We start from the raw sequence: 55,345 nt of genomic DNA on the forward strand, positions 1-55,345 counted from the left end.
CCAGGTCCTGGAAGATCGGTACGAATTGCGGCACCACATAGGCCAGCAGCAGCGCCAGCGAGCCGACCACACCGATCACCAGGAAAGCCGGGTAGATCAGCGCGTTGATCACTTCGCCACGCAGTTTGTGGCTTTGTTCCAGGTAGCCGGCAAGCTGGGCCAGGGTCACTTCGAGTACACCGCCGGCCTCGCCGGCCCGCACCAGGCTGGTGTAGAACGGTGAGAAACTGCCGGGGTGTTCTTCAAGCGCCTGGGACAGCGGCAAGCCGGCTTTGACCTGCTCGCGCACCCGCTCCAGCACAGCCTTGGCGGCGGGCCTGCGCACGTTCTTCAGCACGGTGCCCAGCGCCCGGTCCAGCGGTTGCCCGGCGCTGAGCAGGGTAGTGAGCTGCTGGGTGATGGTGATCAGTTCCACCGGCTGGAACACGCTGCGCGCCTTGCCCGAACGCAGCAGGCGGCTGCCCTGCCTGAGCTGCAGGATGAGCAGGCCGCGCCGTTGCAACTGGCGAGCGGCGTGGTCACGGTCACTGGCGTCCAGTTCGCCTTGCTGCTTGCGGCCTTCGCTGTCGAGCGCGGTATAGGAAAAGGTCGGCACCTCAATCACCACCCGTGACGCGCAGCACTTCTTCAAGCGAGGTGACGCCGGCCAGGGCCTGGCGCAGGCCGTCATCATAGAGGGTCACCAGCCCGTTGCGACGGGCGTGGGCCTCCAGTGTGGCGGCATCGGTCTGGCGCATGAGCATGCCGCGCAGGTCTTCGTCCATGACCAGCAGTTCGGTGATCGCGCTGCGCCCATGGTAACCGCCGCCCGGCGCCTGCTCGTCTGGGCGGTACAGCATGATCGGACGCTGTTGCGTATAGCGGGCCAGTTGGTGGCGTTCGACCAGTTCGGCCGGTGCCTGGAAGGCGATACGGGTGGCCGGGTCGAGGCGGCGCACCAGGCGCTGGGCAAGGATGCCCTGCAGGGTGGAGGCGAGCAGGTAACCTTCGACGCCCATGTCCAGCAGGCGGGTGATGCTGGCGGCGGCGCTGTTGGTGTGCAGGGTCGACAGTACCAGGTGCCCGGTCAGCGATGACTGGATGGCGATGCGGCAGGTTTCCAGGTCGCGCATTTCACCGATCATGATCACGTCCGGGTCCTGACGCACGATCGAGCGCAATGCCGTGGCAAACCCCAGGCCGATGGCAGGCTTGACCTGGATCTGGTTGATGCCGGTGAGCTGGTATTCGACCGGGTCTTCCACGGTGATGATCTTGCGTTCGGCGGTGTTCAGGCCCGACAACGCGGTGTAAAGGGTGGTGGTCTTGCCCGAGCCGGTGGGCCCTGTGACCAGGAAGATGCCATGGGGGCGCGCCAGCAGATGCTCGATGCTGTGCAGGGTGGGGCCACGGATGCCCAGGCTGGCGAAGTCGAAACTCACGGTTTGCCGGTCCAGCAGGCGCATCACCACCGACTCGCCAAAACTGGTCGGCACGGTCGAGACCCGCAAGTCCAGCTCGCGGCCCTGAATGCGCAGCATGATCCGCCCATCCTGCGGCAGGCGGCGCTCGGCGATATCCAGCCGGGCCATGATCTTCAGCCGCGAGATGACCGCCGCGGCGTAGCCGGCCGGTGGTGCTTCGCCTTCGACCAGCACGCCGTCGACCCGGTAGCGCACTTTCAGCTGGGTTTCGAAAGGTTCTACGTGGATATCCGAAGCGCGACGGTCGACGGCGTGTTGCAGCATCAGGTTGACCAGGCGGATCACTGGCGCCTCGGAAGCCATGTCCTTGAGCTGTTCGATGTCGCCTTCGTCGATGCTGTCGTCGTCCAGGGTCTGGATCAGCGCGCCCATGGCCGAGCGGCCTTCACCGTAGGCCTGTTCGATCAGGGCGGTGATCTCGTCGCTGGTCCCTACCACCAGCTCTACCTGTTTTGCCGCCTGGTAACCGAGTGCGTTCAGCGCGTAGGCCGAAAGCGGCACGGCGGCGGCGACCTGCAAGTGGCTGCTGCTTTCGCTGAGGGTGACCACGCCGTAGTGGCGGGCAAAGCGTTCAGTGGCCACAGGCGGTGAGTCGACACGCTGCCTGTCCAGCCTGGGCACGCCCAGCAACTCGGCGTAGGCCGCGGCCATTTGCTGCTCTCTTACAGCGCCCAGGCGCAGCAAAGTGCGCAGTTTTTCATGTTCGCCCATTGCCTGCGCCACGCCCAGGCGTGCAGCACGATTCATATCAGCCGGTTGCAATGCGCCAGCATTGAGCAGCCACTCACATATATCGTCAGCAGAAGGAATAGTTGATTTCATCATGATGGCTTAGTGCAAGTACTGGCTATATAGCGGCACTTTACTACTTGTCAGGCCTGAGGTGGCCCGGAGAATACTTTGGAATTTTAACCGTTGCAACAGCCTATATTTTTGGTTTGTTCAGTGTGAATTAGCTGGCTGTTTTCAACGATCTCGGAAGCATATCACCCCGCTAAACCTAATTGCAACTAGGTTTAGTAGAAGGTGAATGCTTGCCGTAAATGCTCAAAAAAAGCATGAAAAAACCACGATAACAATAAATATTGGAATCTACGAATACATTTATGCTCTTAGCATGTATTTAATGTAATTCTATTCTTTATATTTCGATGTTATTTGGCGTGGTTTTTTTGGTTTTTTGATGCGTTGCCCACTGTGCACTTCATGAGCCCTTGAACTTTTCAGTTAACTGCCCAGACTTACCCGCCGGGCGGGCCCTGTTTGCGGTCCGCTAATTCCTGCATTCTTTTTTCGAGAACTATTCGATGAATAGACTACTGCTGCCGTTCGCCTGTTCGGCACTGCTGGCCACTGTGCCAAATGCCTTCGCAGATACAAACGGCGCCACTTCTGGTACAGCGGCTTATGAAGCCCGTGAACAACTGGACAGCCAGCGCGAGCAACTGTCCGGTGTCAGCGATGTTGCAAAGGGCGCCACTGATGCCAATGCCTTTGTCGACGCGCCGGTAGACACCGCTGATGCGCCGGCGCTGGTCAGCCAGCCGTAAGGCCGCAGGTTTGCCTGCTCCCATTCTTTTCTTGAGGATTCAACCCGTGAAACAGTTCAAACAGGCCGTGAGCCTGATGGCGCTCGGCGTCATGCAGGCCTCGGGCGCTTTGGCGGCCGGGCCGGCCACCGGCAACGAGGTGGAGGCCCGGGTCAGCTCCATCCTGGACAACATGAACCAGGCCGAGAAGATCAACTTCACCCGGGTCAACGACGGCCACATGATCCCGTCGCTGCTCAAGTGGGGGATCCAGGGCACGGTGGCGTACGACTCGTCCATGGGCGTGCACGTGAATAACGCCACCTTTGGCGCACAGTACCCTTCGCAGTCGGCCCTGGCCGCCACCTGGAGCATCAACCGGGCCAAAGAGTTCGGCCTGGCCATTGCCTATGAAACGCGTATTTCCGGCGGCCAGCAGATGCTCTCGCCCGGGGTGAACCTGTACCGCACGCCCTACAACGGGCGTTCGGCCGAATACGTCAGTGGCGAGGATCCGTTCCTTGGCGCGGTGCTGGCGCCGGCCATCGTCAACGGCATCCAGGCCCAAGGGATCCAGGCCAGTGGCAAGCACTACCTGGCCAACGAGCAGGAGGCCAATCGCCAGGCGGTCAATGTCGTGGCCGATGAGCGCACGCTGCGTGAGCTGTACTTGCCCGGCTTCGAGTCGATGGTCAAGAACGCCAACGTGGCGTCGATCATGTGCGGGTTCAACAAGGTCAACGGCGACTACGCCTGCGAAAACCACCACCTGATCACCGAGGTGCTCAAAGGCGAGTGGGGTTATCAGGGCACCGTTATCAGTGACTTCAATGCCATTCACGACCCGTTCAAGGGCGCATGGGCCGGCACCGACCTGGACATGCCTTCGGGCCTGCAGTTCACCGAGGCCAACCTGCTGCCGTACCTGTGGAGCGGCCAGCTGACCCAGAACGTCATCGACGACAAGGTCAAGCGCAACCTGCGTGCGGTGGTCAGCTACGACTTCCAGGAAAACCTCAACACGGCAAAGACGCTGGAGCACACCGAGTACGGTCAGCGCGCCTCGCTGAACGCTGCACGTGAAGGCATCGTGCTGTTGCGCAACGCCGATACCGCTGCTGGCAAGCCGCTGCTGCCGCTGGCGCGCACCGCCAGAATCGCAGTGATCGGCGACTGGGCCAACCAGGCGCCTGCCTCGCCGTTCGGTACCGCCAACTCGCCACCCAACAGCTACGTGACCGAACTCAGCGGGCTGCAGCAACTGGCGTCGAACAGCGCCAATGTCACTTACCTGTCGGCGTTGAGCCTGAACCCCAAGGCGGCAGTCTGGTACCAGCCGACCTCGTCCGGCAGCGGCGTCAGCAATGCCGGGGTGAAGGCCGAGTATTTCAGCAACACCAGCCTCAGCGGCAACCCGGTACTGACCCGCATCGAGCCGGGCGTGAACCTCAACTGGACCACCAGCACCAACGAAACCAGCGCCGGCACCACTGCCGTGTCCGGCTTCAGCCCGACAGCCGGGGCGTTCTCCGCGCGCTTCAGTGCGACGATCAAGCCGACCGTCTCGGGTGCGCATGTGTTCAAGGTGCGCGCCGACGGCCCTTACAAGCTTTGGGTCGATGGCAAGCTGGTGGTGCAGAGCGACGGCGTGCCGTACTCCTCTGATGTGGTCAACGCGCTGACCACTTCGGGCAAGAGCGCTGCCCTGGTGGCGGGCAAGTCCTACAACGTCAAGCTTGAGTACCGCCGTGTGCAAGGCAACTTCACGCCGGCACTGGGCGGCCTGGCAGGCGTTCAGATGAGCTGGGCGTCCCTGCGACCGCCGAAGGACATCGCCAGCTACGATGCCGTGGTGATCGCCGCGGGCACCAACTACGAGAACGAGGGTGAAGGCTCCGACCACGGCTACGCGCTGCCGGACCAGCAGGCCGAGTTGATCAAATTCGTCACCAAGGCCAACCCGAACACCATCGTCGTCACCCATGGCGGCGGCGTGGCCGACATGCAGCCGTGGGCCAAGAAGGTTGGCGCAGCGTTGCATGCCTGGTTCCCGGGGCAACAGGGCGGCCAGGCACTGGCTGAAATCCTGTATGGCAAGGTGAACCCGTCGGGCAAGCTGCCGGTGACCATCGACAAGAAGATCGAAGACAACCCAAGTTACGCGTCCTACCCGGACCCGGCCGCCTACCGTGGCGACAACCCGCTGACCGAGATCGACTACAGCGAGGGGCTTTACATGGGGTACCGCGGCTATGACAAGAAGCACGCCAAACCGCTGTACCCGTTCGGCTTCGGCTTGTCGTACACCACGTTCGGCTATTCGGACTTGAAGCTCTCGACCAATGTGATGACCCCGGGCAACACCGTGAACGCCACGTTCACCCTGACCAACACGGGTGACAAGGCGGGCTTTGAGGTCGCGCAGCTGTACATTCAGCCGATCGCCCCGCAAGTCGACCGCCCGAAGAAGGAGCTCAAGGGCTTTACCAAGGTGTACCTGGAGCCGGGCCAGAGCAAGACCGTGAGCCTACCGATCGACTCGCGCTCGCTGGCGTACTTCGTGCAGAACACCGACAGTTGGGACGTCGATGCCGGCAAGTTCAAGGTGTGGGTCGGCCCGGACTCGGAAAACCTCACGCTGCAGCGCACGCTGGTCACGCTCATGCCGCAACACTTGACCACGCGTGACAGCAACCCACTACCGGCACCGCTGCAAGCGGCCGTGCAGGTCAGCGACAGCCAGGCTTACTGACCGTCGCACTAGGCCTTGATGCAAGAGGCAAGGCGTAGCAGGTAGGCGTCGAAGACCGCTTCGACGTCGACCTGGTCCGGGGCGCGCAGCCACTGGATCTGCAGGCCATCCATCACGGCGAAGATCTCGGTCGCCAACGCCTTCGCATCAATGTCCTTGCGCACCTCGCCATGCTCGACCAGCGCCGCCAGGTGCGCCTGGGCGTGGGCGTGGGTCAGCGCGAATTTCTCCTTGTACCAGGGCCAGGCCGGGTGCTGCTCGGACAGGCTTTCGACGCTGATCATCATCGAAGCTTGGCATTCAAGCAGGTTCTGCACGCTGAAATTCATACTCATGCGCACGAAGGCCAGGAAGTTCGCAAGCGTCGGCGCCATCTCCAGCTCGGCAAACTTCTCTGTCACTCGCCGATCGCGCCGATCGAGCAAGGCCTGCAGCAACGACACCTTGTTGGGGAAGTGATGCAACAGCCCGACCGTGGTGATGCCGGCGATTTCGGCCACATCGCGCATGGAGGCTGCCGCATAACCGTCTTTGGCGAACACGGCGGTGGCCGCATCCAGCAGGGCGGCGCGGCGCATCTCGCCCTTGGGGGCACGGCGGCGTTTGGTGACCGGTGCGCTGGACGCTTCGGTTTCGTGATCCTGACCTGACATAAACCAACTTCAAGCTGTAGTGGGTGGTGTGCCGGTTCCGCTGAAGCGGCGAGGGCGATTATGGCAAAAGTTCTAGGGTTCGTGCGCCCGGTATGCGCCTGGGCGGTTGATCAGGATGGCCGTTGCGACGCTGGCCAGTGCGACCAGGGCATTGCCGACCCACAGCCCGAGCATGATGCCGCTGGCACCCTGCAGCGCTGCGCCTGCGGTGACGAAGGGCAGGGTACCCAAGGTGGCACGAAGCCAGGCGTAGAAGGCCACCCACCCTGCCTGGCCACGGCAGATGAACAGCGAAATGGCGATGAAGTCCAGGCCCATGATGACCCACAGCCCCGGCCCGTACCGGCACAGGTCCTCGATCAGCGCCTGCCCCGGGCCTGACAGCGTGAAGGCAGGGCCAAGCCACGGCGCGGCGCTTGCCAGCACTGCCCAGGCGACCAGGCCGTACACCACCACCAGCCTGGCGGCGCTGTGCAAGGCTGCCTGTGAACGCGCATGGCGGTGCGCGCCCAGATTCTGTGCCAGGATCGGCACCAGCGCGCCCGGCAAGGCGAAGTACAGGCAGTAGGTAATCTGCAGCACCCTGTCCATCACCGCCATGCCGGCCATGACCGACACCCCGAACAGCGCCAGTTGCGCCATGGTGTAGGTCAGGGCAACGGGCATCGCCAGATTAGCGAGGGTATAGGGCAAGGCAATGCGCATGATGCGTGCGCCATACAGCCGCAGCAGGCGTAGGCGTATGCGCGTGGCAAGGCCTACATGGGCCCTGACCAGGTACAAACCCGTCAGGCTGCCTGCTGTGGCTGCCACCAGGCAGGACAGGCCGGCGCCCAACAGTTTCAGGTCCAGACCAATGATCAGTATCGGGTCGACGATGGCCAGGCAGGCGGCACTGGCCAGCACCACTGCCAGCGCGCGCCCGCTCAAACCTTGTGCCCGGAGCACCTGGGCCGTGGCTTGAGTGAGCGCCATCAGCACCGACGCCACCAGCGTCATGGCAATGAATTGCCGGGCAAGCGGTGAGGCGGGCGCATCGGCCCCCACCAGGCCGGCGAAGAAGTCCAGGTTGTACCACTGCAGTGCAGACACACTGGCCGAGACCAGCGCGGCGAGGATCAGCATGTGGCTGGTCAGCACAGGCACCGAGGCGCTCGAACCCTGGCCGACCCTGCGGGAGATCATGGTGCCTGCAGCGACGACAATGCCCGCCACCAGGCTTGAATTGAAAAAGGCCAGGGTCTTGGCGATGCCTACCGCAGCAATGAGTACTTCGTCATGCAGCAGGGCGACATACGTGAGCGTGAGAATGTCGGTCAGGAAAATCGCCAGCAGGCTCAGCGCACTGGTAAACGCCATTACCCGGACGTGGTGGGTCAATGAACCTTGGGTGAATGTGGCGGGGTGCTTCATCTTGGGGGGGACCGCTAGGGTGGGTGCAAACAGTGCGGTACCAAGACAACGTGGGCTGCGAAGAGTTTAATGGAAAAGCCGCGTGAGTGTTCTTCACCCGACACGCTGCAACTGCCAAGTGGTAGCTGGCCGGCTGGGCTCAATGCAGCCGTAGCAACCGGTCCAGTGACAGAGCGCCGGCACCCCGGGCTATCAGCAACAGCAGCAGGCCAGCCCACGACAGGTGGGTAGGCCAGGCGTCCGGGTAGACGAATATCTGGATGACCGCTGTCATGCCGAGCAGGGCAAGCGCTGAAAGCCGGGTGAACAGGCCCAGCACCAGTAGCAGTGGGAACAGGTGCTCGGCGTAGGTTGCCAGGTGGGCTGCGAGCCAGGGCGAAAGCAGCGGCAAGGCATACTCGCTCTGGAACAGCTCGTAGGTACTGGGCGTGATGCTCAGCAGACCCTCGACCTTGGTGCGGCCTGACAGGAAGAATATCGAGGCGATGCCCAGCCGCGCGACCAGGCACAACGCACTGTCGTTGAGCAGCCGTTGCAGGCAGTCGGCAAGGCCGTTCCAGCGTTGGCGCAGGCCAATGGGTGGAGCTGGGGGGCGCAGGGTGTCCATGGCCGTTCCTTCAATCGAATGAAAGCGGGAGAAAGACCCGGGCCTGCATCAGGCGACCGAGCAGGCTGGTGAAGTCGAGGCCAGGCTGGCGTTGCAGGGCAAGTTGCGAGGCGCTTTCCAGTGTGTGACCGGCTGCGCAGGCATCCAGGAACGTGCAGCCACCGGCCTCGAGTGGCTGATGGTTCACGCCGTCCTGGTCGGCGCTCAACAGTGCGCCTTCTGCCACCCAGGGTTGCGACTGTGGCCATGCCAGGCCTTCGCGGCTGCAGCGCCACAGGCTAAGTGCCGGGTGAGCGGTGAACCACTGCCAGCGCACGCTCTGGCGCGGCCGCAGGTGGCTGCGACCCAGGTCACTGGCCGTCATGCCTGCCAGGTCGGCCAAGGCCAGGCAAGGTTGCTCGTCGGCGGCGAACACTTCGCACCAATACCAGTCCAGGCGTGCGACATCGGCCAGGTAGGGCAGCCCGTGGCTGGCCTGGCTGTCTTGCAGAAACGCCGCGAACGTCGCACCGTAGCGGATCAGCCGTGCGTCGTCAGGTGGGGTGTGTTGTGCGTAGGCGGCAGCGGTTTGCTGCATCCAGCCGGCGCCGACCAGAGTTTCGACACTGGGGAAGTTGGCGCGCAGTGCGTCCACGCAGCCGGCCATCACGGTATTGCGGTAGACCGCGAACGCCGGCTGGCGTGTCAGGTTGTGCAGCAGCGGAGCAGGGCGCAGGTAGAGTGCATCGATGAAGGCGTCCTGGAACTGGCCAAGTGGCAGGTTCATGGCAAGGCTCCTGCGTGGTCGAGGGTCGACTGGGCAATCGCCCGTTCGGCAAGCAGTTCATCGAAGGCGGGGAGGTTGCCGTCGCGTTCGATCAGTGTCGGGCGCGCGCCGATGCGCGCGATCAGCCGGCGGTACAAGGCCCAGACCGGTTCGGCAATGGCTGCATCGTGTGAGTCGATGAGCAGTGTGCCTTGGTCGTCGTGGCTGTGGCCGGCCAGGTGCACTTCGCTGATGGCATGGGCCGGGAAGCGGTCGAGGTAGCCCTGGGCGTTGAAACCCAGGTTGTGGGCGCTGACATGAACATTGTTGATGTCCAGCAACAGCGTGCAGCCGGTGCGGCGCACCAGCTCGCCGAGGAACTCGATTTCGTCCAGGTCGTGCCCTTGCAGCTGCAGGTAGTGGCTGGGGTTTTCGATGGCGATGCAGCGCCCCAGGGCATCCTGGGTGCGCAGGATATTGTCACTGATGCGTGCCAAGGCTTCGTGGCTGCGGGGGAACGGCAGCAGGTCGGGGTGATACTGGTCACGCCAGGTGGACCAGGCCAGGTGCTCCGACACCAGCACCGGGTTTACCTGGTCGATCAGCACGCGCAACCGGCGCAGGTGGGTGATGTCCGGTTCGGCGTCTGCTGCCAGTGACAGCGCAACGCCGTGCAGCGACAGCGCATGGCGTTCGGCCATGCGCTGCAGCCACGCCAGGCGCGGCCCGCCGACCATGTAGTTCTCTGGATGCACCTCATACCACAGGCCGTCGGCGTTGCAGGCCAAGGCCTGGGCAAAGTGTTCAGCCTTGAGCCCGAGCCCGGCGCCCAGAGGGGCAGTTCGGTTCATGGTCGGCGGCCTCTGCTCAAGACTTGATCGGGGTCAGTGAACCCATGCCATTGGGCGTCTTGATCGAGGTGCAGGTGCCGGCCGGGACGTTTTTCCAGGCCATGCCGTCGTAGTCTTTTTTGGAGCTGCCTGCGCAACTGGTGCCGGCACCGGCTTTGCAGTCGTTCTTGCCGGCCATGGCGACGCCGTAGCATTTTTCCATGGCTGCACCGTTGCTGGTGGTATCGGCGGCGGTGGCGACGCTGGCCATGGAAGCAAGGGCCAGGGCGGCAGTGGTAAGGGCGAGGGTATTCATGGGGGTGTCTCCAGAGAATGGGGCCGTGGTGATGTACCGAAGGCTCATGGACTAGTTCGCGGTGGCCGCTGCTGCGGTTACAGGCCCGCGAAAATATTTTCAGGTTGCTGCATTTGCCCTGACCCATGCGCTGAAAAGCGCAGCAGCGGCTAAGGTTCGATAAAAGAAAAAACTACAGACGGTGTAACCTTGGCCCCCCATGCAACGAACTAACTCTCAGGACCACCTCGGCGCACGCGAGTCGCAGTTGCAGGGCTTGCTGCTGCGCGGGCTGGCGGGCGATGCACGGGCCTACCGCGAATTCCTTGCGGCGCTGGCGCTGCATGTGCGTGGGTTTCTGCGGCGGCGGCTGCAGCGGCGCCCGGCCGAAATCGAAGACTTGCTGCAGGAAGTGTTGCTGGCCGTGCATAACGCACGTCATACCTACCAGCCGCAACAGCCGTTGACGGCGTGGGTACAGGCGATTGCCCGTTACAAGCTGGCAGATTACCTGCGCCGCTATGCGCACCACGACGCGTTGCACGAGGTGCTGGAAGACGACAGTGACCTGTTCGCCACCAGTGATGAAGCGCCTGCCCAGGCCAGCCGCGATCTGGGCAAGCTGTTGGGGCGGTTGCCGGCGCGCCAGCGCTTGCCCATCGTCCACGTCAAGCTCGAAGGGCTGTCGGTGGAGGAGACTGCGCGTATCACCGGGCTTTCCTGTTCGGCGGTCAAGGTGGGCATACACCGGGGGCTCAAGGCGCTGGCCAAGCTGATTCGAGGCAGTGAAGAGCATGAAGACTGATGAACTGATTACCCTGCTGGCTGCTGGTGAAGCGCCGGTGGGCCGTCATGCGCTGGCACGGCGCCTGGCGCTGGCGTTGCTAGCAGGCACACTGGCTGCGGTGCTGATGACGGTGGCCGTCTACGGCGTGCGCAGCGACCTTGCCGAAGTGGCGCGTACGCCGCTGTTCTGGGCCAAGCTGGCCTTGCCCGCCAGCCTGGCGCTGCTCGGGCTGTGGTTGACGCAGCGCCTGGCCAGGCCCGGCGTGCGCGGCGGGATGGTGTGGCAACTGCTCGGGCTACCGTTGCTGCTGGTCTGGCTGGGAGCAGCGATCAGCCTGTTCGGGGCTCCGGTCGAAGCCCGTGCCGATTTGATCTTTGGGCGTACCTGGCGCACCTGTGCGTTGAACATCACGCTGCTGTGCGTGCCGGTGTTCATCACCCTGTTCTGGGCATTGCGTGGCCTGGCACCGACGCGGCTGCGCCAGGCTGGCGCAGCCGCGGGCCTGCTCGCCGGTGCGACCGCAACCTTGGTTTACTGCCTGCACTGCCCGGAAATGCAGGTGCCGTTCTGGGGGATCTGGTACGTGCTGGGAATGTCGGTGCCCACGTTGATGGGAGCAGTGCTTGGCCCGCGTTTGTTGAGGTGGTGAAGATGTAGAGCCTGGCTGATCGAGCGATACGGTGGGCTAGCGCAATGTTCGCTCAATTCCCCCAACCAGCAGGCTTTCCATCAACCCCAACCCTTGTTCCTCAGGCAAAGCCTTCAGCATCCCAGGCAACTGGTTGAGCAACGTCGCCACCACCTGCGCCGTCGCCGCCAATGCTGCGTCGGGCAGTTTCGCCTGTGGTGCGATCAACCGCAGCAACCCTGTCTCGTAACGTTTGCGCAACAACGCCAGGCGCGTTTGCTGCGCTTCGCTCAGGCAGCAGAAGTCCCGTGCGGCCAGGCGAAACTGCAGGGGCCGTTCGGCATGCAGTTGCCAGTGCGCTGCAATCAGGCAAGCCAACGCCGAACCGCCGCGCGCTGTAGCACGGCGGCCAAGCTCCAGCGTTGCCTGCAGCTCCTCGTACAACTCTTCGATCAGGTCGTACAGCAAGTCCTGCTTGCTCGGGAAGTGGTGATACAGCGAACCTGCGGTCACGCCCAGATGTGCCGCCAGTTCGCGCATGCTCACCTGGCCGAAGCCCTTCTCGGCGAACAGCGCCATGGCCCGGTCACGTCGCTCTTCAAAATTGGCACAGCGCATCGCGGCATTGACCGGGGGCATGCTGTTAGCTCCTCAGTAGGTGAAGAAGCCGCGGCCGCTCTTGCGCCCCAGCCAGCCGGCCGCGACCATTTCCCTTAGCAGTGGGGCAGGGCGGTACTTGCTGTCGTTGAAGCCCTCATGGAAGGCTTCCATGATCGCCAGCAAGGTGTCCAGGCCAATCAGGTCGGCCAGCGCCAGCGGGCCGATCGGCTGGTTGCAACCCAGGCGCATGCCGGTGTCGATGTCTTCGGCACTGGCCAGGCCCTCCTGGCGCACGAAGATCGCTTCGTTGATCATCGGCACCAGGATGCGGTTGACCACGAAGCCCGGGCGGTTACCGGCAGTGATCGGCGTCTTGCCGAGCTTCTCGGTAACCAGCAGGGCCTGGGCATAGGTGCTGTCACTGGTTTGCAGGCCACGGATGATCTCGACCAGGGCCATCATCGGCACAGGGTTGAAGAAGTGCACGCCGATGAACCGCTCAGGGTGCTCGATACTGGCCGCCAGCTGGGTCACCGACAGTGACGAGGTGTTGGTGGCAATCAGGCAATCGGGCGCCACGTTGGCAGCCACTTGCTGAAGGATGCGCTGCTTGAGCTGCAGGTTTTCGGTCGCCGCCTCGATCACCAGTTGCGCAGTGCTCAAGCGGGCATAATCGGTGCTGGTGCTGATGCGCGCTTTGGCTGCGCTGGCGCGCTCAGCATCGAGGGTACCCTTGTTGACCTGGCGCTCCAGGTTTTTGCTCAGGGTGGCGACGCCGCGCTCTAGTGCGGCCTCGGCGACATCCACCAGCAGCACCTGATAGCCGGCCACCGCGCAGACTTGCGCGATGCCGTTGCCCATGGTGCCGGCGCCGATCACGGCGATCTGTTCAATGCTCATGTTGCAAGTTCCCTCAGACGCGCTCGAAGACGACGGCGATGCCCTGGCCGCCGCCAATGCACATGGTGGCCAACGCGTAGCGGCCCTGAATGCGCTGCAGTTCATGGATGGCCTTGGTGGCAATGATCGCCCCGGTGGCACCCACCGGGTGGCCCAGGGAAATGCCGGACCCGTTCGGGTTGACCTTCTGCGGGTCGAAGTCCAGCGCGCGGGCCACGGCACAGGCTTGGGCGGCGAAGGCTTCATTGGACTCGATCACGTCCAGGTCGCTGATGTTCAGGCCGGCCTTTTCCAGCGCTTTGCGTGTTGCCGGGATCGGCCCCAGGCCCATCAGCTCGGGCTCGACGCCGGCATGGGCGTAGGCCACCAGGCGCGCCAGCGGCTTGAGGCCCAGGCGGCGTACGGCGTCACCGGTCGCCAGCACCAGGCCGGCAGCGCCGTCGTTGATGCCGCTGGCGTTGCCGGCGGTAACGGTGCCGTCTTTCTTGAAGACGGTCTTCATGCCGGCCAGCTGTTCGGCGGTCACATCGCCGCGTACGTGTTCGTCAACGGCGAACTCGACGGTGCCTTTGCGGGTTTTCAGTTCCAGCGGCACGATCTGGCTGGCGAAGCGGCCTTCAGCGATGGCACGGGCGGCGCGGCGCTGGCTGGTCAGGGCCAGTTCATCCTGCATCTGGCGGGTGATGCCGTGCTTGGCGGCGACATTTTCCGCCGTGATGCCCATGTGGAAGTGTTCGAACGGGTCCTGCAGAACGCCGACGGTGTAGTCGATGCCTTGCAGGTCGCCCATGCGCGCACCCCAGCGGGCCTGTGGCAGCAAGTAAGGGCCACGGCTCATGGACTCGGCACCGGCGGCCAGGGCCACATCGGCATCACCCAGCAGCAGGCACTGGGTAGCGGAAACGATGGCCTGAAGGCCCGAACCGCACAGGCGGTTGACGTTGAACGCCGGGGTTTCCTTGGGGATGCCAGCGTTCATCGCGGCGACCCGCGACAGGTAAGCATCGCGTGGCTCGGTGGGGATGACATTACCCATGACCACATGGCCGACCTGCTCAGGTGCTACGCCCGAGCGTTCGAGGGCGGCGCGGCTGATGGCAGTGGCGAGGTCTGCCAGCGGCAGGTCCTTGAGCGAGCCACCAAAACCACCGATGGCGGAACGGACGGCACTGACGACGTAGATTTCTGCGCTGCTCATAGAGGCTCCGATTGCGAAGGCATGGCGGAAGCGGGCCAGGCTCTGCGAGAATGGCCGGCGCTCCCTCGTTGAGTCCGAGTCTAGGCAAAGGCCCTGTTCCAGCCTATGCCGGATCTGTTCAGTCAACCTGGCACTTTTTGCCACTCAGCATAGACAGCGAATAACGCCATGCGCGATAGCGATTCGGTCGCCGTGTACTTTCTCAATGCCATGTTTCATGCCCTGCGCGACCAGCCCTTGGTGCGTGACGCCCATCTGCGTGCGGTGGGCATCGACCCGGCGCTGCTCGATCAGCCACAGGCCCGCGTACCGGCCAAGGCGTTCGCCCAACTATGGCTGACGCAGATCCAGCTGCTGGACGATGAGTTCTTTCGCCTCGACAGCCATGGCATGCCGCTGGGGAGCTTTGCCCTGATCTGCCGCGGCCTTATCCAGGAGCCGAACCTGGACAAGGCACTGCGCCAATGCTTGGGCAATTTCAGCCTGTTCCTGCATGACCTGCGCGGCAGCCTGACGGTGCGCGCCGGGCGGGCTGTGATCAGCGTGCACTCGGACATTGCCGACCCGTTGACCCGGGTTTATGCCGAGGAGACCTATCTGGTGCTGGTGGTTGGCCTGCTGTGCTGGCTGGCCGGGCGCCGTCTGGCCATCGACCGCACCGAGCTTGCAGTGGCGCGCCCGGCCCAGGACGACGACCTGCTGCTGTGGGGGCCGGACTTGCGTCTGGGCAGCGGGCGCACCGAGGTTGAGTTCGACAGCGCTTATCTGCGTCTGCCGGTGGTCCAGGACCTGGCCGGTCTGAAAACCTTCCTGCGTAGCGCGCCCCAGGGCCTGGTGATCCGCTTTCGCAACCAGAATGGGTTGGTGGCCCAGGTGTACCGGCATCTGCGTGCCCGGCGCTATGGGCAATGGCCGACGCTGGCGGCCCTGGCTGAGCATCAGGGGATCAGTGCCAGCACTTTCCGCCGCCAGTTGGAGCGCGAAGGGCGTTCGTATCAGCAGATCAAGGATGAGGTGCGTCGCGCCATGGCGTTCGAGCGTTTGCGTGAGGGGGTGATGAGCATTGCTGAAATCGCCGAGCAGGCGGGGTTTCAGGAGCCCAGTGCGTTTCATCGGGCGTTCAAGAAGTGGACGGGGCAAAGCCCGGGGAGATATCGGGCTAGGTTGGTTGGGCAGTAGCGTTGGCCCAGCCTGGCCGGCCTCAGCGCCTGCACGGCCCAGCCATGGGCCGAAGCGCTTGACGGGCATCCATGCCCGTCACCTCCCTGCGCAAGACCTGCGCTCGGCCTCCTGAAGTCGCAATCGGCGGTGCCTGGCATACCGCGCACTTAGAAGCAAAAGCAAAAGAAAAACAAAGCAAGGCAAACATGAATCAACGGCACCGCAGCAGCGTCCCAGTCGCCTGCTGGCTTCAGAATCGTGCGGTACTCACCGTGATATAGCCCTTGTCCAGCAGCGCAATGCGGATCACCGTCTCATCGGCTGGCGCCTTGCGCTTTTGCTTGATGCAAACGCCCTCGACACCAATGGCACGGATGCGGTGCGCGATGAGGCGGCCACATGCGTCGAAAAACAACTCGCTGGCCAGCAACTCGATGCGTTCGATCAGCCCCCGCGTGCGCTCGTCGGTGGCACAAAAGAACAGTACTCCCGACCAGTGCGGGTCGTCGTCAGGGTTGCTGACATCATGGGCCAGCAGCTCGCGCAGGGCGCTGCGCAACTCGGCAGTGGTGCGGGTGTGTGGATGCATGCGCAGCTTCCTCTGGGACACAAGTGCCGATCATGTTTCCCATGGTGGTGCGCGGCAAGTAGGACGCTTCCGAGAGGTTGGGTAGGAATTTTCTGAACGTGTAGAGAGGTGCTGGGTGGCTTGCAAGCGGTCGACCTGCAAAAGCCAACCGCGGCCCGGCTCTTCTGTTGGCGGTGAGCTGTCAAGGCGCGGATTACGTGATGGCCGCCGCTCCGGCCTTGGCCACTTGGGCATCCTGTTCAGGCTTGACCCCGGATACACCGATGGCGCCGACCACCTGGCCATCCACCCGCAATGGCACGCCGCCCTCCAGGCTGGTCAGCAGCGGCGCGGTGACGAACGCGGTGCGCCCGCCGTTGACCATCTGTTCGTAATCGCGCGTTTCCTTGCGGCCCAAGGCCGAGCTGCGAGCCTTTTCAACGGCGATGTAGGCGCTGGCTGCCGCGCAGCCGTCCATGCGCTCCAGGCCAAGCGGATGGCCGCCGTCGTCGACCACCGCGATGGTGACCTTCCACTGGTGCGCCAGGGCCTCCTGGCGGGCGGCTGCAAGCAGGCGGGCAACTTCGACCTGGCCGATCACGGACTTGCTATGCATGGCTGTTCTCCTGGTTCAGGGCTGCTTCGACGATTTCGATCCAGTGCCGTACCGGTGTGCGTCCGGCACCGTCGAGGTGGGTCTGGCAACCGATGTTGGCGGTGGCGATGAGTTGCGGCTTGCCGCTTTCCAGCGCGTTGAGTCGGTTGTCGCGCAGTTGCCGCGACAGTTCGGGCTGGGTCAGCGAGTAGGTCCCGGCAGAGCCGCAGCACAAATGGCCGTCGGGCACTGCGGTGAGGGTGAAGCCAAGCCGGGCCAGCAGGCTCTCCACCTGGCCGCCGAGCTTGAGGGCGTGCTGCAGGGTGCACGGGCAATGAAAGGCCAGGCGTTGTTCGGCGCACACGCCCAGTTGCTCGACCGGCTCGTTGCGCAGCACTTCCACCAGGTCGCGCGATAGCGCGCTGACCCGCGCAGCCTTGGCCGCGTAAAGCGGATCCTTCTCCAGCAGGTGGCCGTAGTCACGCACGAAGGCGCCGCAGCCGCTGGCGGTCTGCACGATGGCTTCGGCACCCGCTTCGATGGCGGGCCACCAGGCATCGATGTTGCGCCGGGCACGCTGCAGGCCTTGCTCCTGGGCACTGAGGTGGTAATCCACTGCGCCACAGCAGCCAGCTTGGCGTGCTGGCTCGACGCTGATGCCCAGGCGGTCCAGCAACCGCGCGGTGGCGGCGTTGGTGTTGGGTGACAGGGCCGGCTGTACGCAGCCTTCAAGCAGCAGCACGCGGCGCGCGTGGCGCACCGCCGGGCGCTTGCCAGGGGAGGCCACCTGGGCGGGCAACTTGCTCTTGAGTGCGCCCGGCATCACTGGGCGCAGAGTTTGGCCTGCGCGGGTCAGCGCCTTGAACAGCGCCGGGCGCGGCACCACTGCGCGCAAACCTTGGCGCAGCAGGCGCTGGCCGACCGGGCGGGGCACTTGCTGCTCGACCACGGCGCGGCCGATGTCCAGCAGGTCATGGTATTTGACCCCTGACGGGCAGGTGGTCTCACAGTTGCGGCAGGTCAGGCAGCGGTCCAGGTGCAGTTGGGTACTGGCGGTGACCGGCGCACCTTCGAGCACTTGCTTGATCAGGTAGATGCGCCCGCGCGGTCCGTCCAGTTCATCGCCGAGCAACTGGTAGGTGGGGCAGGTGGCCGTGCAGAAGCCACAGTGCACGCATGCGCGCAGGATGCTCTCGGCCTCTTCGGCGCGGGCCAGGCGCTTGGCGGTGTCGCTCAGGTTGGTTTGCATGGCGTGGCCTCACAGGTCCGGGTACAGGCGGCCAGGGTTGAACAAGCCCTGGGGGTCGAGTTGGCGCTTGAGGGCGTGGTGATAACGCATCAGCGCGGCCGGCAGTGGTGCACTGCTGTGCTCGCCTTGGGCATAGCCGGTGGCGTGGCCGCCGGCCTTGGTCACCTGCTCGCGGATCGCCGCTGCGGGGGCGTTGGACTTCAGCCAGCGCTGCGCGCCGCCCCAGTCGATCAGCTGGCGCCCCGGCAGGTCCAGTTCGGCGGTGGCAATGGGCACCGATAGGCGCCACAGCGGTTCGGGGCCCTCGAAGAAGGCCAGGCGCTGCTCGCGCAGGTCACTCCAGAACGGGCTGTCGAGCACGTCGCCGCCCAGGCGCTGGCGGGCCGATTGCACCGAGCCCTCACCGCCTTCCAGGCGCAGGTACAGTGCTTCACCGTCGTGGCAGGCTGCGCTGATCGGCAACGGCTGCTGACCCCATTCGGCCAGTTCGGCCAGGGCCTGATGGCGGTCCATCGGCAGGCGCAGGCTCAGGCATTGCCGGGGCCGTGGCAGCACCTTCAGCGACACTTCGGTCAGCAGGCCCAGGCAGCCGAAGCTGCCGGCCATCAGCCGCGAGACGTCGTAACCGGCGACGTTCTTCATCACCTCACCGCCAAAGCGCAGCAGCTTGCCGTGGCCGGTAATGACCCGCGTGCCGAGTACATAGTCGCGTACCGACCCGGCCCAGGGCCGACGGGGCCCGGACAGCCCCGCTGCTACCATGCCGCCCAGGGTCGCCCCGGCGCCGAGGTGGGGCGGTTCGCATGGCAGCATCTGCCCGGCCTCGAACAGCGCCGCCTCGATCTCTTGCAGTGGCGTACCGGCGCGAGCGGTGAGCACCAGCTCGGTCGGGTCGTAACTGACGATGCCGCGGTGGCCGCGGGTATCGACGAGCTCCCCGACCACCGGGCGCCCCAGCATGGCTTTGCTGTTGCTGCCCTGAATGCGCAGCGGGGTGTTCAGGTTCAAGGCCTGGTTGACCTGTTCGAGCAGGTCCTGGCTCATATCGCGGTCCAGGCTCATCAGAAGCGCTCCAGGTCAGGGAAGGGCAGTTGGCCGTGATGCACATGCATGGCACCGAACTCGGCGCAGCGGTGCAGGGTGGGGATGTTCTTGCCCGGGTTGAGCAGCCCTTTGGGATCGAACGCTGCCTTCACGGCATGGAACAGGGTGATTTCGTCGCTGTTGAACTGCGCGCACATCTGGTTGATTTTCTCGCGGCCCACGCCATGCTCGCCGGTGATGCTGCCGCCCACTGCCACGCACAGTTCAAGGATGCGCCCGCCGATGGCTTCGGCGCGTTCCAGTTCGCCGGGCAGGTTGGCATCGAACAGGATCAGTGGGTGCATGTTGCCGTCGCCGGCGTGGAACACGTTGGCAACGCGCAGGCCGTACTGCGCGGACAGTTCGCTGATGCCCTTGAGCACGCGCGGCAGTTCGCGGCGCGGGATGGTCCCGTCCATGCAGTAGTAGTCCGGCGAGATGCGCCCCACCGCAGGGAATGCGTTCTTGCGGCCTGCCCAGAAGCGCACGCGCTCGGCCTCGTCGCAGGCCAGGCGCACCTCGCGTGCGCCGGCCTGCTGCAGTACCGCTGCCACACGCTCGCAGTCGTCCTGCACGTCGGCCTCGACACCATCGAGTTCGCACAAAAGGATCGCCGCAGCCTCGACCGGGTAACCAGCGTGGATGAAGTCTTCGGCGGCGCGGATCGCCAGGTTGTCCATCATTTCCAGGCCACCGGGGATGATCCCGGCAGCAATGATTTCGGCCACGGCCCGGCCGGCGTCTTCCACGCTGTCGAAACTGGCCAGCAGGACCCGGGCGACCTGGGGCTTGGGCAGCAGTTTGACGGTCACTTCGGTGACGATCCCGAGCATGCCTTCGGAACCGGTGAACAGTGCCAGCAGGTCGAAGCCTGGGCTGTCGAGGGCATCGCTGCCCAAGGTCAGGCGTTCGCCTTCGACGGTGAGGATCTCCACCTTGAGCAGGTTGTGTACGGTCAAACCGTACTTCAGGCAGTGCACGCCTCCGGCGTTTTCAGCGACATTGCCGCCGATGGAGCAGGCGATTTGCGAAGAGGGGTCTGGCGCGTAGTAAAGGCCATAGGGCGCCGCTGCCTGGGAAATGGCCAGGTTGCGCACCCCCGGCTGAACCCGGGCGAAACGGCCTTGCGGGTTGACTTCAAGAATGCGGTTGAAGCGTGCCATGACCAGCAGGATGCCCTTGGCCAGTGGCAATGCGCCGCCTGACAAGCCCGTGCCGGCACCACGCGCCACGACGGGCACGCCGCGTAGGTGGCAGAGCCTGAGCAGCGTCTGCACCTGCTCCAGACGCTCGGGCAGCACCACCATCAGGGGCACGGTGCGGTAAGCAGAGAGGCCGTCGCATTCGTAAGGTGTGAGGTCTTCGCCCCGATGCAGGATCTCAAGGTCGGGCAGCGCTTCACGCAAGGCCTGCAGCAGGGCCGGCTGGTCCACGGCAGGCAGCGCGCCATCGACCCGTTCGTCGTAGAGAATGTTCATCAGGCTCACTCAACGGCAGTTTTTGTTGTTGTGGGTAAACCGTTCACCCCCGCAGCCTGCGCGCCCCGTTGCCTCAGGTCGAGCCTGCAGCGCACTGGTCCTACCAGTTTTTCCGGCAGGTGCTGGTTATTTACCGGTTGGGATGCGTAGATTGGCGCAAGCTATGGAAGTGGTCCTACCAGTTGAGGGGGTGCACATGGTTGCTGAAGGCAAGGCCAAGGTCGCCGACCAGGTTGCCGAGCGGGTCGAACGGTTGATCGTCGAGGGTGTGCTCAAGGTGGGGCAGGCCTTGCCTTCGGAGCGACGCCTGGTGGAAAAGCTCGGCTGTTCGCGCTCGGCACTGCGTGAAGGCCTGCGCATCCTGCGCGGGCGCGGCATCATCGACACCGAGCAGGGGCGCGGTTCGTTCGTCGCCGACCTGACCGGGCAGCAGGTGGGCGTCACCCCGCTGATGCACCTGTTCAGCTCGCAACCGCGCACCTTGTTCGACCTGTTGGAAGTGCGCGCGCTGCTCGAGGCCGAGTCCGCACGCCTGGCAGCGTTGCGTGCCACCGATGTTGATCGCCTGCTGATCCGCCGTCGCTACGAAGACATGCTCGCCGCCCACGCAGCGCCCGAAGGGCTGGATGCGCGTGAGCACGCCCACCGCGACCATGCATTCCACCGGGCAATCAGCGAGGCCTCGCACAACCCGGTGCTGGTGCACACCCTGCAGTCGCTCAGCGACCTGACCTTGAGCACGGTGTTCGCATCGGTCAACAACCTGTATTGCCGCCCCGCGCAGAAGCGCCAGATCGACCGCCAGCACGCGCGGTTGTATCACGCAGTGATGGAGCAATTGCCGGAGCAGGCGCAGCGGGCGGCGCGAGAGCACATCAACGGGATTCGCGACAGTTTGCGCGAGATCGAGCAGGAGGAGCAGCGGCTGGTGCGGGCGACCATGCGCATGGACGGGTGGGGGTGAAGTGACCCTGAGGGCGCCGGTTTGCCGGCGCCCTCAGGGTCGTGACAGAAATACCTTTATTGCGCCAGATGCCGGATCATCGCGACCGTCAAGTACAAGCGCGGCGCCACACTGTTCAGCTCGATGTACTCATCGTCCCCATGCAGCCCCGCGCCGACCACGCCCAGGGTTTCCAGCACCGCAGGCTTGTCGCTGCCCGGTACGTAGGCATAGCCGGCATCGGTGCCGAAGCGCATGGCAATCGGCTCAATCTTGTGGCCGACTTTGGCGTACAGCTGCTGGGCAGTCTGGGCCAGCTTCGCCGATGCGTCATTGCGTGCCAGGGGTGGGCGGCCTTTTTCGACGGTGACGGTCGCTTGGGTATCGGCGACCAGCAGTTTTTTCACGATGCGCTGAGCGTCGCTCTGCACCCGGTCGGTCTCGCTCAGGTCCGAGTAGCGCATGTCCGCTTCGGCAGTGGCCAATGCCGGGATGATGTTGGCCTTTTCGCCGGATTTGGCCAGGGTCCAGTTCACCGTGGTGCCTTTGCTGGCATCACCCAGGTCTTTGAGCTGGAGCAACTGGTGGGCCAGTTCGGTCAACGCGTTGCGCCCCTCTTCGGGGGCCGAGCCTGCGTGCGAGGCACGGCCCTTGACCTCGAGCCTGAGGCGGTTGATGCCATTGGTGGCGACCGTCACGGCGTCCTTGTCCGGTGGCTCGTAAGAGAAAACGTAGTCATGCTTGCGCGCCAGTTCGGCGATGATCTGCTTCGACCCGGCCGAACCCATTTCCTCATCCGGGTTGAACAGCACGGTGAGCGTGCGGTAACCCTTGAACTCTTGCTGTTGCAGCAGTTTGAGTGCATGCAGGATCATCGCCACGCCACCCTTGGCGTCGGCAACGCCCGGGCCGTAGGCGCGTGGGCCATCCACGCGGAACGGGCGCTTGGCCACGGTGCCAGGGACGAAGACGGTGTCGTAGTGGACCATGAGCAGGAAATCTTTGCTGCCGGTACCTTTGAAGGTGCCGACGATGTTGTCGCCTACTGACGGTTTGGCGGAGTGGGTTTGCACCTGGGCACCCAATGCCTCGAGGCGCTGGACCAGCGCGGCGCTGACTTGTTCAAGGCCGGGCTCGGTGCCGGTACCGGTGTCGACCGAAACCAGGCTCTTGAGGGTTTCAAGGTAGGCTGCCTGTTCGCCTTGGGCTTGCTTGAGCAGGTCCTGGGGAGAAGGTTGGGCAGCGGTTGCCTGGGTACAGGCGATCAAAAGCGCCAGGGCGATGGCGTGGGGAGGGCGGGGCAAAGGCATCGGTTCTTCCTTGTCGTGGTGGACCGTTGAGCCTAGCCCCTCAAGCGTGTACCTGCCCGGGCAAATGCAGCCTTTTCGCGGGCACGCCCCGGGGGGCGGCCCGCGAGAAAGTCATACAGGCCTCAGTGGTGAGCCATTGGGTCATCTTGGGACAATATGGCTCGAGCCAGCTCTTCATCGCTGGCCTGCAAGCCAGGATTGTCCTTGCGTGCCTGTTCCAGCGCCGATTCCACGTAGGCGCCTCGAATAGCACCACCGCTGGCGACGAATGCAGACAACTCGTCACGGGCGGGGATGATCCGTTTGTCATCCTTGAAAGTCGAATACAGCGAGGCGGATACACCGGCCGAGGTAGCGACGTCGCCCGCATCGACGCGGGCCATGGCAGCACCGGCAGGCAGCAGGAGCAGCAATGCAGGTGCGAGGAATAGGTGGCGCATAGCGTGTTCTCCAATAGCGTGAAGCCCAAGGGAAATACCACTCAGTGAGTAAGATGGCGCAACTGGGGTGGTAGTTCCCTTGGTGGAACATTACCGTCGAGCGCGGATTGACAAAGCTTCCAGCCCTTATGCTGGTGAGCGTCGATACAGCGGGCGTGGCATGCTCGGATCGAGTTCGGTGAGCCTGGAGCCGGCTATGACGAAACCGGCGCGCTCTGCCAGGCGCTGGCTGGCCTGGTTGTCGATATCGGTGGTCAGCCACACCGGCGTTGCGATGGCATCGAGCAGGCCGGTCAATGCTTCGCGCATCAGCCCCTTGCCACTGAACGCCTGGCTGGCCCAGTAACCTACCTCGTACTCAGCGTTGCCCGGGCGCAGGCCGATGCAGCCGATGACTGCGTCACTGTCCGCGTGCAGCACGAAGTACCGCTTTTCGGCTGCGGGGTCGAGAAATTCGCGGGCACTCAGTTGCAGGCTCTCGCACACTTCCTGCAGCGTCCAGTCAGGTTTGGCCCAGGCCAGGAAGGGTTGGTGCAGGGTGTAGCTTTCGAGCAGGGCCTGGCGCAGTTGCGCTGCAAGGGCCGGGTCGGGGCGCACCAGGCGGGTGCGCGGGGTGCTCAGGGAGCAAGGGAGTGTGGGGTAGGGCATACGGGCCATCCTGGCATGAGGGGGTATCACTCTACTTTGCGCGTATTGCATTGACCGTGTCGAGCGGGCGTGGTCTGCTCGGCTTGACGACCCATTTGCGATCCCCACCAACAGCGCCATCGACCCTGGGAAAATGAAGGACCACCATGCCCGACTACAAACTGCACTGCTTCGCCGAATCCGGTAATGCTTATAAAGCTGCCCTCATGCTCGAACTCACCGGCCAGGCCTGGCAGCCGGTGTTCGTCGATTTCTTCAACGGCCAGACTCGTGAGCAAAGCTGGCGTGATGAGGTCAACGAGCAGGGCGAGGTGCCGGTGCTGGAGCATGCGGGCCAGAAGATCACCCAGTCGGCGCTGATCCTTGAATACCTCGCCGAACGCACCGGCCAGTTCGGCCCGCGCGATGACAACGAAAAGCGCGAAATCTGGCGCTGGATGCTGTTCGACAACCACAAGTTCACTGCCTATTACGCGGCGCTGCGGTTCATTTTCTGCCTGAAGAACGCTGGCGAAACACCGGTAACCCAGTTTCTTCGCGAGCGCGCCACGGCTGCTTACCGGGTGGTCGATGCGCACCTGGCGAAAACGCCCTATATGGTCGATGGGCGCCTGACCATCGCCGACCTGTCGCTGGCGGGCTATGTGTTCATGCCGGAAGATACCGGCATCCCGTTGGCACAGTTCACCCATATTGAAGCGTGGAAAGCGCGTATCCAGGCGCTGCCGGGCTGGAAGCATCCCTATGAACTGATGCCACGCACAGCGCCGGTCTGATCGGCCGCGTCGTACTTGAGGGCGGCCGGGTGAAAACTACCCAGCCGCGTCCTGCTTTGGTGCGCGGCGGCCTCAAATTGAGTCAACAGGCACATAAAAAACCATCAAGAACGGACCATTCTGTGCAACCTGCACACTATTTGTCATGCCGTGCGCCTGCTATTTCGCCGTACATCGGCCAGCAAAAAGCGGCCCGTATATTGCTCTGGCTGCTCCAACCTAAACCCGGAGCACCTGACAATGAGTTCCCCCTCCGAATTCCCGCTTTGCGAGGCGCCGCAGCACGCCCGCAAGGGCCTTCTCCCAATCGCCATGGTCCTGTTCAGTTTCACCTTCTTCACCGGCACGATGTTCGCCGGGGGCAAGCTGGGCATGGCCTTCGGGTTCATCGACATGCTCTGGATCGCCACCCTCGGCAACACGCTGCTGGCCCTTTACGCCGCCGCGCTGGCGTTCATCGCTTCGCGCAGCGGGCTCAACACTGTACTGATGGGGCGCTTCTGCTTCGGCGAGGCGGGCAGCCGGCTGTCGGACTTCCTGCTCGGTTTCGCCGAACTGGGCTGGTATGCGTGGGGCACGGCCACTGTGGCGATCGTGCTGGTAAAGCTGCTTGGGCTGGCCGAGGGCTTCACCGTGCCGTTGATGGTGCTGTTCGGGTTGGGCTTCAGCATCACGGCATTGGTCGGTTTCAAGGGGCTGGACCTGTTGTCGCGGGTATCGGTACCGCTGATGTTCGCCCTGTTGATCGTCTCCATGGTAATCGCCACCCGCGACGTGGGTGGCCTGCAGCAACTGGCGGCGCTGGTGCCGCATGAGACCATGACCTTCTCGGCAGCGGTGACCATGGTCTTCGGCACCTTTGCCAGCGGCGCCACCCAAGCCACCAACTGGACGCGCCTGTCGCGCAGCGGGCGGGTGGCGGTGACGGCCAGTATGGTGGCATTTCTGCTCGGCAACGGGCTGATGGTCGTGGCCGGCGCCTGGTGCGCGATGGTCTACCAGCAGGCCGACATCGTCGAAGTGATGATGCTGCAAGGGCTGTCGTTCGCAGCGGTGGTCATGCTCTGCCTCAACCTGTGGACCATCCAGGGGCCGACCATCTACAACGTTGCCGCCGCAGCGTGTCACCTGGTGCGCAGCGAACGCCGGCGCACGGCAACACTGGTGGCGGCAGGAGTAGGCATCGTGTTGGCGATCGGTGGCATGTACGAGTTGCTGATTCCCTTCCTGGTATTGCTGGGTTCGATCATCCCGCCGGTGGGTGGGGTGATCATGGCCGACTTCTGGTACCGCCACCGTGGCAAGTATCCGGCCCTGGCTACGGTCAGCCTGCCGCGCTACAACCTGCTGGGGCTGTTCGCCTATGGGGTCGGTGCGCTGGCGGCCTATGCCTCGCCCTGGGTGGCGCCACTGGTGGGTATCGGCGCCTCGGCGCTGTGCTATATCGTGCTGCTTGAGCTCGGCGGCCGACGCCGGGCACTGGGCCAGGCGCGGGCCGAGCCGTGAGCCTGGCCCTGGAAGAGATCCTGCACCTGCCCGGCCTGCACGAGATGAGCGTGCGGGCTGGCGCACGCAACCTGCAGCGGCGGGTGCGCTGGCCCTACGTGGCGGAGAACGAGGGCATCGCCGAATGGGTGATGGGCGGTGAGCTGGTGTTCGTCACCGGCATCAACCACCCTCGTGGCGAGGGCAACCTGCTGAGCCTGGTCGAAGACGGCGATGCGGTGGGTATCGCCGGCATGGTGATCCTCACGGGCGGTACCTTCATCCAGTGTATTCCGGCCGCGGTAATCGCGCGCGCCGAGCAGTTGGGGTTGCCACTGATCGAGCAGCCCTATGCCCTGAAGATGGTGGTGGTCACCCACCTGATCGGTACCGCACTGGTACAGATGGCCCAGGTGCGCCGCTCGCGCAACGACATCCTCGGGCAACTGCTGACCGGTGACTATCCAAGCCTGGCCATCGCCCGCCAGCGGGCCGCGCACCTGCAGCTCGACCTGGACGGGCCGCGGCGTTTGGTGGCGTTGCGCTTGTCGGCGGTCGACGGGCTGTTCGAGCGGCATGGCCTGGCCAAAGGCGAACGCCTGTGGCAGGACACCCGCCAAACCCTGGAAGACCGGCTTGAAGCCTGGTGCCGGGCCCGGGCCGGCGCGGTCACCGCGCAACTGGCCGGTGACCTGTTCGTGTTGCTGCTGCCCGATACCCCGGACTTGCGTGCAGCCTTGGCCGGCCTGCACCGGCAGTTGGCCGCGCAGGCAGGTGAGATGGGGCTGTTCATGGGCCTGTCGAGCCTCGCCGAGGACTGTGGCCATTACCGCCAAGCCCTCAACCAGGCGCGTCAGGCCCTGGAGGTGGCGCAAAACCTGCGCCCGGCCACCGGCTTGTGCGACTTCAGCGAGCTCGGTGTATTGCGCCTGCTGCAGGGCATCGTCGACCGTTCGCTGATCGATGACTTCGTCGCCCAGACCCTCGGCCCGCTGCGCGCCCCCGGGCGTAAACAGCCCAACGCACTGCTGCACACCCTCGACGCGCTGCTCAAGGAAAACGGCAACGGTCTCAAGGCCGGGCAGCGCCTGGGTTTGCACCGCAACACCATCAACCAACGGATGCAACGCATCGAACAACTGAGCGGGCAGTCCCTGGACGACCCGCTTTTCCGTATGAACGCTGCGGTCGCTATGCTGATATGGCGCATGACCGAAGCCCAAGGCAAGGAGTAACTCCATGAACATCATCAACGCACGACTGCGCGGTAAGCCCGGCCTGATGCGCATCGAACTGGACGGCGAGCGTATCGCCGCCATTGTGCCCCAGGCCAATGCCGTCATGCCCGCCAGCCCCGACGACCTGGACGCCCAACAGAACCTGGTGGTGCCCCCCTTCGTCGAGCCGCACATTCACCTCGATGCCACTTTGACCGCCGGTGAGCCGAACTGGAACATGAGCGGCACGCTGTTCGAGGGTATCGAGCGCTGGGCCGAGCGCAAGGCAATCACCACCCACGACGACATCAAGACCCGCGCCAAGAAGACCATCGGCATGCTCGTGGACCATGGCATCCAGCATGTGCGTACCCATGTGGATGTGACCGACCCCAAGCTCACGGCGCTCAAGGCGATGGTCGAGGTGCGTGAGGAGGTGCGCGAGCTGATCGACCTGCAGATCGTCGCGTTCCCGCAGGAAGGCATCGAGTCGTACGCCAACGGCCGTGCGTTGATGACCGAGGCGGTGGCGATGGGCGCCGACGTGGTCGGCGGCATTCCACATTTCGAGAACACCCGCGACCAGGGCGTGTCGTCAGTGAAATTCCTCATGGAGCTGGCCGAGCGTACGGGCTGCCTGGTGGACGTGCATTGCGACGAGACCGACGACCCGCAGTCGCGCTTCCTCGAGGTGCTGGCCGAAGAAGCGCGGGTGCGCGGGATGGGGGCACGGGTGACCGCAAGCCACACCACGGCCATGGGTTCCTATGACAATGCCTACTGCTCCAAACTGTTCCGCCTGTTGAAAATGTCGGGCATCAATTTCGTTTCGTGCCCGACCGAGAGCATCCACTTGCAGGGGCGCTTCGACAGCTACCCCAAACGCCGCGGGCTGACGCGTGTGGCCGAGATCGACCGGGCAGGCATGAACGTGTGCTTCGGCCAGGATTCGATCGTCGACCCCTGGTACCCGCTGGGCAACGGCAACATCCTGCGCATACTCGAGGCAGGGCTGCACATCTGCCACATGCTGGGCTACGAAGACCTGCAACGTTGCCTGGACCTGATCACCGACAACAGTGCGCGCACGCTCAACCTTGGCGAGCGCTACGGCATCGAGGTGGGGCGCCCGGCGAACCTTTTGTTGCTGTCGGCGCCGGACGACTATGAGATGGTGCGCAGCCAGGGCCATGCGCTGGTGTCGGTGCGCCACGGCAAGGTGCTGATGCGCCGTACACAGGCGCAGGTCGAACGGTTCGCCTGAAGCGGGAAGGGGCCACTGAGTGCTTGCCTGGCGACGCTGAACTTGGCACCCTTTGTGGCCGCCGAACCGTCCATGCCGTGACAGAAGGAAACCTACCGTTGAGTTGGGACAAAATCGGGAAACTGCTCGTAGCCCTGTTGCTTGGCCTGATGGTCTGGCTGGTGGCCTACGTGGTGCTCAAGGACAACGCCCGCCTCGAAGCTTCCCTGACCTATTCCTACCTCACCTACCCAAGCCAGTTCAGCGAGCGCATCAGCAAGACCAACGAACAGCTCAAGTACGAGCGGCTGCAGCCTCGCATCGCCGGCATTGGCCAGGGGGCGCTGAGCCAGGATCAGGTCGACAGGCTGATCGACCTGGCCCAGGCACCCTACGCCCAACTGTTCGCCAAACCGTTCGAGGCCGGGTTGGTGGATCACCGTACCGGCTTGCTCATAGAGCTGCGCAACACCGGTCACACCGAGGTGCGCGAGGTCAAGGTGCGCCTGCCGGCCAAGGGTTTGGTGCAAGTGCGCGACGGTTCAGGCAACGACACCCTCTACGAGGCCTCCACGCCCATGGTCGAGATCCCGGTCATCGAGCAAGGCAGGGCGTGCAAGGTGTGGGTGTATTTCGATGCCGACTACTCGCAGATCCGCCAGGGGGGTATCAGCATCAGCCATGCCGACGGTGTGGCGGATGTGCAGGTGTATCGAGAATTCATCGGTTTCCCGGCGTTGGTGGCGCGCTACAGCCGGGAGCTGATGGTGCTGCTTGGTGTGCTGGGGCTCAGTGTGCTGGGCCTGGGCTACGCCTGCCTCGCGCGGTCACGCAAGCCTATATTGCCCTCCTGATGGCGTCACCTGGCGCTTAGTGGCCGCCGTCGTGCAGGGCCAGGCTTTGGCGCAACTGCTCGATCACGGCTGTGCGCAATGCCTCTGGCGCCTGTACACGTATGGAGCCCGCCTGGGACAGCAGCCAGCCCATCAACGCGCGGCTGTCGTCGACGGTGGCATCCAGGGTCGCCCCGCCGTTGCCGTGCGGGGCCAGGCGCATGTCATCTGACAAGGGCTGGTCCTCCAGGCGCCGTGCGAGGGCGTCATCCACCCAGGCGCGCAATTCGATCTGCCGGGCAGGGCAGAGCGCATCCGGCTGCAGCAGTTGAGCCTCACCCAGGCTGCGGCCTGGCTGCCAGTACCAGCCGTAGGGCATGCCCTTGTTGTTGCAGCGTAAATGGAACAGCGACGCAAGCTCATTGAGGTCACGTTCCACCGTGCGTTTGCTGGTCTTGTAGCCGACCTTGGCCAACGCGGCCTGCAACTGTGTGGAGCTCATGCCCGGATGGCGGTCGGGCAGCAATTTGAGCAGTTGCCACTGGCGGGCGATCGTGTGGCGGGTAGAGTTGCTGGGCAAAGGGCTCGTCCTTGAAGTTCAGGCGTGGTGCATGCCTGAATGATGGCAATTGGCTATTGCTGCGAGCATACCCGTTCAGTGAATAGGATCCAAGTTCAGCAGGATGAGCGGCCTGCGCACTTGTTTCACGATTCGGCGCCACCCCATGCTCAGGCAGGCAGGCGCTGCCAAAGCCGGCGATCACCAGGCGGAGCATTTCCTCAAGGCTCGGCTAAGACGCCACGATGCGGTCGGGAAATCCCTGCTGGTCACGGACGATGGTCAGCGGCGAGAGCATTCCGCCAATCTGGTCGCTGGTGAAACCGACGAAGATCTCCCGTTGCGCTTGCCGTGTGTGATTGCACAGGAGAGGGGAACCTGGAGAGCCTGGAGGCGAATGGACGGGGCAGATTGGCGGTAAGTGCTGTTTGCCGGCAACTTTGTTGTTGCTGCCGGCGTCTATGCTGATCTTCGATCTTGGCGAACGAGATTTCGCTTCCTGGAGCTGTGGTGTCAGCGCTGCTCAGAGCACATACTTTTTTTGGGTCAAAAAATCGGGTTCTCGCCAATTGGGACCTTTGATGTACCCGTATCCACCCTGTTGTATCAGTCCTTCGTCAATCATTTTCTTGATCAAGTTCATGAGTTGCAGGCAATCGCCAATGTTTACCCATGCATGCCGGTTGTACAGATTGTCGAGCCGTGGGTGAGAAATGCCATCACGCCTGGCGAGCCACAAAATGACATCTGTGGGGCTCTCGTTCGTTACTATTTCGCTGATCGTGTTCATTTGTTTTCTCGCGCAATCTGTTGGTTATCTGCTTCGATGGCTTCTGGAGTGTAAAGCAGTTCGGGTTCTGAGGTGAGTTGGTAGTCTTCCAGTGTTGCTGTGTGTGTATTGTTCCACACCTCACCAACATCGCTTGGTCTGATTTTATCTGGGATTCCAAGTGCGCGAAAGCGCTCAAGCTCCCTTGTTTCATGAGTGTAGAATCGCTTATCTGTGTCGGTCGCTTGTGATGTGCCTTGTAGGATTTTTTCAAGCCTGTCGATCATGATGTCATTGGCATCGGAGGGTTCGAATCGACTGACATGCAATTTGACTAGGTCAACTCCCGTTTGGTTGATCGTGGCTTCTCGCCAGTCCAGGCGTTCGATAGGCCCGCCTGCTTTGTCTGGATTGTAGGCCCTGCCGCTGTATGTGCCTATAGTTGTAGCGCCGGGATACGGCGAATTGAATACGATATATAACGGCGGCAGGCCAGACTCTACCGGGAAGCAGTAAATGCAATCTCTGGGATTTTGGGGTTCATTTGCGGGGAAGGGCGTCGCCGCGCTGCTGGCCGTTTCGAGATTTACACCCTTATAGGGGTTGGGCTTGACGGGTATGCCTGGAGATGTGGTCGAAGAGCCACCAGCGACATGAATGGGGAATGTAAGTCGTATCGGGAAGTCCCTTGATGGGACCGAGACGTAACTGTTACTCGCTTCATCGAATATGAGGGCGCGCACGGGTATCTGGTGCGCTGCATCTGCTGTACTCAGATGCCTCGTAAGGATGTAGGTGTCGAGGTCAGTGTGGATTCGAAGCGGGGACTCAAGGAGACCTTCGGTTGTAGCAAGCTCATTAAGGTTCTCGGGTAGGTCAGGGATCAGCAGCTCTGCCGGGATGCTCAAGGCCGAATCATGGTACAGGTCAGAGTTCCCTAGTTCAGGGGAGTAAAGGACACCGCCGATACCCAGTCTGAAAATTCGCAATGCTGCAGCTTCGGCCATGTTAATCAGTCTACGTCCTGCATACTTCAGTCCGAATTCAATGTATCGACTTATTGCTATGGGGCCTTGGGTTGTGCCTAATTGAATTGTTGGGTTCGTCGTCAGGATGATGGTGTTGCTGTGAGGGCGCTCCTGGTTTCTGTTTTGTAGAACTGATGTTGCTGTATGGTGAGTTTTTTCCAGCTCTCTCAAAACCTTCTTCAGGCAACGCTTCAGCACAATTTCGATTTGGGCGGCAGTGAGGCTGATTGCGAGTTTGTACAATGCCTCTTCAATTATGAAGAATTCGCTTTCTTCTTCGATATATACGTATGCCGTGACCTCGAAAAACTGGGCCAAGGTCTGGTCGTTTGGGGCGTAAACATGAATGCCGTTGTAGAGGTCTGTGTGCTGGCCTGCCTGACGACGAATTTCGCTGTAAAGAAGCAGGAGCAGTGCCTTTTTTGCAAAGAGCTTGCCGGCGGTTTCGCTGTGAGTCAGGTCAATGTCTAGATACTGCTTTTCCAAGTAGGTTGCAAGGCCGGGTTCCCCCGCAGGACAAGACGCTTCAATGCTGTTGATCACATTCTGCGCAATACTTTCAGCGCTCTCCAAAAGCGCATTGTCAGTAAGCGCTGTTATGTCTGGCGGCGTTATTGGTATTGTGAAAGGCTGTTTCCATGAGAGCAAGGTTTCGAAGTTATAATCAAAAGGCGCGGAGGAGTATATTTCGTCAAGTTCAGGGTTTGTTATGGTTCTGCGGGCAGTCATTTCTCTTTCCTGTGATGCAGGTTTGGAGAGAAATATGATGTGACTGTTGCCTCCCAAGACTAAGATGGAATTGGTTCTTAGGCCACTTTCATGGCCCTGACTTTATTCGCCCAGGCATTGGGAGTGGCGCCGCAGCGACTGAGGGTGCGTTCGAAGACTGGGCAGCGAGGCATGAGCAGGGCTGTGGTTATCGGCCCCGGTGTTTACCTACGCAGAGGTATTGTGTGAACACACGATGTGCCTGCTCATAGCACCCTGCGGATAGAGCGCCGCGCGCGGCGCTTGATGTCGCAGACGCTGGAAATGCCGCGGCGAGCAGCCCCACAGCACAATCCCTGAGCCCTAAATCCCCGCCCGGCGCACGTGCTTCACCAACACCTTCTCCAACAACTCCCACATCGCAGGGTCGGTACTGAACGCCACGTTGAACCGCATCCACCCGGTCGGCTTGGCATCGACCATGAACAACTGCCCGGGCCCGAGCATGATGCCTTTCTCCAGCGCATCATCCAGTAGCGCTGCGCTGTCCGGGATGGCCGGGTGGCGGGTCCAGATATACATGCCTTCATCCGACTCGATGAACAGCTCGAAACCCAGCCGGTGCAGGTGCCGGCCAACTTCCTGGTGGGCCTCGGCCAGGCGCTGGCGCAGGCGCTTGAGGTGCTTGCGCCAGCGGCCGTCGATGATCGCGGCATACACCACACGCTCCATCACCTGCGAGGTGGTCAGGCCCGAGCGCATCTTCAGGTGCAGCAGCTTCTGCGCCAGTTCCGGGTTGGCCAACAGGTAGCCGACCCGCACGTTGGGCGAAATGCTCTTGGAGTAGCTGCCCACGTACACCACCTGCTGCAGGTGGTCGAGGCTGGCCAGGCACGGCTGCGGCTCGGCGACCATGTCGGCGTACAGGTTGTTTTCCACCAGGCGAAAGCCGTGCTGGCTGGCCAGTTGCAGCAAGCGGTGCAGCTGCGCCAGCGGGGTGCGCGAGCAGGTCGGGCTGTGCAGGTGCGGCTGAGTGAAGAAAGCCGTCGGGCGGTGGTGCGCCAACAGCTGCTCGAGGTGGTTGAGGTCGTAGCCGTTGGGGGTGCGCGGCACGCCGATCAAGGTGGCGCCCTGGGTGCGCAGGATGCTCATCAGGTTGGGGTAGCCGGGGTCGTCCACCAGCACCACGTCACCGGGGCGCACAAGCGTGCGCACGGCCAGGTCCAGAGCCTGGCTGGCACCGTGGGTGAGCATCAGCTGGGCGGTGTTGGCGACGATCGACAGTTCCTGCTGCAGGTTCTGCGCGGTCAGCGCGCGCAATTCCGGCAGGCCCATCGGGTCGCCATAGCCGGACAGCTCCAGCGGGCTGCCGGCAACCTGGCGCAGGCCGCGGCGCAGGCCTTCTTCGTACATCCAGTCGTTGGGCAGCCAGCCGCAGCCCGGTTTGAATGGCAACTGACGGGTCTCGAAGATCTGCTGCAGGTACCATTCGGAGTTGAACGATGGTCGACTGGCGTCGGCCTCGGCGCTGTGGTTGTCCAGCAATTCGGCCGCCGCGCGGTTGACGAAGAACCCGGCATTGCCCTTGCTCACCAGCAGCCCCTGGGCGACCAGGCGGTCGTAAGCCTCGACCACGGTGAAGGTGCTCACCGAATAGGTCGCGGCAAACGCGCGGATCGACGGGACCTTGGCACCTGGCTTGAGGGTCTGGTTGTCGATCAGCTCACGCAGCCCGTCGATGATCTGGTTGACCAACGGCGTCGAGGAGTCTGGGTGTAATTCAAGCATTCGGGGGCCTTGAGGGTGCGTAACGGCAGGCGCCTGCAGGGTGTATTGCATCGGCGACCTGTACAGTGCAGTGCGACTTTCATGCCACTGTGCATGGCTCTATGTGTCGGACATTTTTACATTAGGTGTCAGATAGCGCCACATAAAGCATGTTCAGTTCGCTCCAGGGGCAAACCCAGGGGCGCGTCAGCAGGCCGCCATGGAAGGCCTGCGTGTGTAACAGCACACCTCCTGCCCGCATTAGCACTGATGTACAGGTAAGGCCGATGACCATCGCGGTCTTACAGTTTTCCTTGGATAAAAAGAAGCACGGGGTACACAACTGATGGACGCAACATCCACAACCACCACCGCGAACAGCGGGCACGAGAGCAAACTCAGTGCCTCGCTCAAGTCGCGCCACCTGACGATGATGTCGATCGCCGGGGTTATCGGCGGCGCCTTGTTCGTCGGCTCCGGCAGCGTGATCCACAGCGCCGGCCCGGCTGCTGTCCTGGCCTACCTGGCAGGCGGCATCCTGGTGGTACTGATCATGCGCATGCTGGGTGAAATGGCGACTTCGTCGCCCGACACCGGTTCGTTTTCCACCTACGCCGACCGCGCCATTGGCCGTTGGGCCGGTTTCACCATCGGCTGGCTGTACTGGTGGTACTGGGTCATCCTCATGGCCTGGGAAGCTTATGTGGCAGGCAAGATCCTGCATGGTTTCTTCCCTGATGTAAGCGTCAACGTGTTCGTGCTGGCCACGACCCTGGTGCTGATCACCGTCAACTTCTTCAACGTCAAGCACTACGGCGAGTTCGAGTTCTGGTTCGCGTTGATCAAGGTGATCGCGATCGTCTGCTTCCTGATCGTGTGTACCGCAGCGGTGATGAACATCTGGCAGTTCGGTGAAGTGCGCGGCATCACCCACCTGACCGCCGAAGGCTTCATGCCCAATGGCATCACCACGGTGATCGGTGCGTTGCTTGGCGTGATGTTCGCCTTCCTCGGTGCCGAAATCGTCACCATCGCCGCATCCGAAGCCAAGGACCCGGCCACCCAGATCGTCAAGGCCACCAACTCGGTGGTGTGGCGTGTATGCCTGTTCTACGTCGGCTCGATCTTCCTGATCGTCTGCCTGGTGCCGTGGAACGACCCGCACCTGGGCGTTTCCGGTTATGGCGCCTACCGCCGCACCTTGGAACTGCTGGGTGTGCCGTATGCCGAGCTGTTGATGAACTTCGTGGTACTGACGTCGGTGAGCAGCTGCCTGATCTCGGGCCACTACACCGCTTCGCGCATGCTGTTCTCGCTGGCACAGCGTGGCGATGCGCCGTCGTTCTTCAAGACAACCCGCGCCGGTACCGGCGTACCGGTGAACGCGATTATCGGTTCGTGCGCCGTGGCCGTGGTGTGTGCGCTGATCAACTTCAGCGAGACCCTGCGCCCGAAAGACGTGCTCGATACACTGATGAACACCACCGGCATGATCGCTTTGCTGGTGTACCTGGTGATTGCCTTCTCGCAGCTGCGCATGCGCCGCAAGCTGATCGCCGAGGGCAAGGAAGTACGCCTGAAGATGTGGCTGTTCCCGTGGCTGACCTACCTGGTGATCGCCTTCATCGTCGCCGCACTGGTGACCATGGCCTTCATGCCTGACTACCAGATCCTGGTGATCTCCACCGGCATTGCTGCCGCCGTCGTGGTGGCCATGGGTGTGGTGCACCAGATGCGCAGCGCCCGCAAGCACTAAGCGCTAGTGGTTGCCCGAAGCGGCCGGCTCCCTCGTGGACCCGGCCGTTTCGCGTTGATGGGCGGGAGTTTTGTCCGCTGGCATGTGAAAGCGCCCGTTCATCCACGGTGAGCCGAGGAGGGCGGCGGCGCTGATCAGGGCCAGTAGGGCCAGGGCGAGGAATGGTTTCATGGGCATGCGCATAAGGGGCTGACTTCAAGGATGAGCTAACAGTTCCCGCGACAGGGCCCGTACAGGCGACAGATGGCTTATGCTGAGCACATTGCCCGCCAAAAGGAGCCCCTCATGGCCTGGTCCGCCACCCAGTATTCCCTGTTCGAAGACGAACGCACCCGTGCGGTGCGCGACCTGCTTGCCGCGGTGCCTCCCCGCCCGGTGCGCCACGCTACCGACTTAGGTTGCGGCCCTGGTAATTCCACCGAAATACTGCTGCAGCGCCACCCCGATGCCCAGGTGACTGCCCTGGACAGCGACCCGGACATGATCGACAAGGCGCGCGCACGCCAGCGCCTGCGCATCCCCAGGGTGCGTTGCGAAATTGCCGATATCGCCCACTGGACCGCCCCCGAACCGCAGGACCTGATCCTGGCCAACGCTTCGCTGCAATGGGTGCCCGACCACGGTTCGCTCTACCCGCACCTGGTGCGCCAGCTGAGTGAAGGTGCAAGCCTGGCCGTGCAAACCCCGGACAACCTCGACGAGCCGGCCCACCGCCAGTTGCGCGAGATTGCCGGCCGCGGCCCCTGGGCCGAAAAATTCGCCGACCTGAGCTTGCCGCCCCGGCATAGCGCAGCGTTCTACTACGACCTGCTCAGCCCGCTGTGTACGCGGGTGGATGTGTGGCGCACGACCTACCATCACCCGTTGACCGGTGGCGCCGAGGCCGTGGTGGAGTGGTTCAAGGGCTCGGCCCTACGGCCTTATCTGGCAAGGCTGGACGAGCAGGAGCAGGCGAGCTTCCTGCAGATGTACTTGCAGGCCATGCAGCACGACTACCCGGCGGCCACCGACGGCAAGGTGCTGCTGCCGTTCCCGCGGCTGTTTGTGATTGCTACGCGGTAGGTGAATGGCGCCAGCGCCAGATCACGTAGCTATAGACGCCGAGGTTGACCAGCAGCACGACGCCGCCCAGCAGCCACTGGATCTGCGGCGTCAACCCCGCGGGGTAGATCAGCGGCCAGATGTAGTGCTCGACGAAGCCGCCGTGGTAGCCGGCATCGCCTGCGGCGAAGCGCATGCGGTTCTCCCAGCCGGTCAACGGGCACTCCAGGTGCAGGCCCTCAACCGCCAGGCCCCAGGCCAGGGCGGGCAGGTGGATGAACAGGGCGGGGCGCCATCTGAGCGTCAGCAGGCCACCGAACAGCACCAGCAGGATGAAGGCCAGATGGAGCAGCACCAGCGTGTCGGCGGCTAGACGGAAAAACATGGGATGCACATTAGAGAGGAATGTATACCCAGCATAGTTATGAAGGCTCAGCGCAAAACCAGTGGGAGCTGGCTTGCCGGCGATAGGGCCGGGAAGGCCCCTACAAGCTTTCCTGCACCACCTGCAGGAACGTCGCCACCACCCGCCGTGTACGCTGCTCGCTCAAACATACCAGTGTCTCGGTGAGGTGCCGCTGGCAATCGACAATGGGCAGCGCGCACACCCGCGCATCGGCGCCGAACTCAGCGGCCGACACCACCCCCACGCCAATCCCCACCACCACCGCCTCGCGCGCGGCCTCTCGGCCCTCAACCTGAATAGCGGGGCGAATCCGTAGGCCGGCGCGCTGCATTTCTTCCTCCAGCGTCTGCCGGGTCACCGAGCCGGGCTCGCGTAGTACCAGCGGCGTGTCGTCCAGGTCCGCCAGGCTGATCGAGCCACGGCTGGCCCAGGGGTGGTTGTGCGACACGAACGCCACCATCGGGTCGCGGCGCAGCGGCACGCTGTGCAGTCGCTCATCGTCGACATCGCGCCCTAGCAGTGCCAGGTCGGCCTGATAGCTGAACAGCCGGGCCAGGGATTCATCGGTGTTGCCGGTCTCGACCTTGACCTGGATGCCCGGGTAGCGCTGGCAGAAGCGTGCGATCTGCGGCAGCACATGCACCGGCGCATCCACCGCCAGCACCAGGCTGCCGGTGTGCAGGGCGCGGGAGTCCTGCAGCAGTTCGTGGGCTTCGGCCTCACAGGCGAACAGGCGCTTGCTGATGCCCAGCAGGCGTTCGCCCAGGTCGGTCAACTGCACCGAACGCTTGTTGCGGTGGAACAGCAAAACCCCGAAGCGCTCTTCGAGCTTGCGCACCTGGTCGGACACGGCCGGCTGGGTCAGAAACAGCTTTTCTGCCGCCCGGGTGAAGCTGCCGTGCACGGCCACTGCATGGAAAGCCTTGAGTTGAGCGTGGGACACCGACATGTCGACTCCAGTAACAAGCTGAGCTTATGTGTGAAATACGATAAATCGATTTTATTTATCAGTCACCACCTGTTTCCATACTGACCAACCCAGCGCTGCCACAAGCGGCCGCCGGGCATGGCGCGCACCCCTGCGCCATCTGACCAGATGACGAGCCACGTCATGCAGTGCGCAACACAAAAACAAGACAGGCGTTTATTCACATTCTGCCGGCACACTTGAGCAAGAGGTCAGACGCACATGAATCACTCCCTAGCCGCGCTGAAACGCTGGCGCATTCAGATATTCGCTATCACCTGGCTGGCCTACGCCGCCTTCTACTTCACCCGCAAGGCTTTCTCGGTGGCCAAGCTCGGCATTGGTGAAGACCCGGCATTCATGCTCGACAAGGCCTCCATGGCCAACCTCGACGCCATCTACCTGGCCGCCTATGCCGTGGGCCAGTTCACCTGGGGCATGCTGGCGGACCGCTTCGGCCCGCGTGTGGTGGTGCTCGGTGGCTTGTTGATCTCGGCGGCAGCAGCAGTGGTGATGGGCAGTTACGCGACCTTCCCGATCTTTGCCACCTGCATGTTGATCCAGGGCCTGGCGCAGTCCACCGGCTGGGCCGGGCTGTGCAAGAACATCGGCAGCTTCTTCCCTGCCGTTCAGCGCGGCCGGGTACTGGGGTTGTGGAGCTCGTGCTATGCATTTGGCGGCCTGGTCGCCTCGCCGTTCGCCGGCTGGTGGGCCTATACCCTGATCGGCAGCTGGCATGCGGCATTCTTCTCCAGTGCCGCGGTGGTGGCGGCGGTGGCGGTGCTGTTCTTCTTCCTGCAGCGCAACAAACCCGAGGATGTGGGCTTGCCGGCGGTCGAGCCCGAGCCGCAGAGCATGGCCCCGGCCGGCAGCCTGTGCAGTGTGTGGGCGCCGCTGCGCGAGATCCTGCGCAACCGCACGGTACTGACCCTGGGCCTGGCGTACTTTCTTCTAAAACCGGCGCGCTACGCGATCTTGCTATGGGGGCCGGTGATCGTCTTCGAGCAGATGCCCTCGGTCGGCAAGGTAGGTGCTGCGATCATCCCCACGGCCTTTGAACTGGCCGGGCTGCTGGGCCCGATCATCATCGGCCTGGCCTCGGACAAGCTGTTCGGCGCCCGGCGCATGCCGGCCTGTGTGATCAGCCTGGTGCTGCTGACCGTGGCCCTGGCGGCGTTCATGGCAGCCATGCACAGCGGCAGCATCGTCATGGTAGTTGGCCTGCTGTTCTTCATGGGCCTGACCCTGTACGGGCCAGACTCGATGATCAGCGGCGCGGCGGCCATCGACTTCGGCACGGCCAAGGCCGGTGCCACAGCAGCCGGTTTCGTCAATGGCTGCGGTTCGGTGGGCGCGGTGCTCGGCGGCCTGCTGCCCGGCTACTTCGACAGCGTCACGGTGTTCATCGTGTTCGCCGGCTGCGCACTGTTCTCGGCCCTGGTACTGCTGCCGCATTGGAACAGCCGCCCGGCCAGCGCAGCCCAGGCCAATGATGTGGCGCCCAACACCAGCATGGCGATCAAGCCACTGCGTACCTAAAGGAAAGCGAGCGAATGAGACCCTTCTGGCTGCAACAGGCCCTGGATTGTGAACAGGACGCGGTATGCCCGCCACTGCAAGGCGATGCCCGCTGCGACGTGTGCATCGTCGGCGGCGGCTACACGGGCCTCTGGACCGCGCTGATGCTCAAGGAGGCGGTGCCGGCGCTGGACGTGCTGCTGATCGAGGCTGACATCTGCGGTGCGGGCGCCAGTGGGCGCAACGGTGGTTGCGCGTTGTCCTGGTCGGCCAAGTACTTCACCCTCGAGCGTCTGTTCGGGGTGGCCGAAGCGGTGCGCCTGGTAAGCGAGTCAGAGCGCAGCATCGGTGCCATTGGCACGTTTTGCGCGGCCAATGGCATCGAGTGCGACTACCGCCTGGACGGCACACTGTACACCGCCACCAACCAGGCCCAGGTGGGTGCAACCGATGCGGTGATCGCTGCACTGGAGCACAAGGGGATCAATTCATTCGAGCGTTTGCCGCTGGATGAGGTGCAGCGCCTGGCCGGCTCGGCGCGGCACCTGGAGGGCTGGTTTTCGCCGGCCGCCGCCACCGTCCAGCCTGGCCGGTTGGTACGCGGCCTGCGGCGTGTGGCGTTGCAGCGCGGCGTGCGCATTCATGAAGGCACGGCCATGACCGGCCTGGAGCATGGCACCCCGGCGCTGGTGCGCACGGCCCACGGCACGGTGCGTGCCGACCGCGTGGTGCTCGGCCTCAATGCCTGGATGGCGCGTGCCTTCCCGCAGTTCGAGCGCAGCGTGGCGATCGTCTCCAGTGACATGGTGATCACCGAACCGTGCCCCGAGCTGCTGCACGAGATCGGCCTGAACAACGGCATCAGCGTGCTGGACTCACGGATCTTCGTGCATTACTACCACAACACCTCCGATGGTCGCCTGATGCTCGGCAAGGGTGGCAACACCTTCGCCTATGGCGGGCGCATGCTGCCGGTGTTCGATCAACCCTCGCCATACCGGCCGCTGCTGCGTGAGAGCCTGGCCGATTTCTTTCCTGCCTTGGCCCAGGTGCCCCTGGCGGCCAGCTGGAACGGCCCCTCCGACCGCTCGGTGACCGGGCTGCCGTTCTTCGGGCGGTTGGACGGGCAAGGCAACGTGTTCTATGGCTTCGGCTACTCTGGCAGCGGGGTAGGGCCGTGCCACATGGGCGGGCAGATCCTCTCGTCGCTGGCGCTGGGGCTGGACAACCCGTGGACCCGCTCGCCACTGGTCAAGGGCCCGTTGGGGCTGTTCCCGCCGGAGCCGATCCGTTACCTGGGGTCGCTGATGGTGCGCAATGCAATCCGGCGCAAGGAGCGCGCCGAAGACCGGGGGCTGCGGCCACACCACCTGGACGTGCGGCTGGCCCGGTTCGCAGCGGCGGCGGGCAAGGCCGACAAAGCGTGAGATTTCTTGTCGAACACTGGCCCGAGGGCGTATAAACTGCTCCCACTTTTTGGCCGGTCGCTTCCTGAACCGGCCGCTGAAACAAGAGAGTCGACATGGGCGCACAGTGGAAAGCCAAGCATAGAGAAACAGCTGCCAATGCCAAGGGCAAGATCATGGGCAAGCTGTCCAAGGAAATCCAGATCGCAGCCAGGTCGGGCGCCGACCCCGACATGAACCCACGCCTGCGCCTGGCCATCGTGCAAGCCAAGAAGGCTTCCATGACCCGCGAGACCCTGGACCGGGCAATCCGCAAGGGCGCGGGCCTGGACGGTGATGCCGTGCAGTACCAGGCGGTGACGTACGAAGGTTTCGCGCCGCACCAGGTGCCGCTGATCGTCGAGTGCCTGACCGACAACGTCAACCGCACCGTCGCGCAGATTCGCGTGCTGTTCCGCAAGGGCCAGCTGGGTGCCAGCGGTTCGGTGGCCTGGGACTTCAACCATGTGGGCCTGATCGAAGCCATGCCCGACGGCGATGCCGACCCGGAAATGGCCGCCATCGAAGCCGGTGCCCAGGACTTTGAAGAAGGTGAAGAAGAGGGCTCGACCCTGTTCATCACGGACACCACCGACCTGGATGCAGTGCAGAAAGCCCTGCCCGAGCATGGTTTCACCGTCTCTTCGGCCAAGATCGGCTACACCCCGAAGAACCCGGTGAGCGCTGCCAGCCTCAGTGCCGAGGCACTGGCTGAAGTCGAGGCGTTCCTCGAGGCGATCGACGAGAACGACGACGTACAGAACGTCTACGTTGGCCTGACCGAGTAAAAGCCGGGGCCGCTTTGCGGCCCAATCGCCGGCAAGCCGGCTCCCACAGGTACAGTGCAAAGCTCAGGTTCTGCGCGGTACTTGTGTGGGCCGGCTTGCCGGCGAATGGGCCTGTGTTCAGCCTGGGGAAGCCTGTATGAACCCAACCTTCGCCTCCCTCAGCCTCGCCCACCTGCGTACCCTCGACTGCCTCCTGCAGCTGAAAAACCTCAGCCACGCCGCCGAGCGCCTGGGCGTCAGCCAGTCGGCGTTGAGCCGCCAGCTGGCCCATCTGCGCGAAGCCTTCGACGACCCATTGCTGGTGCGCCAGGGCCGTGGCTACGTGCTCAGCGAGTACGCCCAAGCCCTGGTCGAGCCGCTGCGCCAGGTGCTTGAAGAGCTTCAGGCCCTGCGCCAGCCGGCCGCGTTCGATCCGGCCCGTTGCGAGCGGCGCTTCTGCCTGGCCGCGTCCGACTATGTTGCAGAGCACATGCTGCCGCTGCTGGTGGCGGCGCTGGAGCAGGAAGCACCGGGCGTGAGCATCGACTACCGCACCTGGCAGGCCGGGCAATACGCTTTGCTCGCCAGCGGCGAGATCGACCTTGCGACCACGCTGTTCGACGAATCGCCGGCCAACCTGCACGGTCGCCTGCTTGGCGAGGACCGTGCGGTGTGCCTGATGCGCCGGGACCATCCGCTGGTGGCCTGCGAAGTGCTGAGCCAGGACGACTACCTGGCCTTCAAGCACGTGCGCATCTCCGGCGGTGGCGACAAGGACAGCTTCATCGACCGCCACCTGCGCACCCAGGGGCTGCAGCGGCGCATCAGCCTGGAAGTGCCGTTCTTCTCGGCCACCGTGCAGGTCATTGGCAACAGCCAGGCGCTGGCGACGGTGCCCGAGCATATTGCCCGCCAACTGTGCCGGCTGCATGGCCTGGCCTGGCGGCCGCTGGGATTTGTGGAGCATACCCAGCGCTACTGGGTGGTGTGGCACCAGCGCCTGCAGGCGTCGGCCGAGCACCGCTGGTTGCGCAACCGGGTGTTCGAGCTGTGGCGCCAGTCACAGTTCGGCGTGCAGGGTGGGCATGCGGCTTTGCCATAGCAGGTATGCGCCAAGCGGGGTTATTGGCGTGGCGGCAGGCGCCTAGACTGGGGCCCTTGTGCTGTTGGTGATGCCCCCATCGCCGGCAAGCCGGCTCCCACAGGTGCCCAGAGCCTTCAAGCCCAGTGCAGTACCTGTGGAAGCCGGCTTGCCGGCGATGGGGGCGGGCCTGACAGCGGACAACCCACAGGAGACCGCGCGTGACCCCAGAACAATTCCGCCAGTACGGCCACCAATTGATCGACCTGATCGCCGATTACCGCCAGACGGTCGGTGACCGCCCGGTGATGGCCCAGGTCGAGCCCGGCTACCTTAAAGCTGCCTTGCCTGCCGGCGCCCCGCAACAGGGCGAGCCGTTCGAAGCGATCCTCGATGACGTCAACACGCTGGTGATGCCAGGCCTGTCGCATTGGCAACACCCCGATTTCTATGGCTACTTCCCGTCCAACGGCACCTTGTCCTCGGTGCTCGGCGATTTTCTCAGCACGGGCCTGGGTGTGCTGGGCCTGTCATGGCAATCGAGCCCTGCGCTGAGCGAGCTGGAGGAAACCACTCTGGACTGGGTACGCCAGTTGCTGGGCCTGTCGGGGCAGTGGAGCGGCGTGATTCAGGACACAGCGTCTACCAGCACCTTGGTCGCGCTGATCTGTGCCCGTGAACGTGCCACCGACTACGCCCTGGTGCGTGGCGGCCTGCAAGCCGAAGCCAAACCGCTGATCGTGTATGTCAGCGCCCACGCCCACAGTTCGGTGGACAAGGCCGCGCTGCTGGCCGGTTTCGGCCGCACCAACATCCGCCTGATCGCTACCGACGAGCAGTTCGCCATGCGCCCCGATGCCTTGTTGGCGGCCATCGAACAGGACCTGGCTGAAGGCAACCAGCCCTGCGCAGTGGTCGCTACCACCGGCACGACCACCACTACGGCGCTGGACCCCTTGCGCCAGATTGGCGAAATCGCCCAGGCCCAGGGGCTGTGGCTGCACGTTGATTCAGCCATGGCCGGCTCAGCGATGATCCTGCCCGAATGCCGCTGGATGTGGGACGGCATCGAGCTGGCCGACTCTGTGGTGGTCAACGCGCACAAATGGTTGGGGGTGGCGTTCGACTGCTCTATCTATTACGTGCGTGACCCGCAGCACCTGATCCGGGTGATGAGCACCAACCCCAGCTACCTGCAGTCGGCGGTCGATGGTGAGGTGAAGAACCTGCGTGACTGGGGCATCCCGCTGGGGCGTCGCTTCCGCGCGCTGAAGCTGTGGTTCATGTTGCGCAGCGAGGGGGTCGAGGCGTTGCAGCAGCGCTTGCGGCGCGACCTGGACAATGCCCGTTGGCTGGCCGAACAGGTTGAGGCGGCAGGGGAGTGGGCGTTGTTGGCGCCGGTACAGTTGCAGACCTTGTGCATTGTGCATCGGCCTGGGGGGCTGGAAGGGGAGGCGCTGGATGCGCATACCAAGGCATGGGCTGAGCGGCTCAACGCCTCCGGTGAGGCTTATGTCACGCCGGCAACCTTGAACGGGCGCTGGATGGTGCGGGTTTCGGTGGGGGCGCTGCCCACTGAGCGCGAGCATGTCGAGCGGTTGTGGCAGCGCTTGCAGGCAGTGGTCAACGGCTGAAATGCTTGGGGCCGCACTGCGGCCCCTTGCGTCTGTCAGTGGCTCACTGTCTGAAGGCTACCCTTGCGGCTGGCCTCGTAGGCTTCCTTGTCCATCGGCTTGGCCTGCGGGTTGCCCAGGTCTTCCATCGCCAGGCGATGGGTTTCCGGCGCGACATACGCTGCCAGGGCACATACGCAGGTGATGAAGAACGCCAGGCCGCCAACCACCAGCGGAATGTTATCCGAGCCTGGTGGCGCTACCAGGGCGAACAACGCCGGCAGCATCGCAGTCAGCATGGTGCCGATGTTCTGGGCAATGGCCATGGCCGACACGCGGTAGCGGGTGTTGAACAGCTCAGGGAAGAAGCTTGGGAACACCGCGTTGTAGCCTTGGTAGACCATGCCCCACATCAGGATCGAGGTAGCGAAGGCCAGCGGCACGTTCTGGATGCTGATCGCATACAGGTAAACGAAGGCCAGCAGGCCTGAGCCCAGGCAACCGGCGATCATGGTCGGGCGACGGCCGATCTTGTCGGAAAGATTGCCCACGAACGGGATAACCAGCACTGCAACGATGTTGCCCACCACTGGGATCCACAGGTACACGCTCTTGTCGAAGCCGATGCCGTAGGCCGGCTGTACCGCGTAGGCCGCGCCGAAGATGGTGGCAACTACCGGGATCACGTTCATCAAGGCCATGAACATCACCAGCACCATGTGCTTCCAGCTGTGGCGGAAGGCCTCGCTGATTGGCGACTTGGCAACCTTGTCCTGCTTCTCTTCCTTCACGAAGGCCGGAGTTTCGTGCACTTCCTTACGGATGATGAAGCCTGCGATCAGCACGATGGCGCTCATCAGGAACGGAATGCGCCAGCCCCAGTCGTTGAACGCCTCGCTGGGCATGAAGTAGGCCAGTGGCAGGAACACCGCCGCCGCCATTACCTGGCCGGCCTGGACGCCCTGCAAGGTAAAGCTGGCGAAGTAGCCGCGCCGCCCGAACGGTGCGTGCTCCATGATCATCGAACTGGCCCCGGAGATTTCGCCGGCCACGGCAAAGCCCTGGACCAGGCGCAGCAGCACCAGCAAGGCCGGGGCGAGCATGCCGATATCGTGGTAGGTAGGCAGCAGGCCCACGGCCATGGTCGAAATGCCCATCAGGAACATGCACAGCAGCAGCACGTTCTTGCGCCCGCGGGTATCACCCCAGTGGCCGAGCACGAAGGCGCCGACCGGACGGGCCAGGTAACCCACGCCGTAGGTGGCCAGCGAGGCGATGATCGCCATCTTGGGGTCGGTGTTGGGGAAGAAGATCTGCGGGAAGATCAGTGCCGCAGCCTGGGCATAGATGAAAAAGTCGTAGTACTCGAGTGCCGAGCCTATCCATCCGCTGGCGGTCGCTTTCTTGGCTTGAGAGCTGGAGTTAGCCATCGTTGTCTCCGTTGTTTTTGTTGGTCGCCGCACAGCCGGTGCCGTCAGGCGGCAAGCCAGTGGGTGTGCGATCGCTATCGGGAGTATGTGGGTGCTTAAAGGGCCGACGATCGCGGGCCAAGTCTGTTTGGAGACAACGATCGAGCAGGTGCGGGTTGCAAGGCGAGGGATGTTTGCATAGGTCTGTACCCGTTTTATTGAACTTATTATGTCGTGGCGCTGGGCTTGTGAGCGCAGGTTGTGCCGAACGGCCACTGGGCAGAAAGTGGTGGTCGGTGTGCCTGCGTCTGGTCTCATGGTTGCGCAGGGGTGGCAGTGAATCAATTCGCCAAAACGGGTTTTGTGCGGTAATCGAACGCAAAACTAACCGTTCCGTACAAAGTGATTGCTGCCATGACTTTACCTGCGAATAATTCATCATGCCAAGAAGTCTGATGGTGTGTTGCTTAGCCCCAGCTTCCAGCCCAGTAGCCCCATAACAAGGAATTCCACCATGCAGCGTTCGATAGCCACCGTGTCCTTGAGCGGCACACTGCCGGAAAAGCTCGAAGCCATCGCCGCCGCCGGGTTCGACGGCGTCGAGATCTTCGAAAATGATCTTCTCTACTATGCCGGCAGCCCGCGCGAGGTGCGGCAGATGTGCGCCGACCTCGGCATCGCCATCACCCTGTTCCAGCCGTTCCGCGATTTTGAAGGCTGCCGCCGCGACCGCCTGCAGAAGAACATCGACCGCGCCGAGCGCAAGTTCGACCTGATGCAAGAGCTGGGCACCGACCTGGTGCTGGTGTGCAGCAACGTGCAGGCCGACGCCCTGGGCGAAGAACAACTGCTGGTGGACGACCTGCGCCTGCTCGCCGAGCACGCCGGCCAACGCGGCATGCGCATCGGCTACGAAGCCCTGGCTTGGGGCCGTCACGTCAACACCTACCAGCAAGTGTGGAACCTGGTGCGCCAGGCCGACCACCCGGCGCTGGGCGTGATCCTCGACAGCTTCCACACCCTGTCGCTCAAGGGCGACCCTGCCGCGATCCGCGACATCCCCGGCGACAAGATCTTTTTCGTGCAGATGGCCGACGCGCCGATCCTGGCCATGGATGTGCTGGAGTGGAGCCGCCACTTCCGCTGCTTCCCGGGGCAGGGCGAAATGGACCTGGCCGGTTTCCTCGCGCCGATCCTGGCCACCGGTTATCGCGGCCCGCTGTCGCTGGAAATCTTCAACGACGGTTTCCGCGCCGCACCACCGCGCCAGAACGCCGCTGATGGCCTGCGTTCGCTGTTGTACCTGGAGGAACAGACCCGCCTGCGCCTGCAACAGGAGGGCACCGCGATCGAGCCGGGTGTGCTGTTCGCACCGCCCGCCGCCAGTACCTACGACGGCGTGGAATTCCTCGAATTTGCCGTGGACGAAGCGGTCGGCGCGCGTCTGGGCAGCTGGCTCAAGCGCCTGGGTTTTGCCGACGCCGGCAAGCACCGCAGCAAGGACGTACGCCTGCTGCGCCAGAACGACATCAACATCGTGCTCAATGCCGAGCCCTACTCCTTTGGCCACAACTTCTTCGAGGCCCACGGCCCATCGTTGTGTGCCACCGCGCTGCGGGTCAAGGACGAGCACGCGGCGCTGCAGCGCGCCACCGACTTCCGCGGCCAGCCGTTCCGTGGGTTGGTCGGCCCCAATGAATGTGAGGTGCCTGCAGTGCGCGCCCCGGATGGCAGCCTGATCTACCTGGTGGAGCAGGGCAAGGAAGGCCCGTCGCTGTACGACACCGACTTCCGCCTGGACCAGAGCGCCAGCAGCACCGGTGGCCTGCAGCGCATCGACCACATGGCCCTGGCCTTGCCGGCCGAGTCGCTGGACAGCTGGGTGCTGTTCTACAAGAGCCTGTTCGACTTTGCCGCAGATGATGAAGTGGTGTTGCCCGACCCCTACGGCCTGGTCAAAAGCCGTGCCCTGCGCAGCCAGTGCGGCAGCCTGCGCCTGCCGCTGAACATATCGGAAAACCGCAACACCGCCATCGCCCACGCGCTGTCGAGCTATCGCGGGTCGGGCGTTCACCATATCGCCTTCGATTGTGCCGACATCTTCAAGGAAGTGGCGCGGGCGAAGGAAGCCGGTGTGCCGTTGCTGGAAATTCCGCTCAATTACTACGACGATCTGGCGGCGCGTTTCGATTTCGATGACGAGTTTCTCAGCGAGCTGGCGTACTACAACGTGCTGTACGACCGCGATGCCCAGGGCGGCGAGCTGTTCCACGTGTACACCGAGGCGTTCGAGGACCGGTTCTTCTTTGAAATCATCCAGCGCAAGGGGGGGTATGCCGGGTACGGTGCGGCCAACGTTCCTGTGCGGTTGGCGGCGATGGCCAAGCGGCGCAGCGGAGCGGCGCGCAAGCCGGTGCTGTAACGGCCCAAGGGTTCACGGCTTGTGAGATCGGGCGCTGCCTGTGCAGCGCTTGATCAAGGGGCTCAGGCTGGGCCCCCGCCAATCCTGCCCACCCGATCAACAGCGCGCTTCCTTCCAACCCTCCACTCACGGATAATCCCGTCCAAATCCCAATAAATACCCCGTGAGCAGCTATGAGCAATCCCGTTGCCCCCCTCGGCCAGCCCGAGATCGAAGGGACACGCAAGTCGCGCAAGAACAACCCTGAAAAAACCCGCGAGGACATCCTCCAGGCCGCCATCAACGAGTTCGTCCAGCAAGGCCTGGCAGGCGCGCGGGTGGATGCCATCGCCGAGCGCACAGCCACCTCCAAGCGCATGATCTACTACTACTTCGGCAGCAAGGAGCAGCTGTACGTCGAGTGCCTGGTCAAGCTGTACGGCGACATCCGCAAGACCGAGCACCGCCTGGACCTGGAGTCGCTGCCGGCCGAGCAGGCCATCCAGCGCCTGACCGAGTTCACCTTCGACCACCACGACCGCAACGTCGATTTCGTGCGCATGGTCTGCACCGAAAACATCCACTACGGCGAGTACGTGAAGAAAACCCCGGCCATCCGCGAGATGAGCAGCCTGGTGCTGCAGGCGCTGGGCCGCACGCTGGAGCGTGGCGTGCAAGAGGGGGTGTTCCGCCCGGGCATCGAGGTCATCGACCTGCACATGCTGATGAGCGCGTTCTGCTTCTATCGGGTCTCGAACCGCCATACCTTCGGCGATATCTTCCAGATCGACCTGCTGGATGAGCAGGTCAAACTGCGCCACAAGGCCATGATCTGCGAAGCAGTGATGCGTTACATCCAGGCCTGAGTGCCGTTCACTCGCCCAGCCGTTGCTCACGTGACGGCGGGTAGCCGAAGTAGGCCGCGTAGCACTTGCTGAAGTGCGACACCGAAACAAAGCCACAGGCCACCGCAACCTCCATCACCGACAGGTCGGAGTACTGCAGCAGGCGGCGGCTCTTGGTGATGCGCAGTTCCATGTAGTAGCGCCGCGGCGAGGTGCCCAGCTGGGCCTGGAACAGGCGGTCGATCTGCCGCCGCGAGCGGCCGCTGTAGGCCGCCAACTGGTCGAGGCTGAGGGTTTCCTCGAGGTTGTTCTCCATCAGCTCGACGATGGTGCGCAGGTGCAGGCTCATCGACTTTTTCGCCCCCGGGCCGACCTGCCGGTAGCGGGCGCCAGAGAACGACAGGATTTCTTCGACGCCTTCTGCCAGGCCGTCACCGTAAAGGCGGCGGACCAGGCCGAGCATCAGTTCCATGGCGCCATTGGGGCTGGCGGCGCTGAGCCGGTCACGGTCCAGGGTGAAGCTGGCCGGGGTGATGCGTGTCTGCGGGCTGCGCTCGGACAGGCTGGCGCGTTGCTCGGGGTGGATACTGCAGCCATAGTCATCCAGTACCCCGGCGCGGCCAAGAAACCAGGCGCCGTTCCATAGCCCGCCCAGGGCCTTGCCGTGGGCGGCGCAGTCATCCAGCAGGCGGTCCAGTTCGGGGTACTTCAGCGGTGTGCGCAAGCCTCCGCAGATGATCAGCAGGTCAAGTGCTTTCAGTTCGCTGGCAACAAGGTCAGTGGCCACCAGTTCCAGGCCCAGGTCGCTCAGCACCCGGTCGCCGTCCAGCGACAGTGGGGTGAAGCTGAAGCTGTCGGCGCGCAGCAGGTTGGCGGTGACCAGCACGTCCATGGCCACGGTGAAACTGGCCATGGAGAAGTGTTTGAGCAGGACGAAGTCGACGCGGTAGGGCGCCTGGGGGCTGCCCGCGGTGGCCTTGAGCCGCAGCATGTTGGTGGTGCTGGTCTTCTTGCTGAACTGGCGTGGGGTGGGCACTCTGGACTCCGCTTCCTGGATGGCCTGGCGAGTGTGGCCGGTAGCTAGGGGAAAGACAATCGCCTGGGTGGGCCTGTGGTATTGGAGGTCGTATTGAGGCAACTGGGCTATGCTGGCGCCTCCCACCTGGAGAACCTCGATGAAATACGCCGTCGCCCTGTTGTTCAGCCTGCTGCCACTGGTGGCAAACGCCCTGCAAACCGGGGAAAAGCTCGCACCGTGGACGCTGCTCGACCAGCATGACCAGCCCTATACCCTGGACGCCGGCACGCATGTGCTGCTGGTGGCCCGCGACATGGACGGCGCCAAGCTGGTGAAGGCGGCCCTGGCTGAACAGCCCAAGGGCTACCTGGAGTCGCGCGATGCGGTGTTTGTGGCGGATATCCAGCGCATGCCGGCGCTGATCAGCAAGCTGTTCGCCATCCCGGCCATGCGTGATTACAACTACCGGGTTATGCTTGATCGTGAAGGGCAGGTGGCCAGCCGCTATCCTGGGCAGGAAGGCAAGGTGCTGTGGTTGCAGCTTGAGCAGGGAGCGTTGGTCAGCCAGCAGGAGTTCGCTGATGCGAAGGCGTTGAAGGCTGCACTGGAAAAGGCCCAGGCAAGTAAATCCGAATGAACCCTTGCCGCTGGCAGTAACCCAACCCTTTACATGCCAACGGGAGAGTGCTCATGGAAATCGGAACGATCTGGATCATTGTCGCGGCCTTGGTCATCTTGCTGGAGATCTTCGCCATCTGGCACATCATCGGCAGCGAACGGCGCGCGGAGCGCAAGATGCTATGGATCGTCTTCGTCGTCTACGCCCCATTCCCCGGGTTGCTGTTCTGGGCCTGGCGCGGGCCGCGGGCAGTGAAGGGCAGGGCGGTACTGCAAGAAAAGTGAGGGGCACGGCATCAGGTGCGGGGCGCCTGATGCCGTTCATGGCGCTGAGTTGAGCCATAATCTGGGGGCCGGTACTTTCAACATGAAAGCCTTTCAACCACCCCTGTGCCCGAGCCCCCCATGCTGCCCATCGAATTGCTCACCACTACCCGCGACCAGGCCGACCTGATCCGTAATCTCTATCAGTTCTGTGCCTACGAGTCCTCTGACTGGGAGCAGGAAGACGTCGAGGTAGACGGGCGCTTCTACATTCACGAAGAGCACCTGCAGCGCTATTGGCTTGCAAACGGTTGGAGCGCAAACCTGGTACTGGTGGATGGTTTCATTGCCGGTTTCGTGCTGGTCGAGCGCAGCGAGCTGCCTGGCATCAATGCCAGTGAGCTGGCCGACCTGTTCATCCTCAAGCGCTACCGCCGGCAGGGTATTGGCCGTGCGGTCGCGCTGCAGTTGCTCAGCGGTGCCGGAGACTGGCTCCTGCGCTGCTATGCGCCGGACCCCACCGCCGTTGCCTTCTGCAAAGCCGTCGTGGCCGACTTGCCGCGGCCGGTGCAGCAAATCGTGCTGGGTGATGACCCGGACCTGCTCACCTATAAGGTTACGTCCGCTTACCATTGAGCGGCGCTGGCAAAAAACTGTGAGCCACTTCACAAAATCCACTCAAGCGGCATAATGCCATTACCTCGTATTCAAGACCCGGTCGCTCTGGCCTGGGGTTCCTTTTCGTGCGCGTTGCAGGTTCAGGGAAATTTTCATGTCGCTAGTCGCAAGCCCCGACATCATGTATCGGCTGTTGATCCAGAGCGTGGTGGACTATGCCATCTACCTGCTCACCCCCGACGGTATCGTCGCCAACTGGAACCCGGGCGCCCAGCGGGCCAAGGGTTACCTTGCCGACGAAATCGTCGGCAAGCACTACTCGCTGTTCTACAGCGAAGCCGAGCGCGTCGCCGGCCTGCCCGAGCAGAACCTTGCGCAGGCGCGCGACACGGGCCGCTTCGAAGAAACCGGCGCACGCCTGCGCAAGGACGGCTCGACCTTTCATGCCCACGTGGTGATCGAGGCGGTGCGCGATGACAACGGCCATCTGATTGGCTTCGCCAAGGTCACCCGCGACATTTCCGAGCGGCGCCAGCAGGAACTGGAGCTGTTGCAGGCCAAGGAGCTGGCTGAACAGTACAGCCAGGAGATGACCAAGCTCTCGCAGTTCCTTGATTCGGTGATCGCCAACATTCCCGCCAGCGTTATCGTCCAGGACCTGGAAAGCCAGCGCATCCTGTTGGCCAACCAGCAGGCCGAACGCCTGTTCGGTGGTCGCGGCAGCAGCATGATCGGCCAGTTGCCGGGTGAGTGCCTGGCACCGGCTGCGGCTGACTACCTGGAACAGCAGCTCGCCCGTGGCGCGCGCAACCCCAAGGGTTATGCTGCTGAAACCCGGGTCGATACCGCCTGTGGTCCGCGTACCTTGCGCAGCCGCGCACTGCTCAGCCAGAACCGCGAGGGCCAGGCCGACTATGTGTTGTTCGTGGCAGAGGACGCCACCGAGGAACTGGCCGCCCACGCCCAGATCCACCACATGGCGCACCACGACGCGCTGACCGGTTTGCCCAACCGCACACTGTTCAACGAGCGGCTCAAGCAGGCACTGGTGCGCGGCCAGCAGAGCGAAAAGCTGACCGCAGCGCTGTGCCTGGACCTGGACAACTTCAAGAACATCAACGACTCCCTCGGCCATGCCTTCGGCGACAAGCTGTTGCGCGCCCTGGGCAAGCGCCTGCGCCGCGAGCTGCGCGAGCAAGACACCCTGGCCCGTTTGGGCGGCGACGAGTTCGCCGTGGTGCTGACTGGCCTGGACGGCCGCGAGGCTGCCTGCAATACGGCGAAGCGCCTGATTGAAGCGATTTGCCCGCCGTTCCAGATCGAAGGCCACCAGTTCACGGTGGGCGTGAGCATCGGCATCGCCATTGCCCCCGATGACAATGAACAGGCCGAACAGTTGCTCGGTTACGCCGATATGGCCCTCTACGAAGCCAAGCGCAATGGCCGTAACCGCTTTGAGTGCTTCCACGTCGAACTGGATGTCGCCGCCCGCCAGCGCCGCCTGGTCGAGACCGACCTGCGCACTGCGCTGCACCTTGGGCAGTTGCACCTGCATTACCAGCCGATAGTGGACCAGCAGACCAGCAGCGTGACTGGCTACGAGGCGCTGTTGCGCTGGGAGCACCCGACCCGTGGCATGGTCATGCCCATGGACTTCATTCCCATTGCCGAGGAGACCGGGCTGATCCACGAACTCGGCACCCGTGCGCTGAACCTGGCGTGCCAGGAGGCGGCCAGTTGGGACAGTGAGCAGACGGTGTCGGTCAACCTGTCACCGGTGCAGTTCAAGAACGCCAACCTGGTCCATACCGTGGCGCTGGCCCTGGCCGACTCGGGCCTGGCGCCCCAGCGCCTGGAGCTGGAAATCACCGAATCGGTACTGCTGGGCAACAGCGAGGAGAACGTGCGTACCTTGCGCGCGCTGAAAGACCTGGGGGTGTCGATTTCGCTGGATGACTTCGGCACCGGGTATTCGTCGCTCGGTTACCTGCGCTCGTTCCCGTTCGACCGGATCAAGATCGACAAGTCGTTCGTGCATGACATGTGCGACAGCCGCGAGGCGATGTCCATCGTCCGGGCGATCACCGAACTGTCCAACAGCCTGATGATCAAGACCACGGCTGAGGGTGTGGAGTCCGAGGAGCAGATGCAGCGCCTGGCGGCGGAGGGGTGCTCGCACTTTCAGGGTTATCTGTATGGGCGGCCGGTGCCGGCGGGGGAGCGGTTGAAGCAGGTGGCTGTGGCGGTGGGTTGAAGGGGCCGCAAAGCGGCCCCTGGCATTCAGCTGTTCCAGTCCGGCGCAAAGTCTGGGTTCACCACCCGCTGATCCTTTGGCAACCCGGCAATCAGCGCCCGATCCTGATCATCCAGGCGCACATCCAGCGCCGCCAGGTTGCTCAGCTGGTTCTCGCGGCTGCTGGCCTTGGGGATCACCGCCACGCCGTCCTGGTCCAGCAACCACTTGAGCGCCACTTGGCTCGGCAACACACCATGCTTGCGGGCGATGTCCTGGATCACCGGCTGCGCCGCCGCCCGCCCGCGGGCCAGCGGGGTATACGCCGTGAGCAGCAGGTCGTGCTGGCGGGCATAGTCGAGCAGCGGTTGCTGGCTGAGCAGCACGTGGTATTCCACCTGTATCGCCGCCAGCGGCGCGCCCAGCGTTTCGATCACCTGGCGCAGCAGGCCGAGCGGGAAGTTGGCCACGCCGATGCTGCGTACCTTGCCCTCGTCACGCAGGGCCACCAGCGTCTCGATGCTGCGGGCCAGGTCCCAGTCCTTGCCGGGCCAGTGAATATGGAACAGGTCGACCTGCTCGGTGCCCAGGGCGCGCAGGCTGTTCTCCAGGGACTGGCGCATGGCCTCGGACGCCAGGCGGTCCCACCAGACCTTGGTGGTCAGGTGGATCTGCTCGCGTGGCACGCTGCTGTCGCGCAACGCCTGGCCAACAGCAGCTTCGTTGTCGTAGGCGGTGGCGGTATCGATGTGCCGGTAACCCAGCTCCAGCGCCTGGTGAACTGCACGCGTGCACTCGGCGCCGGTCATCGGCCAGGTGCCCAGGCCGATGCTGGGCAGGTCGAGGCCGTTGCGGGTGGTGAGCCTATGCATGAAAACTCCTTGTTCGGGTTCGAGGGCCACGTTCGATGGTGCGCGTTTAGCCTGTCAGGGACCACGAGTAGGGAGCTGAAAGTGGTCGATCAGCGAACGGAAAACACATTGGCTTGAACCGGCGTGTCAATTGACCTTCCTTAAGTCGTCGTATCTCTTCTAGAATCCCTGTTGTCGCACTGCCTTCACCTGGCGCTGCATGCCGCAGCGCCG

Annotated in this window: 53 protein-coding genes and 1 pseudogene (1 of these 54 only partly in view); 24 read left to right on the forward strand and 30 right to left on the reverse strand. The window is 63.5% G+C overall.

Annotated elements, in window-relative coordinates; all coding sequences use genetic code 11:
- On the reverse strand, nt 1-595 hold the beginning of the coding sequence (locus ACMGF5_RS19590; RefSeq protein ID WP_119689148.1) for a type II secretion system F family protein. 605 nt of this gene lie to the left of the window's left edge; 595 of the gene's 1,200 nt are visible here — the first part of the coding sequence; its start codon is at nt 593-595; the stop codon falls past the left edge of the window.
- Between the two features lies 1 nt (nt 596).
- Nucleotides 597-2,288 carry a type II secretion system ATPase GspE gene (gspE, locus tag ACMGF5_RS19595; RefSeq protein WP_414157108.1) on the reverse strand — a complete coding sequence of 564 codons (1,692 nt, stop codon included), beginning with the start codon at nt 2,286-2,288 and terminating at the stop codon, nt 597-599.
- Nucleotides 2,289-2,770: 482 nt separating this feature from the next.
- Here gspE and ACMGF5_RS19600 point away from each other — a divergent pair, with 482 nt between their 5' ends.
- The gene (locus tag ACMGF5_RS19600) at nt 2,771-3,013 is read left to right on the forward strand and encodes a hypothetical protein (RefSeq protein WP_115275108.1); all 243 of its coding nucleotides are present in this window, start codon (nt 2,771-2,773) and stop codon (nt 3,011-3,013) included.
- 76 nt (nt 3,014-3,089) lie between these two features.
- The gene (locus tag ACMGF5_RS19605) at nt 3,090-5,744 is read left to right on the forward strand and encodes a beta-glucosidase (RefSeq protein ID WP_239539387.1); all 2,655 of its coding nucleotides are present in this window, start codon (nt 3,090-3,092) and stop codon (nt 5,742-5,744) included.
- 8 nt (nt 5,745-5,752) lie between these two features.
- Here the strand turns inward: ACMGF5_RS19605 and ACMGF5_RS19610 are convergent, their stop codons facing one another.
- The 6 genes from ACMGF5_RS19610 to ACMGF5_RS19635 all read right to left on the reverse strand — a co-directional run bounded on the left by ACMGF5_RS19610 (nt 5,753) and on the right by ACMGF5_RS19635 (nt 10,308).
- A complete protein-coding gene (locus tag ACMGF5_RS19610) occupies nt 5,753-6,397 on the reverse strand; it encodes a TetR/AcrR family transcriptional regulator (protein WP_204917748.1) in 645 nt (214 codons plus the stop codon).
- A gap of 72 nt (nt 6,398-6,469) precedes the next feature.
- The gene (locus tag ACMGF5_RS19615; RefSeq protein WP_414157109.1) at nt 6,470-7,810 is read right to left on the reverse strand and encodes an MATE family efflux transporter; all 1,341 of its coding nucleotides are present in this window, start codon (nt 7,808-7,810) and stop codon (nt 6,470-6,472) included.
- Nucleotides 7,811-7,949: 139 nt separating this feature from the next.
- Nucleotides 7,950-8,417, reverse strand: a complete 468-nt coding sequence (locus ACMGF5_RS19620) for a DoxX family protein (protein WP_125922911.1) — start codon at nt 8,415-8,417, stop codon at nt 7,950-7,952.
- Nucleotides 8,418-8,427: 10 nt separating this feature from the next.
- Nucleotides 8,428-9,183: a DNA-binding domain-containing protein gene (locus ACMGF5_RS19625; RefSeq protein WP_414157110.1), complete on the reverse strand. Its 756-nt coding sequence runs from the start codon at nt 9,181-9,183 to the stop codon at nt 8,428-8,430.
- Nucleotides 9,180-10,013 (reverse strand): DUF692 domain-containing protein, encoded by an 834-nt coding sequence (locus ACMGF5_RS19630; protein WP_414157111.1) that lies wholly within the window; start codon nt 10,011-10,013, stop codon nt 9,180-9,182. Before ACMGF5_RS19630 ends, ACMGF5_RS19625 begins: the two co-directional genes overlap by 4 nt.
- A 16-nt stretch (nt 10,014-10,029) precedes the next feature.
- The gene (locus ACMGF5_RS19635; protein ID WP_039602319.1) at nt 10,030-10,308 is read right to left on the reverse strand and encodes a DUF2282 domain-containing protein; all 279 of its coding nucleotides are present in this window, start codon (nt 10,306-10,308) and stop codon (nt 10,030-10,032) included.
- Between the two features lie 199 nt (nt 10,309-10,507).
- Here ACMGF5_RS19635 and ACMGF5_RS19640 point away from each other — a divergent pair, with 199 nt between their 5' ends.
- Together ACMGF5_RS19640 and ACMGF5_RS19645 are read left to right on the forward strand one after the other, a co-directional pair.
- Nucleotides 10,508-11,092: a sigma-70 family RNA polymerase sigma factor gene (locus ACMGF5_RS19640; protein WP_414156768.1), complete on the forward strand. Its 585-nt coding sequence runs from the start codon at nt 10,508-10,510 to the stop codon at nt 11,090-11,092.
- Nucleotides 11,082-11,723: a DUF1109 domain-containing protein gene (locus ACMGF5_RS19645; protein ID WP_414157112.1), complete on the forward strand. Its 642-nt coding sequence runs from the start codon at nt 11,082-11,084 to the stop codon at nt 11,721-11,723. Before ACMGF5_RS19640 ends, ACMGF5_RS19645 begins: the two co-directional genes overlap by 11 nt.
- 36 nt (nt 11,724-11,759) lie before the next feature.
- Here ACMGF5_RS19645 and ACMGF5_RS19650 read toward each other — a convergent pair whose 3' ends face one another.
- The 3 genes from ACMGF5_RS19650 to ACMGF5_RS19660 are packed head-to-tail and all read right to left on the reverse strand — an operon-like array spanning nt 11,760 to nt 14,400.
- Nucleotides 11,760-12,341 (reverse strand): TetR/AcrR family transcriptional regulator, encoded by a 582-nt coding sequence (locus tag ACMGF5_RS19650; RefSeq protein WP_174141448.1) that lies wholly within the window; start codon nt 12,339-12,341, stop codon nt 11,760-11,762.
- Between the two features lie 12 nt (nt 12,342-12,353).
- The gene (locus ACMGF5_RS19655; RefSeq protein WP_046785517.1) at nt 12,354-13,202 is read right to left on the reverse strand and encodes a 3-hydroxybutyryl-CoA dehydrogenase; all 849 of its coding nucleotides are present in this window, start codon (nt 13,200-13,202) and stop codon (nt 12,354-12,356) included.
- Nucleotides 13,203-13,215: 13 nt separating this feature from the next.
- Nucleotides 13,216-14,400, reverse strand: a complete 1,185-nt coding sequence (locus ACMGF5_RS19660) for an acetyl-CoA C-acyltransferase family protein (protein WP_046785516.1) — start codon at nt 14,398-14,400, stop codon at nt 13,216-13,218.
- Between the two features lie 168 nt (nt 14,401-14,568).
- Between ACMGF5_RS19660 and ACMGF5_RS19665 the strand changes: the two genes are divergently transcribed.
- Nucleotides 14,569-15,579: an AraC family transcriptional regulator gene (locus tag ACMGF5_RS19665; RefSeq protein WP_119688803.1), complete on the forward strand. Its 1,011-nt coding sequence runs from the start codon at nt 14,569-14,571 to the stop codon at nt 15,577-15,579.
- Nucleotides 15,580-15,811: 232 nt separating this feature from the next.
- Here ACMGF5_RS19665 and ACMGF5_RS19670 read toward each other — a convergent pair whose 3' ends face one another.
- From ACMGF5_RS19670 to glcD, 5 genes are all read right to left on the reverse strand, one after another.
- Nucleotides 15,812-16,150, reverse strand: coding sequence for a hypothetical protein (locus ACMGF5_RS19670; protein WP_115275095.1), 339 nt, complete (start codon nt 16,148-16,150; stop codon nt 15,812-15,814).
- Nucleotides 16,151-16,343: 193 nt separating this feature from the next.
- On the reverse strand, nt 16,344-16,745 hold the full coding sequence (locus ACMGF5_RS19675) for a heme-binding protein (RefSeq protein ID WP_046785513.1): 402 nt from the start codon (nt 16,743-16,745) through the stop codon (nt 16,344-16,346).
- On the reverse strand, nt 16,738-17,973 hold the full coding sequence (glcF, locus tag ACMGF5_RS19680) for a glycolate oxidase subunit GlcF (protein WP_414157113.1): 1,236 nt from the start codon (nt 17,971-17,973) through the stop codon (nt 16,738-16,740). The genes ACMGF5_RS19675 and glcF overlap by 8 nt, the downstream gene beginning before the upstream one ends.
- A 9-nt stretch (nt 17,974-17,982) precedes the next feature.
- The gene (gene glcE / locus ACMGF5_RS19685; RefSeq protein WP_414156764.1) at nt 17,983-19,035 is read right to left on the reverse strand and encodes a glycolate oxidase subunit GlcE; all 1,053 of its coding nucleotides are present in this window, start codon (nt 19,033-19,035) and stop codon (nt 17,983-17,985) included.
- Nucleotides 19,035-20,534: a glycolate oxidase subunit GlcD gene (glcD, locus tag ACMGF5_RS19690; protein ID WP_046785510.1), complete on the reverse strand. Its 1,500-nt coding sequence runs from the start codon at nt 20,532-20,534 to the stop codon at nt 19,035-19,037. Before glcD ends, glcE begins: the two co-directional genes overlap by 1 nt.
- 196 nt (nt 20,535-20,730) lie before the next feature.
- On the opposite strand from glcD, the gene glcC reads away from it, so the two are divergent.
- Nucleotides 20,731-21,498 (forward strand): transcriptional regulator GlcC, encoded by a 768-nt coding sequence (gene glcC / locus ACMGF5_RS19695; protein ID WP_115275091.1) that lies wholly within the window; start codon nt 20,731-20,733, stop codon nt 21,496-21,498.
- A 56-nt stretch (nt 21,499-21,554) separates the two neighbouring features.
- On the opposite strand, the gene ACMGF5_RS19700 is transcribed toward glcC, so the two are convergent.
- The 3 genes from ACMGF5_RS19700 to ACMGF5_RS19710 form a co-directional block, all read right to left on the reverse strand.
- On the reverse strand, nt 21,555-22,787 hold the full coding sequence (locus ACMGF5_RS19700) for a M20/M25/M40 family metallo-hydrolase (protein ID WP_414157114.1): 1,233 nt from the start codon (nt 22,785-22,787) through the stop codon (nt 21,555-21,557).
- A gap of 122 nt (nt 22,788-22,909) precedes the next feature.
- Complete coding sequence (locus ACMGF5_RS19705) at nt 22,910-23,227, reverse strand: DUF2388 domain-containing protein (RefSeq protein WP_012314094.1); 318 nt, start codon at nt 23,225-23,227, stop codon at nt 22,910-22,912.
- A 126-nt stretch (nt 23,228-23,353) separates the two neighbouring features.
- Nucleotides 23,354-23,875: a GNAT family N-acetyltransferase gene (locus tag ACMGF5_RS19710; protein ID WP_119688808.1), complete on the reverse strand. Its 522-nt coding sequence runs from the start codon at nt 23,873-23,875 to the stop codon at nt 23,354-23,356.
- A gap of 146 nt (nt 23,876-24,021) precedes the next feature.
- On the opposite strand from ACMGF5_RS19710, the gene ACMGF5_RS19715 reads away from it, so the two are divergent.
- From ACMGF5_RS19715 to ACMGF5_RS19735, 5 genes are all read left to right on the forward strand, one after another.
- Entirely contained in the window at nt 24,022-24,651 is a 630-nt protein-coding gene (locus ACMGF5_RS19715; RefSeq protein ID WP_174141455.1) for a glutathione S-transferase family protein, read from the forward strand.
- Nucleotides 24,652-24,891: 240 nt separating this feature from the next.
- On the forward strand, nt 24,892-26,157 hold the full coding sequence (gene codB / locus ACMGF5_RS19720) for a cytosine permease (RefSeq protein ID WP_115275088.1): 1,266 nt from the start codon (nt 24,892-24,894) through the stop codon (nt 26,155-26,157).
- Nucleotides 26,154-27,371: a PucR family transcriptional regulator gene (locus ACMGF5_RS19725; RefSeq protein ID WP_125922924.1), complete on the forward strand. Its 1,218-nt coding sequence runs from the start codon at nt 26,154-26,156 to the stop codon at nt 27,369-27,371. The genes codB and ACMGF5_RS19725 overlap by 4 nt, the downstream gene beginning before the upstream one ends.
- A 4-nt stretch (nt 27,372-27,375) precedes the next feature.
- Nucleotides 27,376-28,617, forward strand: coding sequence for a cytosine deaminase (gene codA / locus ACMGF5_RS19730; protein ID WP_119688811.1), 1,242 nt, complete (start codon nt 27,376-27,378; stop codon nt 28,615-28,617).
- Between the two features lie 98 nt (nt 28,618-28,715).
- On the forward strand, nt 28,716-29,450 hold the full coding sequence (locus ACMGF5_RS19735) for a hypothetical protein (protein WP_119688812.1): 735 nt from the start codon (nt 28,716-28,718) through the stop codon (nt 29,448-29,450).
- A gap of 16 nt (nt 29,451-29,466) precedes the next feature.
- On the opposite strand, the gene ACMGF5_RS19740 is transcribed toward ACMGF5_RS19735, so the two are convergent.
- From ACMGF5_RS19740 to ACMGF5_RS19760, 5 genes and pseudogenes are all read right to left on the reverse strand, one after another.
- Nucleotides 29,467-30,009 carry a WYL domain-containing protein gene (locus ACMGF5_RS19740; RefSeq protein ID WP_115275085.1) on the reverse strand — a complete coding sequence of 181 codons (543 nt, stop codon included), beginning with the start codon at nt 30,007-30,009 and terminating at the stop codon, nt 29,467-29,469.
- 130 nt (nt 30,010-30,139) lie between these two features.
- Nucleotides 30,140-30,331, reverse strand: a pseudogene (locus tag ACMGF5_RS19745) (LysR family transcriptional regulator); the annotation flags it as partial.
- Nucleotides 30,332-30,511: 180 nt separating this feature from the next.
- Nucleotides 30,512-30,778 (reverse strand): hypothetical protein, encoded by a 267-nt coding sequence (locus ACMGF5_RS19750; RefSeq protein WP_115275084.1) that lies wholly within the window; start codon nt 30,776-30,778, stop codon nt 30,512-30,514.
- Nucleotides 30,775-32,514 carry an S-type pyocin domain-containing protein gene (locus ACMGF5_RS19755; protein ID WP_119688813.1) on the reverse strand — a complete coding sequence of 580 codons (1,740 nt, stop codon included), beginning with the start codon at nt 32,512-32,514 and terminating at the stop codon, nt 30,775-30,777. Before ACMGF5_RS19755 ends, ACMGF5_RS19750 begins: the two co-directional genes overlap by 4 nt.
- A 342-nt stretch (nt 32,515-32,856) precedes the next feature.
- Nucleotides 32,857-34,281, reverse strand: coding sequence for a PLP-dependent aminotransferase family protein (locus ACMGF5_RS19760; RefSeq protein WP_039601970.1), 1,425 nt, complete (start codon nt 34,279-34,281; stop codon nt 32,857-32,859).
- A 325-nt stretch (nt 34,282-34,606) separates the two neighbouring features.
- Between ACMGF5_RS19760 and ACMGF5_RS19765 the strand changes: the two genes are divergently transcribed.
- Nucleotides 34,607-36,016: an amino acid permease gene (locus ACMGF5_RS19765; protein ID WP_046785499.1), complete on the forward strand. Its 1,410-nt coding sequence runs from the start codon at nt 34,607-34,609 to the stop codon at nt 36,014-36,016.
- A gap of 3 nt (nt 36,017-36,019) precedes the next feature.
- Here ACMGF5_RS19765 and ACMGF5_RS19770 read toward each other — a convergent pair whose 3' ends face one another.
- A complete protein-coding gene (locus tag ACMGF5_RS19770) occupies nt 36,020-36,199 on the reverse strand; it encodes a hypothetical protein (protein WP_115275082.1) in 180 nt (59 codons plus the stop codon).
- A gap of 102 nt (nt 36,200-36,301) precedes the next feature.
- Between ACMGF5_RS19770 and tam the strand changes: the two genes are divergently transcribed.
- Nucleotides 36,302-37,078, forward strand: coding sequence for a trans-aconitate 2-methyltransferase (gene tam, locus ACMGF5_RS19775; RefSeq protein WP_046785497.1), 777 nt, complete (start codon nt 36,302-36,304; stop codon nt 37,076-37,078).
- On the opposite strand, the gene ACMGF5_RS19780 is transcribed toward tam, so the two are convergent.
- Nucleotides 37,068-37,442, reverse strand: a complete 375-nt coding sequence (locus ACMGF5_RS19780) for a DUF2784 domain-containing protein (protein WP_046785496.1) — start codon at nt 37,440-37,442, stop codon at nt 37,068-37,070. The two genes, tam and ACMGF5_RS19780, sit on opposite strands and share 11 nt — an antisense overlap.
- 100 nt (nt 37,443-37,542) lie before the next feature.
- Nucleotides 37,543-38,412: a LysR substrate-binding domain-containing protein gene (locus ACMGF5_RS19785; RefSeq protein ID WP_346640062.1), complete on the reverse strand. Its 870-nt coding sequence runs from the start codon at nt 38,410-38,412 to the stop codon at nt 37,543-37,545.
- A 240-nt stretch (nt 38,413-38,652) separates the two neighbouring features.
- On the opposite strand from ACMGF5_RS19785, the gene ACMGF5_RS19790 reads away from it, so the two are divergent.
- From ACMGF5_RS19790 to ACMGF5_RS19810, 5 genes are all read left to right on the forward strand, one after another.
- Complete coding sequence (locus tag ACMGF5_RS19790) at nt 38,653-39,969, forward strand: MFS transporter (RefSeq protein WP_346640061.1); 1,317 nt, start codon at nt 38,653-38,655, stop codon at nt 39,967-39,969.
- Between the two features lie 14 nt (nt 39,970-39,983).
- Nucleotides 39,984-41,375: an FAD-dependent oxidoreductase gene (locus ACMGF5_RS19795; RefSeq protein ID WP_414157115.1), complete on the forward strand. Its 1,392-nt coding sequence runs from the start codon at nt 39,984-39,986 to the stop codon at nt 41,373-41,375.
- Nucleotides 41,376-41,470: 95 nt separating this feature from the next.
- On the forward strand, nt 41,471-42,181 hold the full coding sequence (locus tag ACMGF5_RS19800) for a YebC/PmpR family DNA-binding transcriptional regulator (protein ID WP_039603624.1): 711 nt from the start codon (nt 41,471-41,473) through the stop codon (nt 42,179-42,181).
- A 136-nt stretch (nt 42,182-42,317) separates the two neighbouring features.
- Nucleotides 42,318-43,262 carry a LysR family transcriptional regulator gene (locus ACMGF5_RS19805; protein ID WP_119688816.1) on the forward strand — a complete coding sequence of 315 codons (945 nt, stop codon included), beginning with the start codon at nt 42,318-42,320 and terminating at the stop codon, nt 43,260-43,262.
- Nucleotides 43,263-43,462: 200 nt separating this feature from the next.
- A complete protein-coding gene (locus ACMGF5_RS19810) occupies nt 43,463-44,875 on the forward strand; it encodes a DOPA decarboxylase (RefSeq protein WP_119688817.1) in 1,413 nt (470 codons plus the stop codon).
- A gap of 35 nt (nt 44,876-44,910) precedes the next feature.
- Here the strand turns inward: ACMGF5_RS19810 and ACMGF5_RS19815 are convergent, their stop codons facing one another.
- Complete coding sequence (locus tag ACMGF5_RS19815) at nt 44,911-46,284, reverse strand: MFS transporter (protein ID WP_046785490.1); 1,374 nt, start codon at nt 46,282-46,284, stop codon at nt 44,911-44,913.
- A 493-nt stretch (nt 46,285-46,777) separates the two neighbouring features.
- Between ACMGF5_RS19815 and quiC the strand changes: the two genes are divergently transcribed.
- Together quiC and ACMGF5_RS19825 are read left to right on the forward strand one after the other, a co-directional pair.
- Nucleotides 46,778-48,685, forward strand: coding sequence for a 3-dehydroshikimate dehydratase QuiC (gene quiC / locus ACMGF5_RS19820; RefSeq protein WP_012314114.1), 1,908 nt, complete (start codon nt 46,778-46,780; stop codon nt 48,683-48,685).
- Between the two features lie 173 nt (nt 48,686-48,858).
- Nucleotides 48,859-49,530, forward strand: a complete 672-nt coding sequence (locus tag ACMGF5_RS19825; protein WP_012314115.1) for a TetR/AcrR family transcriptional regulator — start codon at nt 48,859-48,861, stop codon at nt 49,528-49,530.
- Nucleotides 49,531-49,537: 7 nt separating this feature from the next.
- Here ACMGF5_RS19825 and ACMGF5_RS19830 read toward each other — a convergent pair whose 3' ends face one another.
- Nucleotides 49,538-50,545, reverse strand: coding sequence for a GlxA family transcriptional regulator (locus ACMGF5_RS19830; RefSeq protein WP_046785488.1), 1,008 nt, complete (start codon nt 50,543-50,545; stop codon nt 49,538-49,540).
- A gap of 139 nt (nt 50,546-50,684) precedes the next feature.
- Between ACMGF5_RS19830 and ACMGF5_RS19835 the strand changes: the two genes are divergently transcribed.
- The 4 genes from ACMGF5_RS19835 to ACMGF5_RS19850 all read left to right on the forward strand — a co-directional run bounded on the left by ACMGF5_RS19835 (nt 50,685) and on the right by ACMGF5_RS19850 (nt 54,281).
- Nucleotides 50,685-51,164 carry a hypothetical protein gene (locus ACMGF5_RS19835; protein WP_046785487.1) on the forward strand — a complete coding sequence of 160 codons (480 nt, stop codon included), beginning with the start codon at nt 50,685-50,687 and terminating at the stop codon, nt 51,162-51,164.
- A 53-nt stretch (nt 51,165-51,217) separates the two neighbouring features.
- Entirely contained in the window at nt 51,218-51,430 is a 213-nt protein-coding gene (locus ACMGF5_RS19840) for a PLDc N-terminal domain-containing protein (protein WP_012314118.1), read from the forward strand.
- Nucleotides 51,431-51,550: 120 nt separating this feature from the next.
- A complete protein-coding gene (locus ACMGF5_RS19845) occupies nt 51,551-52,045 on the forward strand; it encodes a GNAT family N-acetyltransferase (RefSeq protein WP_414157116.1) in 495 nt (164 codons plus the stop codon).
- A gap of 136 nt (nt 52,046-52,181) precedes the next feature.
- A complete protein-coding gene (locus tag ACMGF5_RS19850) occupies nt 52,182-54,281 on the forward strand; it encodes a putative bifunctional diguanylate cyclase/phosphodiesterase (protein ID WP_174141466.1) in 2,100 nt (699 codons plus the stop codon).
- 26 nt (nt 54,282-54,307) lie between these two features.
- On the opposite strand, the gene ACMGF5_RS19855 is transcribed toward ACMGF5_RS19850, so the two are convergent.
- Nucleotides 54,308-55,132 carry an aldo/keto reductase gene (locus tag ACMGF5_RS19855; protein WP_414157117.1) on the reverse strand — a complete coding sequence of 275 codons (825 nt, stop codon included), beginning with the start codon at nt 55,130-55,132 and terminating at the stop codon, nt 54,308-54,310.
- Between the last annotated feature and the right edge of the window lie 213 nt (nt 55,133-55,345).

Source organism: Pseudomonas sp. BNK-15 (assembly GCF_047456105.1).
Lineage (GTDB): Bacteria > Pseudomonadota > Gammaproteobacteria > Pseudomonadales > Pseudomonadaceae > Aquipseudomonas > Aquipseudomonas putida_E.

Excerpts from the sequence above, each read along its gene's own strand:
- ACMGF5_RS19785 (WP_346640062.1), bottom strand. The coding sequence starts at position 38,412 with ATGTCGGTGTCCCACGCTCAACTCAAGGCTTTCCATGCAGTGGCCGTG.
- ACMGF5_RS19815 (WP_046785490.1), bottom strand. The coding sequence starts at position 46,284 with ATGGCTAACTCCAGCTCTCAAGCCAAGAAAGCGACCGCCAGCGGATGG.
- ACMGF5_RS19670 (WP_115275095.1), bottom strand. The coding sequence starts at position 16,150 with ATGCATCCACACACCCGCACCACTGCCGAGTTGCGCAGCGCCCTGCGC.
- glcF (WP_414157113.1), bottom strand. The coding sequence starts at position 17,973 with ATGCAAACCAACCTGAGCGACACCGCCAAGCGCCTGGCCCGCGCCGAA.
- ACMGF5_RS19710 (WP_119688808.1), bottom strand. The coding sequence starts at position 23,875 with ATGCCCTACCCCACACTCCCTTGCTCCCTGAGCACCCCGCGCACCCGC.
- ACMGF5_RS19825 (WP_012314115.1), top strand. The coding sequence starts at position 48,859 with ATGAGCAATCCCGTTGCCCCCCTCGGCCAGCCCGAGATCGAAGGGACA.
- glcD (WP_046785510.1), bottom strand. The coding sequence starts at position 20,534 with ATGAACATTCTCTACGACGAACGGGTCGATGGCGCGCTGCCTGCCGTG.
- ACMGF5_RS19790 (WP_346640061.1), top strand. The coding sequence starts at position 38,653 with ATGAATCACTCCCTAGCCGCGCTGAAACGCTGGCGCATTCAGATATTC.
- ACMGF5_RS19780 (WP_046785496.1), bottom strand. The coding sequence starts at position 37,442 with ATGTTTTTCCGTCTAGCCGCCGACACGCTGGTGCTGCTCCATCTGGCC.
- ACMGF5_RS19755 (WP_119688813.1), bottom strand. The coding sequence starts at position 32,514 with ATGACTGCCCGCAGAACCATAACAAACCCTGAACTTGACGAAATATAC.
- ACMGF5_RS19850 (WP_174141466.1), top strand. The coding sequence starts at position 52,182 with ATGTCGCTAGTCGCAAGCCCCGACATCATGTATCGGCTGTTGATCCAG.
- ACMGF5_RS19715 (WP_174141455.1), top strand. The coding sequence starts at position 24,022 with ATGCCCGACTACAAACTGCACTGCTTCGCCGAATCCGGTAATGCTTAT.
- ACMGF5_RS19855 (WP_414157117.1), bottom strand. The coding sequence starts at position 55,132 with ATGCATAGGCTCACCACCCGCAACGGCCTCGACCTGCCCAGCATCGGC.
- ACMGF5_RS19630 (WP_414157111.1), bottom strand. The coding sequence starts at position 10,013 with ATGAACCGAACTGCCCCTCTGGGCGCCGGGCTCGGGCTCAAGGCTGAA.
- ACMGF5_RS19835 (WP_046785487.1), top strand. The coding sequence starts at position 50,685 with ATGAAATACGCCGTCGCCCTGTTGTTCAGCCTGCTGCCACTGGTGGCA.
- tam (WP_046785497.1), top strand. The coding sequence starts at position 36,302 with ATGGCCTGGTCCGCCACCCAGTATTCCCTGTTCGAAGACGAACGCACC.
- ACMGF5_RS19645 (WP_414157112.1), top strand. The coding sequence starts at position 11,082 with ATGAAGACTGATGAACTGATTACCCTGCTGGCTGCTGGTGAAGCGCCG.
- codA (WP_119688811.1), top strand. The coding sequence starts at position 27,376 with ATGAACATCATCAACGCACGACTGCGCGGTAAGCCCGGCCTGATGCGC.
- ACMGF5_RS19660 (WP_046785516.1), bottom strand. The coding sequence starts at position 14,400 with ATGAGCAGCGCAGAAATCTACGTCGTCAGTGCCGTCCGTTCCGCCATC.
- gspE (WP_414157108.1), bottom strand. The coding sequence starts at position 2,288 with ATGATGAAATCAACTATTCCTTCTGCTGACGATATATGTGAGTGGCTG.
- ACMGF5_RS19770 (WP_115275082.1), bottom strand. The coding sequence starts at position 36,199 with ATGCGCATGCCCATGAAACCATTCCTCGCCCTGGCCCTACTGGCCCTG.
- ACMGF5_RS19635 (WP_039602319.1), bottom strand. The coding sequence starts at position 10,308 with ATGAATACCCTCGCCCTTACCACTGCCGCCCTGGCCCTTGCTTCCATG.
- ACMGF5_RS19795 (WP_414157115.1), top strand. The coding sequence starts at position 39,984 with ATGAGACCCTTCTGGCTGCAACAGGCCCTGGATTGTGAACAGGACGCG.
- ACMGF5_RS19800 (WP_039603624.1), top strand. The coding sequence starts at position 41,471 with ATGGGCGCACAGTGGAAAGCCAAGCATAGAGAAACAGCTGCCAATGCC.
- ACMGF5_RS19750 (WP_115275084.1), bottom strand. The coding sequence starts at position 30,778 with ATGAACACGATCAGCGAAATAGTAACGAACGAGAGCCCCACAGATGTC.
- ACMGF5_RS19620 (WP_125922911.1), bottom strand. The coding sequence starts at position 8,417 with ATGGACACCCTGCGCCCCCCAGCTCCACCCATTGGCCTGCGCCAACGC.
- ACMGF5_RS19805 (WP_119688816.1), top strand. The coding sequence starts at position 42,318 with ATGAACCCAACCTTCGCCTCCCTCAGCCTCGCCCACCTGCGTACCCTC.
- codB (WP_115275088.1), top strand. The coding sequence starts at position 24,892 with ATGAGTTCCCCCTCCGAATTCCCGCTTTGCGAGGCGCCGCAGCACGCC.
- glcE (WP_414156764.1), bottom strand. The coding sequence starts at position 19,035 with ATGAGCCTGGACCGCGATATGAGCCAGGACCTGCTCGAACAGGTCAAC.
- ACMGF5_RS19845 (WP_414157116.1), top strand. The coding sequence starts at position 51,551 with ATGCTGCCCATCGAATTGCTCACCACTACCCGCGACCAGGCCGACCTG.
- ACMGF5_RS19640 (WP_414156768.1), top strand. The coding sequence starts at position 10,508 with ATGCAACGAACTAACTCTCAGGACCACCTCGGCGCACGCGAGTCGCAG.
- ACMGF5_RS19605 (WP_239539387.1), top strand. The coding sequence starts at position 3,090 with ATGGCGCTCGGCGTCATGCAGGCCTCGGGCGCTTTGGCGGCCGGGCCG.
- ACMGF5_RS19675 (WP_046785513.1), bottom strand. The coding sequence starts at position 16,745 with ATGCATAGCAAGTCCGTGATCGGCCAGGTCGAAGTTGCCCGCCTGCTT.
- ACMGF5_RS19650 (WP_174141448.1), bottom strand. The coding sequence starts at position 12,341 with ATGCCCCCGGTCAATGCCGCGATGCGCTGTGCCAATTTTGAAGAGCGA.
- ACMGF5_RS19700 (WP_414157114.1), bottom strand. The coding sequence starts at position 22,787 with ATGCCTTTGCCCCGCCCTCCCCACGCCATCGCCCTGGCGCTTTTGATC.
- ACMGF5_RS19615 (WP_414157109.1), bottom strand. The coding sequence starts at position 7,810 with ATGAAGCACCCCGCCACATTCACCCAAGGTTCATTGACCCACCACGTC.
- ACMGF5_RS19760 (WP_039601970.1), bottom strand. The coding sequence starts at position 34,281 with ATGCTTGAATTACACCCAGACTCCTCGACGCCGTTGGTCAACCAGATC.
- ACMGF5_RS19765 (WP_046785499.1), top strand. The coding sequence starts at position 34,607 with ATGGACGCAACATCCACAACCACCACCGCGAACAGCGGGCACGAGAGC.
- ACMGF5_RS19705 (WP_012314094.1), bottom strand. The coding sequence starts at position 23,227 with ATGCGCCACCTATTCCTCGCACCTGCATTGCTGCTCCTGCTGCCTGCC.
- ACMGF5_RS19610 (WP_204917748.1), bottom strand. The coding sequence starts at position 6,397 with ATGTCAGGTCAGGATCACGAAACCGAAGCGTCCAGCGCACCGGTCACC.
- glcC (WP_115275091.1), top strand. The coding sequence starts at position 20,731 with ATGGTTGCTGAAGGCAAGGCCAAGGTCGCCGACCAGGTTGCCGAGCGG.
- ACMGF5_RS19625 (WP_414157110.1), bottom strand. The coding sequence starts at position 9,183 with ATGAACCTGCCACTTGGCCAGTTCCAGGACGCCTTCATCGATGCACTC.
- ACMGF5_RS19840 (WP_012314118.1), top strand. The coding sequence starts at position 51,218 with ATGGAAATCGGAACGATCTGGATCATTGTCGCGGCCTTGGTCATCTTG.
- quiC (WP_012314114.1), top strand. The coding sequence starts at position 46,778 with ATGCAGCGTTCGATAGCCACCGTGTCCTTGAGCGGCACACTGCCGGAA.
- ACMGF5_RS19655 (WP_046785517.1), bottom strand. The coding sequence starts at position 13,202 with ATGAGCATTGAACAGATCGCCGTGATCGGCGCCGGCACCATGGGCAAC.
- ACMGF5_RS19600 (WP_115275108.1), top strand. The coding sequence starts at position 2,771 with ATGAATAGACTACTGCTGCCGTTCGCCTGTTCGGCACTGCTGGCCACT.
- ACMGF5_RS19665 (WP_119688803.1), top strand. The coding sequence starts at position 14,569 with ATGCGCGATAGCGATTCGGTCGCCGTGTACTTTCTCAATGCCATGTTT.